This is a genomic window from Haliea sp. E17 (assembly GCF_048323675.1).
Classification (GTDB): domain Bacteria; phylum Pseudomonadota; class Gammaproteobacteria; order Pseudomonadales; family Halieaceae; genus Mangrovimicrobium.
Genome location: NZ_JBLWFK010000002.1, coordinates 112,275 through 169,145 on the forward strand (window position 1 = coordinate 112,275; position 56,871 = coordinate 169,145).

General features: G+C 60.8%; 51 protein-coding genes, 3 tRNA genes and 1 pseudogene (2 of these 55 running past the window's edge). 29 read left to right on the forward strand and 26 right to left on the reverse strand.

The features are described from left to right. Positions 1-520, forward strand: the final stretch of a protein-coding gene (gene hemN, locus ACNKU3_RS03655) for an oxygen-independent coproporphyrinogen III oxidase (RefSeq protein ID WP_418258062.1). It extends 860 nt beyond the left edge of the window; only the last 520 of its 1,380 coding nucleotides appear in the window; its start codon lies off the left edge, out of view; it ends in the stop codon at positions 518-520. A 108-nt stretch (positions 521-628) separates the two neighbouring features. Here hemN and ACNKU3_RS03660 read toward each other — a convergent pair whose 3' ends face one another. After that, positions 629-931 carry a cupin domain-containing protein gene (locus ACNKU3_RS03660; RefSeq protein WP_418258063.1) on the reverse strand — a complete coding sequence of 101 codons (303 nt, stop codon included), beginning with the start codon at positions 929-931 and terminating at the stop codon, positions 629-631. Positions 932-1,541: 610 nt separating this feature from the next. Here ACNKU3_RS03660 and ACNKU3_RS03665 point away from each other — a divergent pair. Continuing rightward, positions 1,542-3,911: a choice-of-anchor U domain-containing protein gene (locus tag ACNKU3_RS03665; protein ID WP_418258064.1), complete on the forward strand. Its 2,370-nt coding sequence runs from the start codon at positions 1,542-1,544 to the stop codon at positions 3,909-3,911. A gap of 247 nt (positions 3,912-4,158) precedes the next feature. Here ACNKU3_RS03665 and ACNKU3_RS03670 read toward each other — a convergent pair whose 3' ends face one another. The 6 genes from ACNKU3_RS03670 to ACNKU3_RS03695 all read right to left on the reverse strand — a co-directional run bounded on the left by ACNKU3_RS03670 (position 4,159) and on the right by ACNKU3_RS03695 (position 9,243). Further along, on the reverse strand, positions 4,159-4,386 hold the full coding sequence (locus tag ACNKU3_RS03670) for a DbpA RNA binding domain-containing protein (RefSeq protein WP_418258065.1): 228 nt from the start codon (positions 4,384-4,386) through the stop codon (positions 4,159-4,161). Positions 4,387-5,469: 1,083 nt separating this feature from the next. Continuing rightward, positions 5,470-5,877 (reverse strand): gamma-glutamylcyclotransferase family protein, encoded by a 408-nt coding sequence (locus ACNKU3_RS03675; protein WP_418258066.1) that lies wholly within the window; start codon positions 5,875-5,877, stop codon positions 5,470-5,472. Positions 5,878-6,139: 262 nt separating this feature from the next. Continuing rightward, positions 6,140-7,516, reverse strand: a complete 1,377-nt coding sequence (gene dbpA, locus ACNKU3_RS03680) for an ATP-dependent RNA helicase DbpA (protein ID WP_418258067.1) — start codon at positions 7,514-7,516, stop codon at positions 6,140-6,142. Positions 7,517-7,785: 269 nt separating this feature from the next. Further along, on the reverse strand, positions 7,786-7,998 hold the full coding sequence (locus ACNKU3_RS03685) for a DUF2892 domain-containing protein (protein WP_418258068.1): 213 nt from the start codon (positions 7,996-7,998) through the stop codon (positions 7,786-7,788). A 23-nt stretch (positions 7,999-8,021) separates the two neighbouring features. Continuing rightward, complete coding sequence (gene folE / locus ACNKU3_RS03690) at positions 8,022-8,702, reverse strand: GTP cyclohydrolase I FolE (RefSeq protein WP_418258069.1); 681 nt, start codon at positions 8,700-8,702, stop codon at positions 8,022-8,024. Between the two features lie 103 nt (positions 8,703-8,805). Then, complete coding sequence (locus ACNKU3_RS03695) at positions 8,806-9,243, reverse strand: LysR substrate-binding domain-containing protein (RefSeq protein WP_418259015.1); 438 nt, start codon at positions 9,241-9,243, stop codon at positions 8,806-8,808. A gap of 21 nt (positions 9,244-9,264) precedes the next feature. Between ACNKU3_RS03695 and ACNKU3_RS03700 the strand changes: the two genes are divergently transcribed. Continuing rightward, positions 9,265-9,573, forward strand: a complete 309-nt coding sequence (locus ACNKU3_RS03700) for a DUF6482 family protein (RefSeq protein ID WP_418258070.1) — start codon at positions 9,265-9,267, stop codon at positions 9,571-9,573. Positions 9,574-9,642: 69 nt separating this feature from the next. On the opposite strand, the pseudogene ACNKU3_RS03705 reads toward ACNKU3_RS03700, so the two are convergent. From ACNKU3_RS03705 to ACNKU3_RS03725, 5 genes and pseudogenes are all read right to left on the reverse strand, one after another. After that, positions 9,643-9,840 (reverse strand): annotated as a pseudogene (locus tag ACNKU3_RS03705) (integrase core domain-containing protein); the annotation flags it as partial. Continuing rightward, positions 9,841-10,662 (reverse strand): SDR family NAD(P)-dependent oxidoreductase, encoded by an 822-nt coding sequence (locus ACNKU3_RS03710; RefSeq protein WP_418258071.1) that lies wholly within the window; start codon positions 10,660-10,662, stop codon positions 9,841-9,843. Continuing rightward, positions 10,655-11,896 carry a cytochrome P450 gene (locus tag ACNKU3_RS03715; RefSeq protein ID WP_418258072.1) on the reverse strand — a complete coding sequence of 414 codons (1,242 nt, stop codon included), beginning with the start codon at positions 11,894-11,896 and terminating at the stop codon, positions 10,655-10,657. The genes ACNKU3_RS03710 and ACNKU3_RS03715 overlap by 8 nt, the downstream gene beginning before the upstream one ends. A 67-nt stretch (positions 11,897-11,963) precedes the next feature. Next, positions 11,964-13,241 (reverse strand): cytochrome P450, encoded by a 1,278-nt coding sequence (locus ACNKU3_RS03720; RefSeq protein WP_418258073.1) that lies wholly within the window; start codon positions 13,239-13,241, stop codon positions 11,964-11,966. Positions 13,242-13,280: 39 nt separating this feature from the next. Next, positions 13,281-13,598, reverse strand: a complete 318-nt coding sequence (locus tag ACNKU3_RS03725; protein ID WP_418258074.1) for a 2Fe-2S iron-sulfur cluster-binding protein — start codon at positions 13,596-13,598, stop codon at positions 13,281-13,283. A gap of 164 nt (positions 13,599-13,762) precedes the next feature. On the opposite strand from ACNKU3_RS03725, the gene ACNKU3_RS03730 reads away from it, so the two are divergent. From ACNKU3_RS03730 to ACNKU3_RS03740, 3 genes are all read left to right on the forward strand, one after another. Continuing rightward, positions 13,763-14,347: a TetR/AcrR family transcriptional regulator gene (locus tag ACNKU3_RS03730; protein WP_418258075.1), complete on the forward strand. Its 585-nt coding sequence runs from the start codon at positions 13,763-13,765 to the stop codon at positions 14,345-14,347. 320 nt (positions 14,348-14,667) lie between these two features. Continuing rightward, positions 14,668-14,994, forward strand: coding sequence for a phage integrase N-terminal domain-containing protein (locus ACNKU3_RS03735; protein WP_418258076.1), 327 nt, complete (start codon positions 14,668-14,670; stop codon positions 14,992-14,994). Positions 14,995-15,024: 30 nt separating this feature from the next. Further along, positions 15,025-15,312: a hypothetical protein gene (locus ACNKU3_RS03740; protein ID WP_418258077.1), complete on the forward strand. Its 288-nt coding sequence runs from the start codon at positions 15,025-15,027 to the stop codon at positions 15,310-15,312. 391 nt (positions 15,313-15,703) lie between these two features. Here ACNKU3_RS03740 and ACNKU3_RS03745 read toward each other — a convergent pair whose 3' ends face one another. From ACNKU3_RS03745 to acnB, 5 genes are all read right to left on the reverse strand, one after another. After that, a complete protein-coding gene (locus ACNKU3_RS03745; protein WP_418258078.1) occupies positions 15,704-16,978 on the reverse strand; it encodes a midcut-by-XrtH protein in 1,275 nt (424 codons plus the stop codon). A gap of 797 nt (positions 16,979-17,775) precedes the next feature. After that, positions 17,776-19,764, reverse strand: coding sequence for a M1 family metallopeptidase (locus ACNKU3_RS03750; protein WP_418258079.1), 1,989 nt, complete (start codon positions 19,762-19,764; stop codon positions 17,776-17,778). Positions 19,765-19,968: 204 nt separating this feature from the next. After that, complete coding sequence (locus tag ACNKU3_RS03755) at positions 19,969-20,346, reverse strand: hypothetical protein (protein WP_418258080.1); 378 nt, start codon at positions 20,344-20,346, stop codon at positions 19,969-19,971. A gap of 647 nt (positions 20,347-20,993) precedes the next feature. Further along, complete coding sequence (locus ACNKU3_RS03760; RefSeq protein ID WP_418258081.1) at positions 20,994-23,186, reverse strand: hypothetical protein; 2,193 nt, start codon at positions 23,184-23,186, stop codon at positions 20,994-20,996. A gap of 290 nt (positions 23,187-23,476) precedes the next feature. Continuing rightward, complete coding sequence (gene acnB, locus ACNKU3_RS03765) at positions 23,477-26,092, reverse strand: bifunctional aconitate hydratase 2/2-methylisocitrate dehydratase (RefSeq protein WP_418258082.1); 2,616 nt, start codon at positions 26,090-26,092, stop codon at positions 23,477-23,479. A gap of 193 nt (positions 26,093-26,285) precedes the next feature. Here acnB and ACNKU3_RS03770 point away from each other — a divergent pair, with 193 nt between their 5' ends. Both ACNKU3_RS03770 and ACNKU3_RS03775 read left to right on the forward strand, forming a co-directional pair. Continuing rightward, positions 26,286-26,753 carry a DUF1289 domain-containing protein gene (locus tag ACNKU3_RS03770; protein ID WP_418258083.1) on the forward strand — a complete coding sequence of 156 codons (468 nt, stop codon included), beginning with the start codon at positions 26,286-26,288 and terminating at the stop codon, positions 26,751-26,753. Beyond that, a complete protein-coding gene (locus ACNKU3_RS03775) occupies positions 26,753-27,373 on the forward strand; it encodes a tRNA-(ms[2]io[6]A)-hydroxylase (protein ID WP_418258084.1) in 621 nt (206 codons plus the stop codon). Before ACNKU3_RS03770 ends, ACNKU3_RS03775 begins: the two co-directional genes overlap by 1 nt. A 54-nt stretch (positions 27,374-27,427) precedes the next feature. On the opposite strand, the gene ACNKU3_RS03780 is transcribed toward ACNKU3_RS03775, so the two are convergent. Beyond that, entirely contained in the window at positions 27,428-28,744 is a 1,317-nt protein-coding gene (locus ACNKU3_RS03780; protein ID WP_418258085.1) for a sigma-54 interaction domain-containing protein, read from the reverse strand. Positions 28,745-28,975: 231 nt separating this feature from the next. Between ACNKU3_RS03780 and ACNKU3_RS03785 the strand changes: the two genes are divergently transcribed. The 8 genes from ACNKU3_RS03785 (at position 28,976) to ACNKU3_RS03820 (ending at position 37,236) form a co-directional block, all read left to right on the forward strand. Next, on the forward strand, positions 28,976-30,328 hold the full coding sequence (locus ACNKU3_RS03785) for a cytochrome ubiquinol oxidase subunit I (RefSeq protein ID WP_418258086.1): 1,353 nt from the start codon (positions 28,976-28,978) through the stop codon (positions 30,326-30,328). A gap of 3 nt (positions 30,329-30,331) precedes the next feature. After that, positions 30,332-31,324 (forward strand): cytochrome d ubiquinol oxidase subunit II, encoded by a 993-nt coding sequence (locus tag ACNKU3_RS03790; RefSeq protein WP_418258087.1) that lies wholly within the window; start codon positions 30,332-30,334, stop codon positions 31,322-31,324. A gap of 260 nt (positions 31,325-31,584) precedes the next feature. Further along, positions 31,585-32,451 (forward strand): MBL fold metallo-hydrolase, encoded by an 867-nt coding sequence (locus ACNKU3_RS03795; protein ID WP_418259016.1) that lies wholly within the window; start codon positions 31,585-31,587, stop codon positions 32,449-32,451. 10 nt (positions 32,452-32,461) lie between these two features. Continuing rightward, positions 32,462-34,126: a TIGR01244 family sulfur transferase gene (locus tag ACNKU3_RS03800; protein WP_418258088.1), complete on the forward strand. Its 1,665-nt coding sequence runs from the start codon at positions 32,462-32,464 to the stop codon at positions 34,124-34,126. A gap of 1 nt (position 34,127) precedes the next feature. After that, positions 34,128-35,885 carry a SulP family inorganic anion transporter gene (locus tag ACNKU3_RS03805; RefSeq protein ID WP_418258089.1) on the forward strand — a complete coding sequence of 586 codons (1,758 nt, stop codon included), beginning with the start codon at positions 34,128-34,130 and terminating at the stop codon, positions 35,883-35,885. 27 nt (positions 35,886-35,912) lie between these two features. Beyond that, positions 35,913-36,347: an OsmC family protein gene (locus ACNKU3_RS03810; RefSeq protein WP_418258090.1), complete on the forward strand. Its 435-nt coding sequence runs from the start codon at positions 35,913-35,915 to the stop codon at positions 36,345-36,347. A 16-nt stretch (positions 36,348-36,363) separates the two neighbouring features. After that, complete coding sequence (locus ACNKU3_RS03815) at positions 36,364-36,801, forward strand: YeeE/YedE family protein (protein WP_418258091.1); 438 nt, start codon at positions 36,364-36,366, stop codon at positions 36,799-36,801. Positions 36,802-36,807: 6 nt separating this feature from the next. Further along, a complete protein-coding gene (locus ACNKU3_RS03820; RefSeq protein WP_418258092.1) occupies positions 36,808-37,236 on the forward strand; it encodes a DUF6691 family protein in 429 nt (142 codons plus the stop codon). Positions 37,237-37,594: 358 nt separating this feature from the next. Here ACNKU3_RS03820 and ACNKU3_RS03825 read toward each other — a convergent pair whose 3' ends face one another. Together ACNKU3_RS03825 and ACNKU3_RS03830 are read right to left on the reverse strand one after the other, a co-directional pair. Beyond that, positions 37,595-38,305 (reverse strand): UDP-2,3-diacylglucosamine diphosphatase, encoded by a 711-nt coding sequence (locus tag ACNKU3_RS03825; RefSeq protein WP_418258093.1) that lies wholly within the window; start codon positions 38,303-38,305, stop codon positions 37,595-37,597. Next, the gene (locus ACNKU3_RS03830) at positions 38,306-38,803 is read right to left on the reverse strand and encodes a peptidylprolyl isomerase (protein ID WP_418258094.1); all 498 of its coding nucleotides are present in this window, start codon (positions 38,801-38,803) and stop codon (positions 38,306-38,308) included. Between the two features lie 177 nt (positions 38,804-38,980). On the opposite strand from ACNKU3_RS03830, the gene ACNKU3_RS03835 reads away from it, so the two are divergent. From ACNKU3_RS03835 to ACNKU3_RS03850, 4 genes are all read left to right on the forward strand, one after another. Continuing rightward, complete coding sequence (locus ACNKU3_RS03835; RefSeq protein WP_418258095.1) at positions 38,981-40,645, forward strand: glutamine--tRNA ligase/YqeY domain fusion protein; 1,665 nt, start codon at positions 38,981-38,983, stop codon at positions 40,643-40,645. Between the two features lie 4 nt (positions 40,646-40,649). Then, the gene (cysS, locus tag ACNKU3_RS03840) at positions 40,650-42,041 is read left to right on the forward strand and encodes a cysteine--tRNA ligase (protein ID WP_418258096.1); all 1,392 of its coding nucleotides are present in this window, start codon (positions 40,650-40,652) and stop codon (positions 42,039-42,041) included. 162 nt (positions 42,042-42,203) lie between these two features. Continuing rightward, complete coding sequence (locus ACNKU3_RS03845) at positions 42,204-43,547, forward strand: choice-of-anchor Q domain-containing protein (RefSeq protein ID WP_418258097.1); 1,344 nt, start codon at positions 42,204-42,206, stop codon at positions 43,545-43,547. Positions 43,548-43,743: 196 nt separating this feature from the next. Then, the gene (locus tag ACNKU3_RS03850; protein ID WP_418258098.1) at positions 43,744-45,522 is read left to right on the forward strand and encodes a Na/Pi cotransporter family protein; all 1,779 of its coding nucleotides are present in this window, start codon (positions 43,744-43,746) and stop codon (positions 45,520-45,522) included. Between the two features lie 22 nt (positions 45,523-45,544). Here the strand turns inward: ACNKU3_RS03850 and ACNKU3_RS03855 are convergent, their stop codons facing one another. Both ACNKU3_RS03855 and folD read right to left on the reverse strand, forming a co-directional pair. Next, positions 45,545-46,909, reverse strand: a complete 1,365-nt coding sequence (locus ACNKU3_RS03855; protein WP_418258099.1) for an MFS transporter — start codon at positions 46,907-46,909, stop codon at positions 45,545-45,547. 18 nt (positions 46,910-46,927) lie between these two features. Further along, complete coding sequence (folD, locus tag ACNKU3_RS03860; RefSeq protein WP_418258100.1) at positions 46,928-47,773, reverse strand: bifunctional methylenetetrahydrofolate dehydrogenase/methenyltetrahydrofolate cyclohydrolase FolD; 846 nt, start codon at positions 47,771-47,773, stop codon at positions 46,928-46,930. A 145-nt stretch (positions 47,774-47,918) separates the two neighbouring features. On the opposite strand from folD, the gene ACNKU3_RS03865 reads away from it, so the two are divergent. The 3 genes from ACNKU3_RS03865 (at position 47,919) to ACNKU3_RS03875 (ending at position 50,183) form a co-directional block, all read left to right on the forward strand. Beyond that, positions 47,919-47,995 (forward strand) — tRNA-Pro (locus ACNKU3_RS03865). A 400-nt stretch (positions 47,996-48,395) separates the two neighbouring features. Continuing rightward, complete coding sequence (locus tag ACNKU3_RS03870; RefSeq protein WP_418258101.1) at positions 48,396-49,961, forward strand: cytochrome P450; 1,566 nt, start codon at positions 48,396-48,398, stop codon at positions 49,959-49,961. 146 nt (positions 49,962-50,107) lie between these two features. Further along, positions 50,108-50,183 (forward strand) — tRNA-His (locus ACNKU3_RS03875). 167 nt (positions 50,184-50,350) lie between these two features. Here the strand turns inward: ACNKU3_RS03875 and ACNKU3_RS03880 are convergent. The 3 genes from ACNKU3_RS03880 to ACNKU3_RS03890 form a co-directional block, all read right to left on the reverse strand. Next, positions 50,351-51,139, reverse strand: a complete 789-nt coding sequence (locus ACNKU3_RS03880; protein WP_418258102.1) for a 2OG-Fe(II) oxygenase — start codon at positions 51,137-51,139, stop codon at positions 50,351-50,353. 213 nt (positions 51,140-51,352) lie between these two features. Further along, entirely contained in the window at positions 51,353-52,003 is a 651-nt protein-coding gene (locus tag ACNKU3_RS03885; RefSeq protein WP_418258103.1) for an SOS response-associated peptidase, read from the reverse strand. 101 nt (positions 52,004-52,104) lie between these two features. Further along, positions 52,105-53,040 (reverse strand): LysR family transcriptional regulator, encoded by a 936-nt coding sequence (locus tag ACNKU3_RS03890; RefSeq protein ID WP_418258104.1) that lies wholly within the window; start codon positions 53,038-53,040, stop codon positions 52,105-52,107. 97 nt (positions 53,041-53,137) lie between these two features. Between ACNKU3_RS03890 and ACNKU3_RS03895 the strand changes: the two genes are divergently transcribed. From ACNKU3_RS03895 to ACNKU3_RS03920, 6 genes are all read left to right on the forward strand, one after another. Next, entirely contained in the window at positions 53,138-53,650 is a 513-nt protein-coding gene (locus ACNKU3_RS03895) for a hypothetical protein (RefSeq protein WP_418258105.1), read from the forward strand. A gap of 144 nt (positions 53,651-53,794) precedes the next feature. Further along, positions 53,795-53,871 (forward strand) — tRNA-Arg (locus tag ACNKU3_RS03900). Between the two features lie 368 nt (positions 53,872-54,239). Then, the gene (locus ACNKU3_RS03905; RefSeq protein WP_418258106.1) at positions 54,240-54,608 is read left to right on the forward strand and encodes a hypothetical protein; all 369 of its coding nucleotides are present in this window, start codon (positions 54,240-54,242) and stop codon (positions 54,606-54,608) included. Between the two features lie 186 nt (positions 54,609-54,794). After that, a complete protein-coding gene (locus tag ACNKU3_RS03910) occupies positions 54,795-55,163 on the forward strand; it encodes a nuclear transport factor 2 family protein (RefSeq protein WP_418258107.1) in 369 nt (122 codons plus the stop codon). A 69-nt stretch (positions 55,164-55,232) separates the two neighbouring features. Continuing rightward, on the forward strand, positions 55,233-55,685 hold the full coding sequence (locus ACNKU3_RS03915) for a hypothetical protein (RefSeq protein ID WP_418258108.1): 453 nt from the start codon (positions 55,233-55,235) through the stop codon (positions 55,683-55,685). Between the two features lie 301 nt (positions 55,686-55,986). Further along, the gene (locus ACNKU3_RS03920) at positions 55,987-56,856 is read left to right on the forward strand and encodes a hypothetical protein (protein WP_418258109.1); all 870 of its coding nucleotides are present in this window, start codon (positions 55,987-55,989) and stop codon (positions 56,854-56,856) included. 2 nt (positions 56,857-56,858) lie between these two features. On the opposite strand, the gene ACNKU3_RS03925 is transcribed toward ACNKU3_RS03920, so the two are convergent. Then, positions 56,859-56,871, reverse strand: the end of a protein-coding gene (locus tag ACNKU3_RS03925; RefSeq protein WP_418258110.1) for a hypothetical protein. The gene runs 164 nt beyond the window's last position; 13 of the gene's 177 nt are visible here — the last part of the coding sequence; the start codon falls outside the window, past its right edge; its stop codon occupies positions 56,859-56,861.

The following is a 56,871-nucleotide window of genomic DNA, read 5'->3' on the forward strand; positions in this document are numbered from 1 at the left end:
CGTGGGCATGGACCATTTCGCCCTGCCGGAGGATGAGTTGGTGGTAGCGATGCAAAATGGCAGCCTGCAGCGTAATTTCCAGGGCTATTCGACGCATGCGGAAACCGACATGATCGCCATGGGCGTGAGTTCGATTGGCAAGGTGGACGATTGCTATAGCCAGAATCAGCGTCACGAAAAGCATTACTTGAGTGATCTCGCGGCCGACCAATTACCGGTCATGCAGGGCTATCGCCTGAGCGAAGACGATAAACTGCGGCGAGAGGTTATCCAGCGCTTGATGTGCCAGGGTGAAGTGGATCTCGCGGAGATCGAAGCGCAGTACTCAGTTCGTTTCGATCGGTATTTCAGCGAAAGTCTGGACGCTCTGGCGCCACTGGCCGAGGACGGACTTGTACAGGTCGATTCCCGTTATATTCGGGTGTTGCCGCTGGGGCGTTTACTGGTGCGCAATATTGCGATGTGCTTTGATGCGTACATCAAGCCGGCGCGTGAGCAGCGGTTCTCGCGCGTGATATAAGTAAATAAGTGGGTAAAAGGGGTCAGAGCCCTTTTTGAATAGATTTGATGTGGGCGGAATGAACGCCTGAAGACTCATCATTTGCGGCCTAAAAGGGCTCTGACCCCTTTAATTGGCCAGTATCCGTTCCGGCTTTCCGGCCACATGGACCCTGAATACCACGGCCCTTGCACCCTCCGGCCCGCCCACCGGCGCGTGCTCTGCCTCGGGTGGGATTACATAGGCGTCACCGGCCCCCAGCCAACGGTCCTCCTTGCCGGCCTCCACGTGGTTGGCGCCGCCCTCGATCACGTAGACAAACTCCTCGCCCGGGTGATGGTGACGTGGCACCTCGGCATTCGGCGGTATGACCACGTCCGAGATAATGACCTCCAATTGCGGCGCCGCGCTAATCGGTGCACGTAACATCATGTTGGAGCCGGGCGGCGGCCTGAATGCCTGCGTCGCGAAACTGACGCCGACCTGAAGGGCGGCCATTGCTGCGGCCCCTACCAGGACTCCTGAAACGAAGCGTCCTGCCATATCCTCACCCGTCCTGTAGATATAAGCGTCGATGACGTGGATTACAGCGCAAGAGGCGAACTTTAGCAATTACCGGTAAAAGGGGTAAAAGGAGTCAGAGCACTTTTCTCTCTTTATCCCTTCAGGCGCCATTCTTCTGCGTATCAAAAATGGCCAATAAGGGCTGACCGCATTACCTCATTCCAGCGGGTAAAAAAATGTGACTCCGATCACAGTTGCGGGCGTCTGAATTCTCTTGAAAGTCTGTAAGATAGCCGCTGCCTTTTCATTTGCGGTCGTCAACGCATAAAGCCTGGACCTGCTCCCTCGAGTGATCACTACAAGGAATTGTCGAGTGCCCAACAGAAATTACGTAACGTCTTCAAAGCCCGGCCAATTCCTGTTTGCACTATGGCTAAGCCTCACTGCGGCTTGCTTCATGACGGGCAGGGCCACTGCAGCCGAGCTGGGCTGTGCTGCCAACGGCCATACCCCGGTTTTCGGGACTAATTACGGCACCTTGCTGGACGCACAGACCTGGGAAATCATCGAGGGCGACCCGCTGATTATCGGTGTCGGCTCTACCGGTGGCGTTGCGCTGTGGGTATGCCACCCGAGCGGCATCAAGTACCAGTACTTCTCCGAGGACTCCTGGCGTTCACTGGTCTGGCTCAATGGCGCCGATACCAGTAACGCCTTTTATACGGGTTACACCGCGCGCGGCACGCGCGCTACAGCAGTGAGCCTGACCCGGCCTGATGCGGAGACCATTGTCGCGACGCTCAACCTCGGGTCAAAGGCACAGTTGAAGATGATTGTGTCCTACGAGGACGGCAGCCTGTCCTACAAGAAACGCTTCGAACTGACCAACACCACCGCGGCCACGTTTACCGACGTGCGCCTCATGCACGGCGGCGACGCCTATTTTGGCGGTGTCGATAGTGCGCGTAGCTGGTGGGATGCCACGTCCGGCAGGCTGAACCTGAGCAACAACGGTTTCAGCAATTCCGGCACCATCAGCTTTTTTGGCGCGGTGGTAACGCCGGCAAACCACTACTTCGGTGGCCTGTTCTCCACGGGCAATATGCAGGCGAATTCCGGTCGGCTGGGGGATGAGGCCAACGCGAGCTACGTGGACGCGGGATACTATCTGGAGTGGGACAAGGCTAGCCTGGCCGCGGGCCAGACCTGGGTCGTCGAGTCCTATGAGCAGGTCACCCACCCGAGTTACCTGCAGGTGTTGCCGGTGCCCGAGCAGTTTGCCGAGCCCGGTGAAGACGTCACCCTGAACTTCCTGGTGCAAAACCTCGACAATACAGCACACACATTTTCCCTGTCCGCTGCCGCCAACCCCGCGTGGACCACGGCCCTGCCCAACGGCAACAGCATCACGCTGGCTTCCCTGGAGCGGGTGATCGTGCCTGTGGTGGTGAGCGTGCCCGGCTCTGCGCCAGAAAGTGCTGCCAGCCAGGTCAGCCTGACGGCCACCGAAAGCGGGGCCGCAGTGAGCTCGACGGGTACCTCGGACGTCACCGTTTATATCGCTGATTACAGCCTGTCCGCGAGTAGCCTCGACTTCGGCACAGTCGTTATTGGCTCCCCCTCGCCGACGCGTACACTCACGTTCAGCAACGCAGGCAGTGCCCTCGAGGTGGGAGCAGTCGGGGTTCCGGATGCCGTTGATGCCCCTTATACCATCACCGCCGATACCTGCTCCGGGAATGTCATCGCCACTAACGGCAGTTGTTCGGTGACGATCCAGTACCAGCCCATGACGCCGGCGGCCCACCCGGACACCTTCAGCTTCCCGCTGCTGTTCCCGGTGGCTGATGCCGAATCCATTGCACTGTCGGGGACGGGTATCCAGAATGCGGTAGACTTGGGTGTCATCTTTGACGCGGACCCGCTGGCGGCGGAAGCCGGCACCAGTATTGCCTACACCGTTACGGCGAGCAACAGCGGTCCCGAATTAGAGTATGCGGCGCAGTTGGTTGCAGGCTTCCCGGCGGGTGTCAGCGCCTGTACCTGGACCAGCGCGGCGAGCGGTGGCGCCAGCGGCAATAGCGCTTCGGGTAGCGGCGACATTAACGAGACACTGGAATTGCCGGCCGGTGCGTCAGTGACCTACAGCACGACCTGTACCGCGAGTACCACCGGCGTGGCGCTGGGCAACGCGACCATAGCCGGCCTTGGCGCAGACAGCCAGGCGAGTAACAACAGCGCGAGCGCCTCGGTAGATATCTTTGAAGACGGCGTGGATGGCGGTGTGGAGGACGGCGCCCCCAACGGTGGTGACGGCAACTACGACGGGATTCCCGACAGCCTGCAGCCGGGCGTGGTGTCCATTCCGCTCGGTGGCCAATACGTCACTATGGAAGTCGGCGGGGCTTGTAGCCAGGCCGAACGTGTCGCTGAAACGGGCGAAGCCGCCCTCGCGCCAGACCCGCTCTGGGACTACCCATACGGGCTGATCAGCTTCGAGTTGCCCTGCAGCAGCGCCACCGTCAAGTTTTTCTACCACGGCATGACCATGTTCGAGCCCGGTATGGCCTATCGCAAGTACGGACCGACACCGCCGGACTTTTCCGCGCCCAGCTGGTACAGCGTGGACGCCACTTTCGTGGAAGAGAGCGTGGGAGCTGGCGCTACCGTCTGGACCGCAAGCCTCAATCTCGTCGATGGCGCCCTCGGTGACAACACTGGCGTGGACGGCCGTATTGTCGATCCGGGCGGGGTGGGGGTGCGGCTTCCTGCCGCGGCGCCCGTACCAGCAGCGGGACAAGCCCAGGTGATTCCCGTGATGGGATTGCCCGCGCTGGGCCTGTTGGCGGGATTGCTGGCGCTGTTGGCAATCAGGGGGGGTAATAAAAGGGGGCAGAGCCCTTTTTGAGCGGAATTGGTGTGAGCCGTAGCAGAGCTGCTAGATGCCTCGTTATGGCCGCCCGCGGGACACCTGTCCTGCGCGGATACGCGGGCAGGCCGGGAATGAACATGCGTGGCTGGCGGGGCATGCCGACACTGGCAGAATGGCGATGTCAGCTATGCTAATGATTCTTTCGAGGATGCGAACAGCAATACCGCCAACATGGTCATCAGATGTGGCCGAAAAGGGCTCTGACCCCTTTATTCCTTTATTCCTAAGCCTTTCTCGCCTGAATTTTCCTTCCTTTAACGCCGCTACGTGCCAGGATCTCCAGCGCTTTTCCAACCTTCTCCCGAGTCATCGCGACGTATGCGACCATATCGAAAATGTCGATCTTGCCGATATGTTCTCGCGTCAGTTCCCCCGTGGCGGTAAGTGCGCCCAGAATATCGCCGGGGCGGAGTTTGGCCTTGCGCCCGGCGTTGAGAGCCAGTGTTTGCATGCTGCCTTTGATCGCCAGTAAATAAGGGGTCAGAGCCCTTTTTGCATAGGTTTGATGTACAGATGCTTCGGGCGCACACGCCCTGTAAGCGAATGCCAGTTATGACCAGGCGTCTATCAGATTCGGTCGAAAAGGGCTCTGACCCCTTTATCCCTTCCTGGACCTTGCTATACCCAGCAGTCCCACCACCACTATGGCCAGGGAAAATGGCACTATGGGCAGGGAGGTAGGCACTGCTGCCGGTGCTTGTGCTTGTGCGGGTGCTGGCGCCGGTGCGGGTGCCGGTGGGGGCTCCGGTTCAGGCGCCTGGGCTACGAAGGTACCACTGAAAATTCGCTCGCCAGGTCCAGAAAGCGTCCCTGTACCATCATTCGTCCAAAACAGGCTGAATGAAGTAGGGCTATTTACCACTATCGAGCCAGTAGCAAAGGACGCCTGCCCATTCGATATAGTGAAAGGGGAGGCAAAGTCGAGGCCATAAACTCTAAATTCGATTTCCTGGCCGGTACACTGCCAGCCACAAACGGTGCTGTCTGATTGCAGGTAAAAGTCGGTATTGCCGGCTCCTTCATTCAGGAAGAGTGAATAGCCGAATATGCTCACATCAGCTCCATCTCCAACCGTGCCGCTAAACTGTATGTTAAGGGTGCCATTAACGTATATATCCACGTTTACACTGTCACCGGGAGGCAGTGACTGTGCGTTAATCGTTCCAGGTAGTCCAATAACGGCGGCGGCGACCAGCCATCTTATAGCGTACATCGAGATCCCCTTTGGCGTATTAATCAGTGTACTGGATTGCTTTCCGGGAGCTTCCCAGGTAACCGTGAAGCCAGACACTTAACTTGTCATATATACAGCCTTATCAATTTATTGGCTCCTTGTTTTCGCACTAACTGCAAACAAAAAGGGTCAGCCGCTAGCGCTATATCGGAAAACGGGTCAGAGTCCTTTTTGCCGAGCCCTTTTTTGTATAGGTTTGATGTACAGATTCTTCGGGCGCACACGCCATGCAAGCGAATGTTGACCTGGCCTCTATCAGATTCGGTCGAAAAGGGCTCTGACCCCTTTATCCCCACGCCATCAGCCCGGACCGAGCAAGCGGGCAAGATACTGGCTCATGTGGCATTCACGAAAGTGATCATTGCACCAGGCCTCGGCGGACAGGAAGTCGTAATACCGGGGCTGGAATACATAGGTCTGGCAGTGCCGCGGAGTACCGCAATCGAGGTAAACAACCACGGACTCCCTCCGGTAGAAACGGCCTTCGTACTCATCCAGTAGCGATATCGCGCACTGGTCCAGCCCGGTGACCAGGGCGCCCTCCACGCTGCTCGTTCCGTCCGGGCGGATCGCGGGAAACATCTGTCCTGATACCGTGACCCGCCTGTAGCCCGCCAAGCGGGCGCCGACCTTTGGCAAGGGCTGGTCCAAAAGAATTCTCAGCACCTCATCGTTCAATAAGGTGCCGTAAACGAAGATATCCTGCATGTGACGTAGCTAACCCGTTACCGCTTCGGTGAATACTGCAAGCGCGGCGTCGCGCTGCGGGTTAATTCTAGACCAAGAGCGGCTTTCGCTGTGCACCAGAAACCCGGCGAAATCAATCTCACCAGCTATACAAGAGGCCAGGGCTCTTTTTGCTCAGGTTTGACGTGCGAACTGATCGGACTGCACAAGCCGTTTAAGCGAATGACAATAGCGTCCGAGCGCCAATCAGATGTGGCCGAAAAGGGCTCTGACCCCTTTATTCCTAAGCCTTTCTCGCCTGAATTTTCCTTCCTTTAACGCCGCTACGTGCCAGGATCTCCAGCGCTTTTCCAACCTTCTCCCGAGTCATCGCGACGTACGCGACCATATCGAAAATGTCGATCTTGCCGATATGATCACGGGTCAACTCCCCCGTGGCGGTAAGTGCGCCCAGAATATCGCCGGGGCGGAGTTTGGCCTTGCGCCCGGCGTTGAGAGCCAGTGTTTGCATGCTGCCTTTGATCGCCAGGGTGGGTTCCGATACTGCGGGCAGATTTTGCAAGCTGGGGGCCCGATCCAGTAATTCCTCGATCACATTGACCCGCGGCACTTCCGCCGGCAGGAACAGGCTCAGGGCCAATCCTTCGTTACCAGCGCGGCCGGTGCGGCCGATGCGGTGGATGTACACTTCGGGGTCGTGGGGTAACTCGTAGTTAATGACGGCAGCCAGTTCCTTGATGTCGAGGCCGCGGGCAGCGACGTCGGTCGCAATCAGTACCGGTATGCTGCCATTGGCAAAGAGCACCAGCACCCGGTCGCGGTCTTTCTGTTCGAGGTCACCGTGCAGGGCGACGGCGCTGATGCCGCGTTGCTTCAGTGCATCGGCCAGATCTTCGCACTGTTGTTTGCGGTTGCAAAAAATGACACTGCTCTCGGGGCGGAAGTGTCGAAGCAAGGTTTCAATGGCGTCCAGCTTGCTACCCGATCCGATTTCGTAGAAAAGCTGTTGGATCACGCTGTCGTCGTGGACGCTCTCCACGGTAATTTCGACGGGATCTTTCTGCACCTGGTTGCTGATGGCGAGAATCTCCTGCGGGTAGGTGGCGGAGTAGAGGAGGGTCTGGCGTTGATCCGGCGTAAAGGCGATCAGGGCGTTGATATCGTCGAGAAAGCCCATATCGAGCATCCGGTCAGCCTCGTCCAGGACCAGAGTCCGCAGCTGGTCCAGTTTTAGCGAGCCTTTCTGGCAGTGTTTGAGCAGCCGACCCGGAGTGCCAACTACCACGTGTGGCGGATGGTCCAGCGACGCCAATTGCGGACCCATGGGCTTTCCGCCGCAGAGCGTGAGAATTTTTACATTGGCGAAGGGCCTGGCAAGCTGGCGCAGCGCCTTGCTCACCTGGTCGGCCAACTCGCGGGTTGGGCAAACGACAAGGCTCTGGGTCTGGTACAGACGAGCGTCCAGGCCTTGCAGCAGGCCAATGCCGAAGGCAGCGGTTTTGCCGCTGCCTGTCTTGGCCTGGGCTTTAACATCCTTGCCTTCCAGCACCGCTGGCAGGCTTCCCGCCTGAATGGGCGTCATGGTCTCATAGCCGAGGGTCTTGAGATTGGCGAGTACTTCGGGCGGTAGCGGCAGGCCGGAAAAGTCGTTGCTGTTCATGGGGTGTTTACTCTGCTGTAGGCCATCAAACACTCCGCGTTGGCGCTGGAGCTACTTTTGCTGGCAGGTAGCACAGTCTACGACGAAAAGGGTAAAAGGGGTCAGAGCCCTTTATACTCAGTTTTGATGCGCGAACTGGTCGGGCGGCATATACCGTTTAAGCGAATGACAATAGTGCCCCAGCGCCAATCAGATGTGGCCGAAAAGGGCTCTGACCCCTTTGTTTGCTTTGTTTGCAGCCATCACTCCCAACGCCTACCAGAATCTCATCAAACCTCGCACTTCGGCCGCGTATCCAGGTCCAACACGTACCACAGGTAGCAGCGCGAAAAAACGCCGTTGAGTATCAGCATCAGGGCAACGAGTCCAACGAACCACTCCGTCACCCGGAGATGGGGTTGTGACAGCGTCCAATACGCGAAAGCTATTCCCAGGAACAGGCGAATAAGGCGTTCAGCGTTGCCAAGGTTGCGTTCTATCATGGACTGACCCTCCACTCGTTTGTCTAGGAAAGGAATTCGGCACGCGTACGTGCATCGGTCTTGAACTGCCCTCCAAGGGCGGTGGTCTGGGTGGTGGAATTGACGTCCTGGACACCCCGCGCCTTGACGCAGTAGTGTGCGGCGTCGATGGTGACGGCGACGTCGTCCGTCTCCAACAGGGTTTGCAGCGCGACCAGCACCTGCCTGGTCAGCCTCTCCTGTACCTGCGGGCGCTGCGCAAAGAAGCGTACGAGGCGGTTGATCTTGGATAGCCCGATGACCTTGCCGGCGGGAATGTAGGCTACCGTGGCCAGGCCGTCGATAGTGACGAAGTGATGTTCACAGGTGCTCACCACCGAGATGCCGCTGACCCGCACCATCTCATCCACTGCCATCTTGTTTTCGATAGCGGTGATCTTGGGGAAGCTCGCGTAATCCAGGCCGGAAAAGATCTCTTCGACGTACATGCGCGCTATTCGCTCGGGCGTTTCGCCAAGACTGTCGTCCGAAAGGTCCAGGCCGAGGGTGAGGACAATATCGGTGAAAGCCTTTGCGATTCGCTGTTGTTTCTGGGTTGCAGTCAGGCCATTGGCGACCAGCGGTGTCTCCAGGCCCTGAGCACGCAAGGCGTCCCGCACCCGGAGGGCATCCTCGGAGATGGCGTTGGTGTGAGGCTTGAGTGAGTCTATTAGCGCGGTAGTCATGGTCGCGTCTCGTTTCGGGCATTAATGCCTATTCTTACGCTAGCCAGGTGCGGACGGATCAGTCATCCCGCAGGCGATTGACCGTGTATCGAAGATCCGGCAGCTACTCCGGAGCGGCCAGGCTGCGCCCCCCGTCGCGCTCGAGGTAGTCGAGGAAGGCGCGGGAGATCAGGGACAGGCGTCGCGAGCGCGGCCGCACCAGGTACCAGGTGGACTCTATTGGCAGGTGCTGCACCTCGACTCTGGCCAGGCCCTCGGCGCCGCCGAAGGTCAGGGTGTGCTCCGAGAGAATCGACACCCCGAGGCCCGACATCACGGCGTGCTTGATAGCCTCGTTGCTCTCGATGGTTCGGCAGGGGGCGCCCGGATGGCTCAGCTGCTGGCGACCTGCGTCCGCCTGAATCCTCTCGTCCCGGGGCGCGGGCAGTCCGCAGCGACAGTTCCGCCGCTGTGCTATTTGCGGCGACCTTGTTTTTCTTGCAACAATGCCTGAAGGCTCATGGTGTAAGGTGCCAGCGGGAATCGTTCCGACAAGTGCGATCGATAGCTACGGGAGGAAAGAATGAAAATTTTCTACAGTGATCTTCCGTCACACCAGGTAGAGAAACTGGTGATACATTCGCTCGAGCAGGCCTTGTATCAGGCGATTGTCGTTATCGATGGTGAAGAGTGGGCGGTATGGGAGGGTGAGCAAAAGACGCTTGTCACTCGCAGCCTGGTACACATGCGGGAACGTTTCGAACACCTTGAGATACCGGCAATCGTCCTGCGCCAGGAAAGCGCCTACGATGAAATGGTTGGCCAGGCCAGGCGGGAGGCGCGCAACAGGATGGAAGTGCCGCTCGGGAGGACTACCTTCCCGGAGGCTTGATTGGCGAGAAACAATACAGAGTGACCTTCTCCCCGGAGGGTTCCCACTTCCTGTGAGAGAATTCCAAGTCTAGGCCGCCTTTTCAAAGCCCGCTGGTGATTGATGATTCAGCGAGCTGTGTGGCCTGATTTCGTTGTAATCCATTCGCCAGGCGTCGATCATTTGCCTTGCGTCCTCGAGGCCCCGAAACAATTGCTGGTTGAGACAGCCGTCGCGAAAGCGACCATTGAATGATTCGACAAAGGCGTTCTGAGTTGGCTTACCCGGCTAGAGCACCTCGCCGGCATCCACCAGCAGCGTGCTGCCAGTCATGAACATCGCCATGTCCGAGGCGCAGAACAGCACCACGCGCGCGACATCGTCCGGCACGCCGACACGGCCCAGCTTGCTCGAGAACATCGCGGTGATCTCCTGCGCCGCATTGAGGTCGCCACCGACCGCCTCCTGCGCCGCGGCGATATTACCCTCCGTGACGCAATAGGTGGGCGCGACGCCCAGCACCCGGATGCGCTCTGGCGCCAGTTCCAGCGCGAGCTGCTTCGTCAGCCCGGTCACCGCATGCTTGGACGCGACATAGGCCGAGAGCCCCGGCGAGACGCCCCGGAAGCCCGCGGTCGACGCGACGTTGACGATCACCCCGCCCTTGCCCGCCGCGACCATGTGCCGCGCCGCCTCCCGCGCGCCGGCGAAACTGCCGCGGCCGTTGACGGCCATCACGTCGTCCCAGACCTCATCCGTCATCTGCGCGAGCGGCACGAACGGGAAGATGCCCGCGTTGTTCACCCAGATGTCCAGCCCGCCGAACCGGTCGACGGCCAGCTGGACCGCCGCCGCGATAGTGGCCGAATCCGTGACGTCCATCTGCGCGGAGGCGACGTCGACGCCGAACCTGCCGGCCAGGTCGGTCGCAGCCGCGCTGGCGAGTTCCCCGTCGCGATCGGCGATCACGACCCTGGCGCCCGCCTCGGCGAGACGCGCCGCGATGGCCTTGCCGAGCCCGCGCGCACCGCCCGTCACGAGTGCGACGCGCCCGGCCAGCGAGACCAGGTCGGCGATAGTGTGTGAAGAAACGTCCGCGATATCAGTCATGTTCCTGTCTACCTGTAGTGTTGAAACGCAAGGGCAGCCCGTGCATGCCCCAGGCGCCGGGGTACGGCCGCCAGCCGAAATCGCCGGCGAGTTGCGGTTCCCGCAGCCGCTGCGCAATCTGGTGAAACGCCTCCTGCATCTGCGCCCTGGCGATGTGCTGGCCGAGGCACATGTGCCGCCCGAGCCCGAACGCCACGTGGCGATTCTCCAGCGCGACCTGCCGGTCCGGGTCGAAGACATCCGCGTCCGCATACGCCGTGGGATCCCTGCCCGCTATGTTCAGCGTGAAGAAAATCATCGAATCCTTCGGCAGCAGCACATCGCGGAACACGATGTCCTCGTTGGTGAAACGACCGACGGAACCCGGGTTAAAATACCGCAGCGCCTCCTCGATCACCTTCCTGCAGTAGTCGATGTCATCCGCGCAGCGCCGGTAGATCTCGGGGTAGTCGAGCAGCGTGTGCATGGTGAACGTCATAACATTTTTCGTCGTGTCGTAGCCGGCGATGAAGAAGAACATGATCACGTCGGCCAGCTCGCGGGCGGTGATCCCGCCCTCGCCACCGGCGTCGATGAGCAGTTCCAGCAGGTCGTCGTGCGTGCCGCGCTCGCCCCGCAGGCGCTCCTCGATCAGGGCATGCACGAGCGCATCGAGCCGCGTGATCGACTTCTGGATTTCCGGCATGCGGGATTTATCGAGGCTCATGGCGAGGCCGAGCGTCTCCAGGTCGGCGCGGATATCCGCCAGCCGCTCCAGCGGAGCTCCCACCAGGCTGAACATCACGGAGATGGGGTAGTGCGAGGCAAACACCTCGAAATCAAACTCCCCGCGGGGCGCCCATTCGTCCAGCAGGCGGATGATCGTGCCGCGCATCACGCCCCGCATGCGGTTGGCAAACGCCGGGGTGAAGCGGGCGGCGAACATGCCGCGCAACAGCCGGTGTTTTTCCTCGGGCAGGGAGATCAGCTGCTGTTCGGTGAACCGCCCCCAGGGCGTGCCGTGGGCGTCCAGCTGGTCGACGATGCCGTCGTACGCCGGGCGGAATTTCTGGTCCTGGATGAACAGCTCGCGGATTGCGGAGAGCTGGTGGACCACCAGACCGAAATTGGAGCGCGCCAGCCAGGGATGCACCTCGCGCGCCACCGCGAAATGCCGGTAGGGGTCGGCCGCGAACGCCGGCGACTCCAGTTCGAGGAACGGCAGTTCAAGTTCTTCCAGTGTCGACACAGTCATGTGCACCTCCTGTTGTTATTCGTCGAAGCCCGGCATTGGAAACGAGCGATAGCGCATCAGCGCTCCCTCAGGCCACGAGTTCGAGGTGGAGGTTCGCCAGCCCGCGAATGATGAACGAGGGCTCGAAATCGTACTGGCGCGCACCGGGCTCGCCGTGGTGCTCACCGGAAATCCTGATCTCGCTGGTCTGGTCGAAAAACTGGTTGAGGATCGCCGACACCTCCGCCCGCGCCAGCGGCGCGCCGGCGCAGGTGTGGGACCCGCGGCCGAACGCAATGTGCTGCTTTATGCCGGGGCGCTTGAGCCTGAATTCGTTGGCGTCCTCGCCCCAGCGGCGGGGATCGCGGTTGGCCGCAGCGAGGGCCACGATCACCTGGGTGCCGGCGGGAATCTCGCGGTCGCCGATCCGCGTGTCACGGCGCGCGACGCGGTGGGTCGCCTTGGACGAACCCTCCAGGCGCAGGACTTCCTCCAGCATCCACGGGATCAGCGTGCGATCCTCGCGCAGCTGCTGCTGCAGCCCGGGGACGTCGACGATGTAGCGCATGGCGTTGCCGAGCAGCTTGGCACTGGTGTCCTGGCCGGCGGCGAACATAAATACCGCGAGGCTGACCAGTTCGATAATGTCGGGCTTCGAGCCGTCCGGGTAAGGCAGCGTCGCCAGCTCGGACAGCAGGTCGGTGCCGGGGTTGGCCATGCGCTCCTGCAGGTACTGGTAGAAGAACACACCCATGAACTCCAGCGCCGAGGTGTCGGTCGGGGCATCCGGGTTCTCGATACTGCCGACAGTCTGTCCCGCAGCGATCTTCTCCTCGAACTTGCTGCGATCCTCCGGGGGCACGCCCAGCAGGTCCGCGATCACCATCGTCACGTACGGAGTTGCAATCTGGCCGACCAGGTCGCAGCTTCCCTCCGCCACCGCCTTGCGTACCAGTTCGCCAGCGTATTCCTGCATGAACGCCTCGTTGGCCTTGAGCCGGGAGGGTGTGAACATGCGGCTCATCAGCGCGCGCACATTGGTGTGGCGCTCGTCGTCGAAGGTGACCACCAGGTCGCCGCCGACGTACTTGTCGCGATGGGTTTCGAGCTGCGCGGAGATGTCGCTTCCCTCGGGGGTGAACGGCAGCGGGAACGCTGAACTGGCAAGCGAGTTCAGCGAGGAGAAATCGATCGGGTTGCGCAGCACGTCCACGCATTCGTCGAAGCCCGTGAGCAACAGGCAGTCGTGGGTTTCGAGCCGGCAGATCGGGCCGCGCGGGCGCATCTCCTCGAAGTAGCCGTAGGGGTCGAGCAGGACAGTGGGGTCGGTGAAGTAGTCGCGTTCTTTCGTGACGGGGGCGGTCATGGCATGGATTCCGTTGTGTTAGTCGGTAATGACGGGCGTTCAGTCTTCGGGCGCGATCGTCGCGCGCAGCCCTTCGAATTCGTTTTTCAGCCGGATCTGGCAGGAGAGGCGGGAGTTGCCCTCGCGGTGTTCCGAGAAGGAGAGCAGGTCGTCCTCGTCCTGTTCCATCGGCGGCAGGGCTGCCAGCATGTCCTCGCCGACATAGACATGGCAGGTAGCGCAGGAACAGACGCCGCCGCAGAGGGCGAGCAGGTCCGCCACACCCGCGTCGGTGATGACCTGCATCAGCGAGGTGCCGGGACGGATGTCGATGGTGTACTCCTCGCCGCTGCGGTCGGTGATGAAAACCTGGGGCATCGGGCTCTCCGTTGTTTTGTTAATGATATACTGTGAATCATATTTGGTAACGAATCGAAACGCAATAGCCGGGTTGCACAATCCGATATTTTTCTATAAATTATTGTTTAATATGGTTTTTTGAAGAAACATCGTTTGCCATCCAGGACTTTTGACGATTCCCTATGGCTCAGACTGCTGACAAGGACGCCGCGCCGGCCCCAGGCGGCGCGAAGCGCAAGACCAGGACGCATGGCGCCCTGCTCGACGCGATGCTCCACCTGCTGGAGGAGAAGGCGTTCGACCAGATCACCATCCGCGAGATCACCGCGCAGGCCGACGTGGGCTACGCCACGTTTTTCCGTCGCTACCCGGACAAGGAAGCGCTGCTGCACGACCTCGCGGCGCAGGAGATCCAGAGCCTGCTGACCATGACGCTTCCGATCTTCTACACGGCGGACTCCGAGGCGTCGACGCAGGCGCTGTGCGCCTATGTCTGGAAGCACAAGAAGCTCTGGCGCGCGCTGCTGACCGGCGGCGCGGCCGCCATGCTGAAGGAGGCGTACCTAGAGCAGGCGCTGGAGGTATCCCGCGAGACCTTCGACCCGGAGGCCTGGTTGCCGGTGGACCTCGCCGTGCGGTTCGCAGTGACCAGCACGCTCGAGGTACTGTCCTGGTGGCTGAAGCACCCGGAGCCGCCTGCGATCAGGGAGATGGCGAGCATCATCAACCGGCTGACTGTGCGGCCGATTTTCGAGAACGGCGAGTAGCGCAGCGAAACGTTTTATCCGCCCCCACTTTTCATGGCTGCCCGAACCGCGCCACCAGCCGCGAGCTGTGGGTGTTCGCCTAAGCATAGAGGAGATTTCCTATGTCAAAGCGAATCCCGGGCCTCTACAAGAGAGGCACCTAGGGCATCTGGCACATCGATAAATGCGTCAGGGGATATGGCCGACTTCACGAGAGCACTGGCACAAGTGAGCTCGAGGAGGCGGAACGGTACCTGATTAGACGATAGGAAGAGCTGCGCAAGGCGACTGTTTATGGCATTCGACCAGAGCGCACTTTTCGGCAGGCGGCCACCAGGTTTTTGCTGGATTACCAGCATAAGCGCAGTATTGGCCGTTACGCACAATCCCTGAAAATTCTGGACCCGCATATAGGTGATCTGCCTTTGCGCCAGGTACATCAGGGTACGCTGGAGTCGTTCATCCAGCATCGTCGTGAGCAAGGTATGCGAGCCAATACCATCAACCGTGATCTGACGGTGGTGCGGCGAATTCTGACTCTGGCCGCCCGATTGTGGCGGGATGAGTCCGGTTTGACTTGGCTCGAGACGGCCCATTTGCTGCAATTACTCGATTGTGACGATGCCCGCAAGCCGTATCCCTTGTCCTGGGACGAGCAGTCGAGGTAGTTTGCGCGCCTGCCGGAACATTTGAGGGAAATGGCGTTGTTCAAGGTCAACACCGGAACGCGGGAGCAGGAAGTGGTTTGCCTGCGATGGAATTGGGAGGTATCGATTCCAGAGCTGAAAACCAGTGTGTTTGTTATCCCGGGTGGCGGTGTCAAGAATGGTGAGGATCGTTTGGTGGTGATGAATGCCGAAGCGCGGGCGGTGATCAACCGGCAGCGCGGCAGTAGCCCGGAGTATGTATTTACCTACTCGAAGGGTCAGCCGGTCGATCGTATCAACACAGGAAAAGGGGTCAGAGCCCTTTATGCTCAGTTTTGATGCGAGAACTGGTCGGGCGGCATATACCGTTTAAGCGAATGACAATAGTGCCCCAGCGCCAATTAGATGTGGCCGAAAAGGGCTCTGACCCCATTAATCTGGGAAGTAATTGAATGAGTGTATAACACAGATTCGACATGGGTTTTCCAGAATGTGGCTGATTGGTGATCTCTGTCCCTGTGTGTCTACTGCGTTGGGCTGAAGGAGCGGTATGGGCGCCCGGGTGGACTGGTCCCCGGAAAAAGGGGGCAGAGCCCTTTTTCATTTTGATATGCGGATTGTCGGGGGGGGGCGAGCCGCGTGAGCGAATGACAATAGAGACCTGGCAACTATCAGATATGGCCGAAAAGGGCTCTGACCCCTTTAATCTTTCTCCTCGGTCTCGAAACCATCATTGTTCGATACAAATGAGGTGCGCAAAGTTAACACAGGGGGGTGAGTCTACTGAAATGAGCGTAGAATCGACTACAGATGTTGAGCCTACCGCCCCGTAGCTTGACGTTGTTGGTGCCCAACCCTGGCAAATGCTAGTGGAGGTGGACCAGGCAGGGGAGAGGCCTGTCCATGCAACTCCACTACCTCCCCAAATGGGGACAGAAAGGGGAAATGCAAAAACGCGGTCCTGGGTGGTGGTGGCAATAAAGGTCTTGTCATCAGCGCGGAAATAATTGGTATCCGCGGTCAATACCCAATCAGCCAGGGGCGAGGCGCTGCGGCCACCACCAGCGATCATCGCTTTATAAGTGCTGCCGTCACTTGGCATACTCCCATCTACATTGCACTTGGCGTCGGCGCCTGCAATGCCTCCCAGATACCCATGATATCGGCTCGCTGTGACGAACAAGCGCTTGTCGCTGGCCGTGATGGCAGCGGTCGCAGTGCCCGGGACACCCACAGTATAGCCCCCGTTAGCAATGGTCAGAACAACCGTCTCGTTGGGGTCAAATACCTCGTCATCCAGTACCGTGAAGTCAACATCCACCGAAGATTGCGTGGCGGGAATCTCAATTTGCGTCTCACTGCTGATGCTGTAGTCGTCCCCTGCGGTGGCGGTCCCGGAGAGGGAATAGTTCACGGTGAGGGCAGTGGTCGTGTCGCCGGTGCGCGTGAGCGTAAAGCCCCCCGGGGTCGGTGTCGCCGATTCCACGCCATCACTTTTCTTGCTGACGGTGACTACCGGCAGGCAATCGTAAACGGTACTGCAGCTTGCGCTATCTTCCAGCACCAGGCCGCTCACGCATTCATCGGCGGGTGCCGTGGTGACACAGGAGGGGGGGGCGACTACCGTGGCTATCTTCAGGGCGACACCAGAGGTGTTGGTATAAATCGCATTTTCGACCGGAATGTCGACAGTACCTCCGCCCGGCTGGTTGAGTTCAATCATCATCGCCGCAATGGCATGCTGGATGTTGAGGCTACTGATGGCGCCCATACCGACACCGCCGGCAAGTAACAGTGCCCCAAGTAACTGGCGGCCGCCCTGCTTGCGCAATGCCCGGAAGCCGAAGAAGGCCAGCGCTATGCCCAGGGGTAACAGGAACAGGGACGGGATGGGTACCGGCGCGGTTGCCGCAGGGCCATAGGTCAGGGAGCCGCCCGACTGGGCAAAGGTAGTACCGCTGGTGGCAAGGGCAGATAGAGCGATAGCGTACTTGGAGTGAGTCAAGCGATACGTCCCTGTATGGTCAATTCCTGATCGAAAACAAGCAATTCGAGTCAGCTAAGCGCAACGTGCAGAATTTGCCCTAACATTGTGAATCTGTCTACAGATTTCATGCAGTAACTGGTGTTTCGGTGACAGGTGTCACCATGCCCGCCCTTACCGGGCTGATCTCGATATAGCGATAACACGCGAGCAGGCCGGGAATGAACATGCGTGGTTTGCGGGGCATGGCGACGCTGGCAGAAAGGCGATGTCAGCTATGCTAATGATTCCTTCGAGAATGCGAACAGCAATACCGCCCACATGATCATCAGATGTGGCCGAAAAGGGCTCTGACCCCTTTATTCCCGGCGCGTGAGCCTGGAAGGCGCGAAACACAGAGCTGTCCGGGACAGCAGGTCAGAGCCCTTTTTGCTTAGGTTTGATGTGTGATCTATACGGGCGCACATGCCATATGAGCGATGAAAATTTGGGCCTGGCATCTATCAGATTCGGTCGAAAAGGGCTCTGACCCCATTATTCGGAAAAGGGCTCTGACCCCTTTAATCGGTATCACTCCCCAAAATCAAATACGCTCGAAAAGGGCTCTGACCCCTTTATTGTTTAATCGCTTATGCGAATGACGATAGTGCTCTGGCGCCAATCAGATGTGGCCAAAAAGGGCTCTGACCCCTTTATCGCATATACCGTTTAAGCGAATGACAATAGTGCCCCAGCGCCAATCAGATGTGGCCGAAAAGGGCTCTGACCCCATTAATCTCTCCCCGGAATTGCCCGACGGGGAGTGATTGCGACAGGTCTCAGTCGCCGTAGATGATCTTGCTGTTCACTTTCACAGTCAGCGGGTGGTAACCCGGCTTGGCTTTCTCGAAGATGCGCTTGGCTTCGTCGGTTTTGCCGTTTTCCATCATATTGCGATACAGCGGACGCAGGAACTTGTTGCGGCCGATGCTCACCAGGAAATCTTCCAGGCGCGCGTTGGCCGGTTCATAGTCTTTCCGCACGGCGATCATCAGCCAGCTGAAGGCGATCTCGTTGCTTTTGGACTGGGTCAGGTCGAATGTCTCGTCCAGTTCCTGCAGCTGGTCTTCGCTGAGTTTCTCCGGTATACCGTCGAGGAAGTACTTCCACTGGTGGAAGGTCCAGTCCTTGGTGTCGATATCGCCCGCCTTGATTTCGCCGTTCAGCCACTGCTCGCGCACCGGATCCAGCTTGGTAAAGGCGTCGGACTGTGGGTGCGGCGCACCTTCCGGGATACCGGGCTCGAAGATCCACTCCTGAATACGCGCGCGGTCCAGCTGATCCGGGTACTGCTTGAGCAGGGTCTCGTCCAGGTACTTCACGAAATCTTCGGTGGTGATGCTCTGGAACGCGAAGTGGTTGAAGTACTCCATCAGGAACTTGTCGAAGTTCTCGCGGCCCACGTTCTGCTCCAGTTCGTACAGGAACAGGGAGCCTTTTTCGTAGGGAATATAGGAGAAGACTTCATCGGGATCGCGGCCGCGCAGGTCGATGGCCATGATCTCGTCCTTGTCTTCGTGGTCGTCCAGGTCGGCCTTCAGGTCGTCGTAGCCCAGGGCCATTTCCATCTGGTAGCGCTTGTCACCGTATACGAACTGCATGATGCGATTGGTGAGGTAGGTGGTGAAACCTTCGTTCAGCCACAGATCGCGCCAGCTGGCATTGGTGATCAGGTTGCCGGACCAGGAGTGGGCCAGTTCGTGGGCAATCAGTGCCACCAGGCTCTTGTCGCCGGCAATCACAGTGGGGGTGATAAAGCTCAGGCGCGGGTTTTCCATGGCGCCGTTGGGGAAACTGGGGGGCAGGATCAGCAGATCGTAGCGGTCCCAGCGGTAGGGGCCGAAGTTCTCCTCGGTGACCTCGAGCATGGACTCGGTGTCTTCGAACTCCTTGGCCGAGGCTTCCAGCAGCTCCGGCTCTGCGTAGACGCCGGTGCGCTCGCCCATCGCTTTGAAGTCCAGGTTACCGATACCGATGGCAATCAGGTAAGACGGAATAGCCTGGGACATTTCAAACTCGAATACGCCGTCCAGTTCCGCTTCCGGGTCGTTGTTGGCGCTCATCACGGCGCGCAGCTCTTGCGGGGTGCGGATGGTGGCCTCGTAGGTCATGCGCACCTGCGGAGAGTCCTGCAGCGGAATGAAGCTGCGCGCGTGGATGGCCTGGGCCTGGGTGAACAGGAACGGGTGCTTCTTGCCTGCAGTCTGCTGCGGCTCCAGCCACTGTACGCCGGAGGCACCGGGGGAGGTCTGGTACTGGATCGCGACGCGGTTGGCACCCTTGGGCAGCTGAATTTTCAGCGGCGTGCCCAGGTGCGGGTCTTTCTTGCCCATGCTGAATTTGACTGGCTGCAGGGAGTCGCCGATACCGGCGCGCACCGCGGTGACATCCAGTTCGCGGGTGTCCAGAATCAGCGGAGGATTCTTGGCGGTCTGGCGCTTGATGTCGAGGATGGCCTCGCCCTTCAGGACCTTATTGTCGAAGTCGGCGGTGAGGTCGAGATCCAGGTGTTTGACACGGTAATCGTTGGTATTGGCGAAGGAGTGGTAGTCGACACCGGACTCCGGCTCGGCGCTATCCGCCAGCGGGGTGTCTTTTTCCAGGTTCTCCGGGGTGTATTCGGTGGCGCTCTGCGGTATGTCTGCAGTGCTTTCACTGTTTGCAGCATCTTCATTCCTGCTACAGGCGCTCAATGTAACGAGGCTGCAGGCGAGCAGTCCGGCGCCGATCAGGCGGCCGAGGTTGGGGGTGAACAATTGGGGCAGCATGGAAGGCTCCGTGATTGTTTTATTTGTGAATCCAGAACGGTAAAAGGGGTCAGAGCCCTTTTTGCTTAGGTTTGATGTACAGGTTCTTCGGTCGCACACGCCATGCAAGCGAATGACAGTTATGACCTGGCATCTATCAGATTCGTCCGAAAAAGCTTTGACCCCTTTGTTTCGCAGATGTGGCCGAAAAGGGATCTGACCCCTTTATTCGTGTTTTTTGTGCCGCACACTCCACATGAAGTAGAGGGAAGCGAGCAGGCCGCCCACCTGCACCAGGACAAAGCCCATTCCCGCACCGGATGCCGCCCGGGTTGAACGGTTGAGTGCATCGGGGTTCAGTCGCACCAATTCCGCATAAATTGTCCTGGACTCCTGGACGTTGTTATACATGCCGTTGATCAATCCGATGACCCAGAGTATGTATAGCGTGCTGATGATCACGAACTGAGCGGTGGAAAGTTTGTCGCCCACAAGGTAACTCACCACCAGGTATGCACTCACCAGCGTGAGATACATGCTGGCGAATTCCGATGAAATTTCCATCCTGTGCAGTAGCAGTTCTGCCAGTTCAAATTCCGTCATTTTTCTCTCCTGGTGCTAACTATCAAGTGTCAGTGAACGAAATGTCCCTTGCTACCACCCAGCAAGCAGATGGCAGGAATTGCCAACGCGAATTCGATAACCACCCCCCAGGAAATAAGGGGTCAGAGCCCTTTTTGCATAGGTTTGATGTACGTATTCTTCGGACGCACACGCTATGTAAGCGAATGACAAGTAGGACCTCGTATCTATCAGATTCAGTCAAAAAGGGCTCTGACCCCTTTCTTCGTTTAAGCGAATGACTATAGTGCCCCAGCGCCAATCAGATGTGGCCGAAAAGGGCTCTGACCCCTTTATTCCAGAATCTTCAGGAAATCAAATGTGGCCGAAAAGGGCTCTGACCCCTTTATCCTTATGCTGTTGCACTTGCAACTAGAATCTAAGCTGACCCCTTTATTCACGCTTTAGACAATAACTCCGATGCTGGGGTTTATAACGACCGCAACAAATTCAATCTGGTGTATCGTGCGATCTGAACGGACTGGTGAATGACTGATGCGGCCCGAATTGAGGCATTCACGATAAGGTAAAAGGGTCCAGGGCCCTTTTATGAATAAATTTGATCTAGTATGAAAGATCGCAAGAACATCCATCATTTGCGGCCAAAAAGGGCTGAACCCTTTATCCGGTCAAACAAGCCCGTCAGCGAGAGTCCTATCGTAGCGTTTATATCGGTCTGTCTTGAGTTTGTCCGACAGTTCGGACATTAGTGCCGTTATTCTTCCTGGCTCATACTCTTTCCATTCTTTAACTGATCTCATGACCTTGTGAAATACGTCGTCCCTTAATCGATGTCCCAGTTGCACCCCAAACACACTTGGGAAAATTCCGTGAAAACTGTTTCTCACGTCATCACACGTTGGAGACAGTGCGAGGAAATTAAGCAAAAACTCAGGCCTCATAATATATTGGGATCTTCGGTCTCTAATGATTTCAGTGGTATGTTTGAGAACTTTTGACTGATTGGTCATCCACCAAGTACGCAAGCCGTACTCAGACGCAGATGCGTGTTCTTTGTTTTTTGATCGCAATCCGTAAATTCCATGAACAAAAAGCGCGGTATTGTATGCAAGTTGTTGATTTTCTTTCGCGTCGGCCTCCAAAAGCTTTTCGGCTAGGCTGTTAACCTTTGTCAGTTCGCATACTTCTTCAAGCTCCGCATTTTCTACAAAAGATAGTCCAAACTCAGATGACAAATAATTTCTTATTTCGTCTCTGCCTTTCTGGCTCTGTATGTTTTCGTATGTTACAAACTGGCCAAGAAAAGATTTCCAGCCACTTATCTTTCCTTCATATTTGGCGTAAAAATACGACCGAATCAAAATTTTATCTGAGTTTCTAGCGATCTCTCTCGTTATGTAGGGTTCCATTTCTGAGAAGTAGTTTATAAACTCAAAGTAAGTTCCCCGGATGTGTGTGTATACCTCATCGAGAACGCATTCCGAAAAAAACAACTTGATACCACAGTCCTTAGCCATTCTTAATAGGTTTCTGGCAGCCTGGTCTTCTTTGTCTAGAAACCTTTCCGATAGGGCCTTTACAAGGATATCTGTACCCACATAAATTCTGAAATTCGCGGTCATCGTACTAAAATATTCCATTATTTTTGGTTCTGCTTGTAGTGTGAATAATAGTACGTAGGTGCGTGATAAGTTCGCGAGGTAATCTCTTTGCTTTGCCGACCCTTGATAGAATACCTTACGAATAACCTCCTCTATAATTTCTCGATATTCCTCTCGATTTCCATTGCCAATATTTGACGTTTCTAGGACGTTGTCGATACAGTCTGAAACTATTGGGGGTGCTTCGATTTCACTATCAGAGCTAAGAAAATGTGAAAATAGTAGGCCTTGCTTTTCAAATATTTTATGGATTACATCGCATGCCAATTCAGCGATTTTTTGATAAGCGCCCTCATCTTCGTCGAACAGGCCTCCCGCAATTAGCTTCAGTTCATCTATGAACTGCGTTCCTAGGTCTTGATCAATGACGTTCTCATCCGCAATAATTTTACGAGTTTCGAACGGCAGACAGTATTTATTGCTTTTTTTGTACCAGCGAATTTCACGACCATCTCCATCTTTATTTCGCAGTGTTTTTATGCGTCCTCTCAGGTGCCCTTTTATAATCCGAGAAGACCACGGGAAAGTGCTAAAAATCTTCTCGGCTATTTCTTCCTCAGTTAAGAAGATGTCGTTGTCAGGGTCGGTTTCAGATAGTGCCCAAAGTATTAGTGTGTCTGTAAGGGAATGAACCAACTTCCTGTCGCCAAGTCGATTCGTGACCTCATGTTGAAGAAAAACGTAAGCGGCGGGGTTCTGGACATGAGGCGAATGCGGATGTCGAACATCAGTGGCGAGATTATTCAGAAACTGCGTATATATGGATAGGTGGTTGTTGAATGCAGCGACAGTCCCATTCGTGTCGTTGGCGTGACTGAGCAAATATTTTCTATCACGTATTTTTACAAATACGCCTAGTTCATCAGTTAACTTGTCTTCGTCTGAGTCGATGTGAGGGATGGTTCTGGATGAGAGGTAATACAAAGTTTTAACATTTCTACCTACTTCTCTTAGTCTATCGACAGTTCGTCTAATTTTTTCTCTGTGATTTTCTTGCCGCGTGAATTGGTAAAAAATTCGGTCATCACCACATTCGAAAATTCCGTCTGCGCCGCCATCGCCTATGCCGCCTACAGGAACAAAATTCTTTCCTTCAAGTACAGATAAAAGATCTTGGCAATATCGTTCAAATACAAACCCATCTACTCGCTCAAGGGCAATCTTCAGTAACTCTGGGTGGATCGAAGATGTCTGGTTCACAAAATATATCCTTGTGTGGATTCCATCAAACTGATTTTGGGGTCGCTATCCATCGCCTGTCGAATAGAGAAAATTTTCACGGCAGCTCAATTTTCGGAGTTTAGCAACTAAGTTTACTTCCTCAATAGCAATTTTTAGTCGGCCACTGCTGGCTTACTTGACCGCCTTAGTAGTTAGCGCAAGTAAACGCCGAGTTTGAGCGATGAATTCACGAAAAATTCGTGCACAAAAAAGCCCCACACCTCGCGGTGCAGGGCTCTTAAAAAAGTCTAGCTGAGGTCAGCTAAGATTCAAGCACTAAGCTCCGTAATCTCCACAGCCGCAATCCGCTTCCCTTCTTCAGCACTCTTCTGGAACTCCACAATCTGGTCAAAGTTCATATAGCGATAAATCTCCGAACTCATCGCATCCAGGTTCTTCGCGTACTCCATGTACTCCGCCGGAGTCGGCAGCTTACCAACAATCGCACCCACCGCAGCCAGCTCGGCTGAAGTCAGGTACACATTGGCGCCGTCGCCCAAACGGTTGGGGAAGTTACGGGTCGAGGTCGAAAGCACAGTGCTGTTCGCCGCCACACGCGCCTGGTTACCCATACACAGTGAGCAACCGGGCATCTCGGTGCGCGCGCCGGCGCGGCCGAAGATGTTGAAGTAGCCTTCTTCCATCAGCAGGTGCTCGTCCATCCGCGTGGGCGGGGAGATCCACATGCGGGTGGTGATGCTGCCCTTGTGCTGGTCCAGCAGTTTGCCGGCGGCGCGGAAGTGGCCGATGTTGGTCATGCAGGAGCCGATGAAGACTTCGTCAACCTTGTCGCCGGCCACTTCGGAGAGCAGCTTGGCGTCGTCCGGGTCGTTGGGGCAGCAGACGATGGGCTCGTTCACTTCCGCCAGGTCGATCTCGATGACGGCGGCGTATTCGGCGTCGGCGTCGGCTTCCATCAGTTCCGGGTTGGCCAGCCACTCTTCCATCTTGCGCGCGCGGCGCTCGAGGGTGCGCGGGTCGCCGTAGCCCTCGGCGATCATGCTGCGCAGCAGCACGATGTTGGAGCGCAGGTACTCGGCGATGGCGGCTTCCGGCAGCTTGATGGTACAGCCGGCGGCGGAGCGCTCGGCGGAGGCGTCGGAAAGTTCGAAGGCCTGCTCGACGGTCAGGTTGTCGAGGCCTTCGATTTCCAGCACACGGCCGGAGAAGATGTTCTTCTTGCCTTTCTTCTCGACGGTCAGCAGGCCCTGCTGGATGGCGTAGTAGGGGATGGCATGCACGAGGTCACGCAGGGTGATGCCCGGCTGCATTTCGCCCTTGAAGCGCACCAGTACGGATTCCGGCATGTCCAGCGGCATCACGCCGGTGGCGGCGGCGAAGGCCACCAGTCCGGAGCCCGCGGGGAAGGAGATGCCCATCGGGAAGCGGGTGTGGGAGTCGCCGCCGGTACCGACTGTGTCGGGCAGCAGCATGCGGTTCAGCCAGCTGTGGATGATGCCGTCGCCCGGGCGCAGGGAAACACCGCCGCGGGTCATGATGAAGTCCGGCAGGGTGTGCTGGGTGTCGATGTCCACGGGCTTGGGGTAGGCCGCGGTGTGGCAGAAGGACTGCATGGTCAGGTCGGCGGAGAAGCCGAGGCAGGCCAAGTCTTTCAGTTCGTCGCGGGTCATCGGGCCGGTGGTGTCCTGGGAGCCGACGGTGGTCATCTTCGGTTCGCAGTAGGTGCCGGGGCGGATGCCCTCGACGCCGCAGGCCTTGCCGACCATCTTCTGCGCCAGGGTGTAGCCCTTGCCGGTGTCGGCGGGCTGTTCCGGGGTGCGGAAGAGGGTGGAGACGGGCAGGCCGAGCGCTTCGCGGGCCTTGGTGGTCAGGCCGCGGCCGATGATCAGGTTGATGCGGCCGCCGGCGCGGACTTCGTCGAGCAGCACATCAGATTTGAGTTCGAATTCGGAGATGGTCTCGCCGGCTTCGTTGAGGATTTTGCCGTCGTAGGGGCGGATCTCGATCACGTCGCCCATATTCAGGTCGTCGACGGGGGCTTCGAAGACCAGCGCGCCGGCGTCTTCCATGGTGTTGTAGAAGATGGGGGCAACCTTGCCGCCGATGCAGATGCCGCCGCCTTTCTTGTTGGGCACGCCGGGCATGTCGTCGCCGAAGAACCACAGCACGGAGTTGGTGGCGGATTTACGCGAGGAGCCGGTGCCGACCACGTCGCCGACGAAGGCTACTGGAAGACCCTTGGCCTGGATCTCGGCGATCTGCTTCATCGGGCCGGTCACGCCGTGCTCTTCCGGGGTGAGGCCGTCGCGGGTCATCTTGTACATGGCCAGGGCGTGCAGGGGGATGTCGGGGCGGCTCCATGCATCGGGAGCGGGGGAGAGGTCGTCGGTGTTAGTTTCACCGGTGACCTTGAATACGGATACCTTGATGGACTCGGGCACGTCGTCGCGCGAGGTGAACCACTCGCCCTCGGCCCAGGATTCCATCACGGCTTTCGCGTTGGCGTTGCCGGCCTTGGCCAGTTCGTCCACATCGTGGAAGGCGTCGAACATCAGCAGGGTGTGCTTGAGCTCTTCGGCAGCCAGGGCGCCGAGGTCGGCGTCTTCCAGCAGGCTGACCAGGGTCTCGATGTTGTAACCGCCGTGCATGTTGCCGAGCAGTTTCACTGCGGCGGGCTTGTCGATCAGCGGGGAAGTGGCTTCGCCCTTGACGATGGCGGAGAGGAAGCCCGCTTTGACGTAGGCGGCTTCGTCCACGCCCGGGGGTACGCGGTCGGTGATCAGTTCCAGCAGGGTGGCTTCTTCACCGGCGGGAGGGTTCTTCAGCAGCTCTACCAGGCCGGCAACCTGCTCCGCGTTCAGCGGCTTCGGGGGGATGTTCTGTGCGGCCCGTTCGGCCACGTGTTCACGATATGCGTCAAGCACAGTTAGAGCTCCTTTGCGTAATCTGGGGCGGCGCAGGCGGGGGAGGGCCGGCGCGGAAAACCAGTAGAAGGTGTAAAACCGGTCAAGGATTATAGCGGATACCGCTTGTCAGATAAATGAACAGAGGGCTTATACCGTGCATTCAACTGGCTGATACCGTACACTGCCGGGCCAGTGATTTTCCCCCTGCCGCATGCTCGACGACCTTGTAAAAACGCCCTGTATCGGTGTCTGTTCCACGGGCATCGGCGATACCGTGTGCCGTGGCTGCAAGCGCTTCCAGCACGAGGTCATCCACTGGAACGGCTACACCCCGGAGCAGAAGCGCATCATCGACGAGCGCCTGGCCGGCTTCCTGTCCCAGTGCGTCAGCAACCGGCTGCGGGTGCTGGACAAGGCCCTGCTGCGCTGGCAGCTGCAGGTGCAGAACGTGCGCTTCACCGCCCGCCACGACGAGTACTGCTGGCTGTTCAGCCTGCTGAAGGCCGGGGCGGGGCAGATCGACCAGCCGCGGGACTTCGGCTTCGAGGTGGATATGGCCTTCCGCGAGGTGCCGCTCACCGAACTGCGCGACCAGATCGACGCCGAGTTCTACACCCTGTCCCAGGCCCACTACGACCGCTACATCGCCATGCCCGACCTGTTTGGAGGCGCCGACTGATGGGAAAACCCGTCGACCTCACCCCGATCCGCGAATTCCTGCCCTGCGCCACACCCCGCGCCTGGGTGGACTGGGCGCTGGAAAACCCCGAGTTGCTGCTGATCGACCACGCCAACTGCGAGAAAAAGGCCGCCTCCACCGCCCTGAACCTGATGTACCGCTACGTGGAGCACCACCAGCTGCTGCACAAGCTCTCCCGCCTGGCGCGGGAGGAGCTGCGCCACTTCGAGCAGGTGATCGCGCTGATGAAAAAGCGCGGCATCGACTACCCGCAGATCAGCGCCGCCCGCTACGCCGGCGGCCTGCGCAAGGCGGCGCGGGACGGCGAGCCGGGGCGGCTGGTGGATACGCTGATCTGCGGGGCAATTATCGAGGCGCGTTCATGTGAGCGGTTTGCTGCGCTGGCGCCGGAGCTGGATGCCGAGCTGCGCGAGTTCTACGAATCCCTGCTGAAATCCGAATCCCGGCACTTCCTCGACTACCTGAAGCTGGCGGAGCAGTTGAGTTCAGCGCAGGAGGTGGCGCAGCGCCTGCCGGTGTTCCTGGCGGTCGAGCAGGAGCTGATCGAATCCCCCGATACCGAGTTCCGCTTCCACTCCGGGGTGCCCGCCGCCGCGTGATACCGGGCGCCTGCGCCGCCGGCCCGGCGTATTGCCGGGCGGGGGCACCCGCGCTTAATCCTGAGTGTCCGCCGAACCTTCCAGCTTGCGATACAGCGAACGCACGCTGATGCCGGCAATCTCCGCCGCTTTTGCCTTGTCGCCGCCGCAGTGGGCCAACAGGCGCTGCAGGTAGTCCCGTTCCTGGGTCGGCAGGTCCACCCAGTTCTCCTCTACTGTGTTCACCGTTGCCTGCCGCTGCGGCTCCAGGCAGTGCTCCAGCACCTGCGCGTCGATGACGTTGGAGCGGGCGAAGATGATCGCCCGCTCCATCACGTTGCGCAGTTCCCGGGAGTTGCCTGGGAAGTGCTCCGCCTGCAGGCGCTTGATGGCCGAGTCGGTCAGGTGGTACTTGCCCTCGGGAGACAGTTTCTGCAGCAGGGAGCGGGCGATCAGGGCGATGTCGTCGGGCCGTTCGCGCAGGGGCGGCAGGGTAATGGGGAAGGTGTTCAGGCGGTAGTAGAGGTCCTCGCGGAACTCGCCGGCGGTGACCATCGCCGGCAGGTCCTTGTGGGTGGCGCAGACCAGGCGGAAATCCGCCCGCTTCAGCTGGGTGCTGCCCACCGCGCGGAAGGACCCGGTCTCCAGCAGGCGCAGCAGTTTCACCTGCATGCCCAGGGGCACATCGCCGATCTCGTCGAGGAACAGGGTGCCGCCGTGGGCGTCCTCCAGCAGGCCGGGCTTGTTGTTGGTCGCCCCGGTGAAGGCGCCTTTCACGTGGCCGAACAGTTCGCTCTCGAACAGGGTTTCGGTCAGCCCGGCGCACTCCACGGTGACGAAGTTGTGGTCGGCCCGGCCGCTGGCCTCGTGGATGGCGTTGGCGGCCAGTTCCTTGCCGCTGCCGGATTCGCCCAGCAGCAGCACCGAGGTGTCGTGGGGCGCCACCAGGTTGATCAGCTCCACCAGCCGGTTGAAGGCGGGGCTGCGGCCGACCATGCGCTCGCGGTGGATCTCCGCGCTGGCGATCTTCACCGGCTTCAGTACCTCGATGAAGTAGAGCAGTTCGCCGCTGGCGTCCTTCAGCGGCAGCATCTCCACGTCGATGTGTTCGCGGCCGCGCGGGGTGTTGTGGATGTGCAGCACCCGCTCCTTGTCCTTCGACTGCTTGCAGGCCGCCAGCGGGCAGCTTTCCCCGGCCTGGTCGCAGGGGCGGTCGTAGCCGTGGGAGACGCGGTAGCAGCGCTCGCCCTCGGCGATCTCGCCGAAGTTCTGCTGGTAGCGGCGGTTGCTGGCCAGCACCTCGTAATCCATCGACAGCAGGATGGCGGGGTGCTCGATGCCGGCGAGGAGGGAGGCGAGGTCGAGTTCGGAGACGGGTTCGTTCAGGGTCATGGTGTTTGCCAGTTGTGGCAGGGCTTGTGTCAATTATGGCGTAAATGTTGGTGGTGTGAATACCCAGCGCGCCATGAGGTGGTTTGTAGAATATTTTAAATATAATTAAAACAAATATATAGGAGTTATACTTAAAGCGAATTAAAGGTGGCACGTCCCTTGCGATAGCTCCCCCGATACCACTGCCACACCGTGTGGGTTTGTCACTGGTTTCACGGTTAAGGAGTGAACATGACCATCGATCCCTTCGTGCTGGCGCGCATCCAGTTCGCCGCCAACATCAGTTTCCACATCCTCTTCCCGGCCATCTCCATCGGCCTGGCCTGGCTGCTGCTCTACTTCCGCTGGCGCTACACCCGCAGCGGCGACAAGGCCTGGGAGTACGCCTATTTCTTCTGGGTGAAGATTTTCGCCCTGACCTTCGCCATGGGCGTGGTCTCGGGCATCACCATGAGCTTCCAGTTCGGCACCAACTGGCCGGGCTTCATGGCCAAAGCCGGTAATGTCGCCGGGCCATTGCTCGGCTACGAGGTGCTCAGCGCCTTTTTCCTCGAGGCCTCCTTCCTCGGCATCATGCTCTTCGGCAAGGACCGGGTGTCCAACCGCATGCACATGACCAGCACCTTCCTGGTCGCCTTCGGCACCACGCTCTCGGCCTTCTGGATCCTCAGCCTGAACTCCTGGATGCAGACCCCCGCGGGCTACCGCATCGAGGACGGCGTGGTGATGGTGAACAGCTGGTGGGAGGTGATCTTCAATCCGTCCTTCCCCTACCGCATGGCGCACATGCTGGCGGCCTCGCTGCTCACCAGCGCCTTCCTGATCGCCGGGGTCAGCGCCTGGCGGGCGCTGAAGAATGTCGACGGTCCCGCCACCTGGAAGGTGATGCGCACCGGCGTCGTGCTGGCGGCGGTGATGGCGCCGCTGCAGATCTTCATCGGCGACCTGCACGGCCTGAACACCCTGGAGCACCAGCCGGCCAAGGTCGCCGCGATGGAAGCGGTGTGGGAGACCGAGCAGGGCGCGCCGTTTACCGCGATAGCCTTTCCCGACGAGGCCACGCGCACTAACCGTTTCGCGGTGGAAATCCCCTACGCCGCCAGCCTCATCCTCACCCACGAGGCGCAAGGCGAGGTGCTGGGCCTGAACGAATTCGAGGGCAAACACCCGCCGGTGGCGGTGGTGTTCTGGTCCTTCCGGGTGATGCTGGCGATGGGCGTGCTGATGCTGCTGGTCGGCTGGTGGGCCGCCTGGGAGATGCGCGGCAAACGCCCGGCGGGGCGGCCGCTGCTGCGGGCGCTGTCCTGGATGACCTTTTCCGGCTGGGTGGCGGTGCTCGCCGGCTGGTATGTCACCGAGATCGGCCGCCAGCCGTGGATTGTCGACGGGGTGCTGACGGTCAGGGACGTGGTGGCCGACCACAGCAGCGCGACCATGGCCGGCACCCTGTTCGGCTACGTGCTGCTCTACCTGTTCCTGCTGGCGTCCTATATCGGCGCGCTGCGCTACCTGTCCACCAAACCGGCGGCGTCGCTGGCCCTCGGGCCGGTGGCATTCGCCACCACCAAGACTGCGGAGGCCTGAGCCATGGACTACTGGTTACCGATTATCTACATGGCGGCCATGGGCCTGGCCCTGCTGATCTACGTCATCCTCGACGGCTACGACCTCGGCGTGGGCATGCTGCTGCCGCTGGCGGAGGAGGACGAGAAGGACGTGATGGTGGCGTCCATCGGCCCCTTCTGGGACGCCAACGAAACCTGGATCGTGCTCGGCGTCGGCATCCTGCTGATCGCCTTCCCGCTGGCCCACGGCATCGTGCTCACCAGCCTCTACCTGCCGGTGACCATCATGCTGATGGGGCTGATCCTGCGCGGGGTGGCCTTCGACCTGCGGGTGAAGGCGGGGGACCACCACCGGGGGCGCTGGAACCGGGCGTTCTTCCTCGGTTCGCTGATTGCCTCGGCGGCCCAGGGCTGGATGCTGGGGGCCTACGTCACCGGCCTGCAGACCACCCCGACCAGCCTGCTGTTCGCGGTGCTGATCGCCCTGACCCTGCCGGCGCTCTACCTGGTACTGGGCTGCGGCTGGCTGGTGATCAAGACCGAGGGCGTGCTGCAGCGCAAGACCCTCGGCTGGGCGCGGGTGGCGGTGTGGCCGATGGGGCTGGGCCTGCTGCTGGTGTCCATCGCCACGCCGCTGGTCAGCGCCAGCATCGCGCAGAAGTGGTTCAGCTGGCCCGGCTTCCTCTACCTGGCGCCGATCCCGCTGGTCTGCGCGCTGGCCTTCGCCGCCATCCTGCTGATGCTGCGGCGCGACGGCTGGGCGGCCGGCAGCCGCAGCTGGTGGCTCTACGGGGCGGTGGTGCTGATCTGCGTGATGGCCAGCATCGGCCTCGGCTACAGCCTGTTCCCCCACGTCATCATCGACCGCATGACCATCTGGGAGGCGGCGGCCGCCACGGATTCGCTGCTGTTCACCCTGTTCGGGGTGGTGCTGACGCTGCCGGTGATTATCGTCTATACCATATTCGTGTACCGGATCTTCCACGGCAAGGCGACGGCCCTGAGCTACGAGTAGCATTGCTCCGCGCCCTGCCAGATTTGGCAATTGATCTGTCAAATCTGGCGGGGCAGGGGCTTCCCGAGAGCATGCTACTTCCTGCGCTCTAGGTAAATATTAATTAAAAACAGTTAGTTACGAAGAAAACCAAAACTGGCACGAAAAACGCAATACAAGCAAGAGAGTCGTAATGCCAACGCTGCCACGCCCGGTGACTGACCGTGCGCCGTCGTTATCAAGAGGAACCAGACATGGCCGACATTCCCTTCGCGGTTGACCTGACCAGCAAGCCGGAAGTGATCCCGTTCTTTGACGAGGACACCAACACCTTTTCCTACGTGGTCCGGGACCCGGCCTCCAGCGCCTGCGCGGTGGTGGATTCGGTGATGGAGATCGACTACGCCGCGGGCCGCCTGAGCCTGGCCGGCGCGGACAAGATCATCGACTACATCCGCCAGCACAAGCTGGAGCTGCAGTGGCACATCGAGACCCACGTCCACGCCGACCACCTGTCCGCCGCGCCCTACATCCAGGAAAAACTCGGCGGCAAAATCGGCATTGGCGAGCACATCGTCACCGTGCAGGAGACCTTCGGCAAGATCTTCAACGCCGGCACGGAATTCGCCCGCGACGGCTCCCAGTTCGACCACCTGTTCACCGACGGCGAGCAGTACATGATCGGCAGCCTGGTCTGCCATGCCCTCTACACCCCGGGGCATACCCCGGCCTGTATGAGCCACGTGATCGGCGATGCCTGTTTTGTCGGCGACACCCTGTTCATGCCCGACGGCGGCACCGCCCGGGCGGACTTCCCCGGCGGCGACGCCGGCGTCCTCTACCAGTCGATCCAGCGGCTGCTTTCCCTGCCGGAAGCCACCCGCCTGTTCATGTGCCACGACTACATGCCCAACGGCCGCGAGGTGGAGTACGAGACGACGGTCGCCGCGGAGAAAGCGACCAACGTGCACGTGCACACCGGGGTCAGCGAGGCGGATTTCGTCGCCATGCGCGAGGCCCGCGACGCCACCCTTGGCATGCCCCGGCTGATCCTGCCCTCGCTGCAGGTGAACATGCGCGCCGGCCACCTGCCGGAGCCGGAAGGCAACGATGTGGTCTACCTGAAACTGCCGATCAACCTGCTGTAAGGAGCGCGCGATGGATATCAAACGACTCGACGAAACCCTGTCCGTCGCCGGCCAGATCAGCCCCGACGATGTCATCGAACTGGCGAAGCAGGGCATCAAAACCCTGATCTGCAACCGGCCCGACGGGGAGGGCGGCGACCAGCCCGGCTTCCAGGAAATCGCCCGCGCCGCGCAGGCGCTGGGTATCACCTGTCACTACCTGCCGGTGGTTTCCGGCAAGGTCCAGGATGCAGAGGCGGAGCAGTTCGGCCAGTTGCTGGAGGCGGCGGAAGGGCAGGTGCTCGCCTACTGCCGCAGCGGCATGCGCTCGACCAGCCTGTGGGCCCTGTATGAAGGCCGCCGCAAGCCGGTGGCGGATATCGCCAGCGCGGCGCGCAGGGCGGGTTACGACATGAGCGGCATCGCGGCGCGGATCAGCGGCCAGGCCGCCGGCAGCGCCGAGCAGCTGGCCAGCTACGACGTGCTGATCGTCGGCGGCGGCGCGGCGGGCATCGCCACCGCGGCGAGCCTGCGCAAGCGCGACGAATACCTGTCCATCGGCATCATCGACCCGGCGGACGTGCACTACTACCAGCCGGGCTGGACGCTGGTCGGCGCCGGGGTGTTCAAGCCCCAGGAAACCGCCCGCACCCTGGCTTCGCTGATTCCCCGCGGGGTGGACTGGATCAAGGCCGCGGTGGCGGCCTTCGACCCGGAACGCAACGTGGTGGTGCTCGAGGGCTGCCGCCTGATCGGCTATCGCCGGCTGGTGGTGGCACCGGGGCTGAAGCTCAACTGGGAGGGCGTCGAGGGGCTGACCGAGACCCTCGGCCAGAACGGCGTGACCTCCAACTACCGCTTCGACCTGGCGCCCTATACCTGGCAGCTGGTGCAGAACCTGCAGAGCGGCCGCGCCCTGTTTACCCAGCCGCCGATGCCGATCAAGTGCGCCGGCGCGCCGCAGAAGGCGATGTACCTCTCCGCGGATTACTGGCTGCGCCAGGGCCGGCTGGCGAATATCGACATCGGCTTCTACAACGCCGGGGCGGTGCTGTTCGGCGTGCCGGACTACGTGCCGGCGCTGATGCAGTACGTGGAAAAATACGACGCCAAGCTCAACTTCAACCACCGCCTGGTGAGAATCGACGGCCCCGGCCGCAAAGCCTGGTTCGAGGCCCCGGCGGGTGAGGGCGAGGTGCAGACCGTGGAGCGCGAGTTCGACATGATCCATGTCGTACCGCCCCAGGTGGCGCCGGACTTCATCCGCGCCAGCACGCTGGCGGATGCCGCCGGCTGGGTGGACGTGGACCAGAACACCCTGCGCCACAAGCAGTTCGACAACATCTGGTCGCTGGGCGACGTGACCAACGCGCCCAACGCCAAGACCGCCGCGGCCGCCCGCAAGCAGGCGCCGGTGGTGGCCAACAACATCATGGCGGACATGGGCCGCGGCGGCGTCGCCCACTACGACGGCTACGGCTCCTGCCCGCTGACGGTGGAGCGCGGCAAGATCGTGCTCGCCGAGTTCGGCTACGGCGGCAAGCTGCTGCCGAGTTTCCCGCGCTGGATTCTCGACGGCACCAGGCCGACCCGTATGGCCTGGCTGATGAAAGAGAAAATCCTGCCGCCGCTGTACTGGCAGGGCATGCTGCGCGGCCGCGAGTGGCTGGCGCAGCCGGTGATCGGGGAAGACTGAATTGGACAAGCTGCAACGCTACCTGCCCATCCTGGCCTGGGGGCGGGAGTACAACCGCACCCTGCTGGCCAGCGACCTGCTGGCGGCGGTGATCGTCACCATCATGCTGATCCCGCAGTCGCTGGCCTATGCCCTGCTGGCGGGCCTGCCCGTGGAGATGGGCCTCTATGCCAGTATCCTGCCGCTGGTCGCCTACGGCATTTTCGGCAGCAGCCGCAGCCTCTCGGTGGGCCCGGTGGCGGTGGTCTCGCTGATGACCGCGACCGCCGCGGGGCAGGTGGCCGAAGCCGGCAGCGTCGGCTACATCGAGGCGGCGTTGCTGATGGCGCTGATGTCCGGCGCCTTCCTGCTGCTGATGGGCGTGTTGCGCATGGGCTTCCTCGCCAACTTCCTGTCGCACCCGGTGATCGCCGGGTTCATCACCGCCTCCGGCCTGATCATCGCGGTCAGCCAGCTGAAGCACCTGTTCGGCGTGCACGCCCACGGCGACAACCTGCTGGAACTGCTGCTCAGCCTCGCCGGGCAGGTGGGCGCGATGAACCCGATCACCTTCGTGCTCGGCGTCACCGTGCTGGTGTTCCTGTTCTGGGTGCGCACTGGCCTGCAGCCCCTGCTGGTGCGCCTCGGCCTGAAGGAATACCCGGCGACACTGCTGGCCAAGACCGGGCCGGTGATCGGGGTGGTGATCACCAGCGTGATCGCCTGGGCCTTCGGCCTGGGCGAGCGCGGCGTGGCGCTGGTCGGCGATGTTCCCAGCGGCCTGCCGGAGCTGGCCCTGCCGGCCCTGTCCCACAGCGACTGGAAGGAGCTGGCGATTTCCGCGGTGTTCATCTCCATCATCGGTTTTGTCGAGTCGGTGTCGGTGGGCCACACGCTGGCTGCCAAGAAACGCCAGAAAATCTCCCCGGACCAGGAGCTGATCGGCCTCGGCGCCGCGAATATCGCCGCCTCGGTCAGCGGCGGCTACCCGGTCACCGGCGGCTTCGCCCGCTCGGTGGTCAATTTTGATGCCGGCGCCGAGACGCCCGCGGCGGGCATGTTCACCGCGGTGGGTATCGCGGTAACCGCGCTGCTGTTCACGCCTTACCTGGCCTTCCTGCCGCAGGCCACGCTGGCCGCCACCATCATCGTGGCGGTGCTCTCGCTGATCGACCTGTCGATCCTCAAGCGCACCTGGCAGTACGGCAAGTCCGAGTTCGTGGCGGTGGCGACCACCATGGTGGCCACGCTCACCCTGGGGGTGGAAACCGGGGTCGCCTGCGGCGTGCTGGCCTCGCTGGCCCTGCACCTGTACAAGACCTCGCGGCCGCACATGGCGGTGGTGGGGGAGGTGCCCGGCACCGAGCACTTCCGCAATATCGACCGCCACCAGGTGCAGACCCACGACACCATCCTCTCCCTGCGGGTGGACGAGAGCCTGTACTTCGCCAACGCCAGCTATATCGAGGACCGCCTCTACGAACTGCTGGCGCAGCGGCCCGCGGTGCGCGACGTGATCCTCATGTGCACCGCGGTGAACGAGATAGACCTCAGCGCGCTGGAGACCCTGGAGTCGATCAACCAGCGGCTGGAGAGCAGCGACATGCGCTTCCACCTCTCCGAGGTGAAGGGGCCGGTGATGGACACCCTGAAGCGCACCCATTTCCTCGACCACCTGAGCGGCGAGGTCTGGCTGACCCAGCACCAGGCGGTGGCATCCATTCTGGGCGCGGGGGAGAATACTCCCGCCGCGGCCGGTAATGGCGCCGCGTCGAACTGACCCCAACCTGAGCAAGGATCGAATCCCATGGAAGAATTGCCCCACACCTACAGCGTCGCGGTCTGCGCGAGCCCCGAAGAACCGGTGTGCGTTACCGCCGAAGATGTGCCGGAACTGGTGGTCGCGCCGCCGAAGCAGTTCGGCGGCAGCGGCGACCAGTGGTCGCCGGAAGAACTGCAGATGAGCGCGCTGGCCAGCTGCTTCGTGATGTCCTTCCGGGCCATTGCCAAGTACAACGAGCTCGACTGGTCGAAGCTGCAGGTCGCCGCGGACGGCCAGCTGGACAAGGTCGAGCGCAAGATGAAGTTCACCGCCATGACCCTCACCGCCCAGCTGACGATCGGCGCGGAGGAAGATGCGGACAAGGCCAGGCGCCTGCTGCAGAAGTCGGAAGAGAGCTGTTTTATTTCCAATTCGCTGAACTGCGAGGTGCACCTCGACAGCGAAGTGATCAGCGGTTGATTGGCGGGAGGCCAGCATGACCATCGTTAACTTCACGCCGGGTGCGGCGCTGCTCGGCGGCGCCCTGATCGGCCTCGCCGCGGCGCTGCTGCTGTGGCTCAACGGCCGCATCGCCGGTATCTCCGGCATCGCCGGCGGCGTCATCTACCCGATAAAAGGGGATCTCGGCTGGCGTGTCCTGTTCGTGCTGGGCCTGGTCCTCGGCGGCTTCCTCTACCAGTGGCTGGGGGCGGGCGCCGGCGTCGCGCATATCGAACCCGTGGTCGGCACGCCCCTGCTGGTCCTCGGCGGCCTGCTGGTGGGTGTCGGCGCCACCGTCGGTTACGGCTGCACCAGCGGCCACGGCATCTGCGGCCTGGCCCGCGGCAGCCAGCGTTCGCTGGTCGCCACGCTGACCTTCATGCTGACGGCGTTTATCACGGTCTTCGTGGTTCGCCACCTGGTGGGGGGCTGATCGACCATGCATCCGCTTCCGCAACTGATTGTCGCCCTGCTGGCCGGTGTCCTGATGGGCCTGGGCCTGTCCGTGGCGCAGATGATCGACCCGGCCAAGGTGGTCAATTTCCTCGATGTCTTCGGCACCTGGGATCCCTCCCTGGCCTTCGTGATGGGCGGTGGCCTGGCGGTCAACGGGCTGGCCACCTGGTTCATCCTGAAGCAGCCCAAGCCGGCCTTCGCGCAGCATTTCCAGTTGCCGCCGTTGACTGCGGTCGATCCCAGGATTGTTCTGGGTGGGGCGGTGTTCGGGATTGGCTGGGGGCTGGCGGGGTATTGTCCGGGGCCGATGATTGTCTCTCTGAGTTTTGCCGACAGTGCCATTGTGACGGTGGTTGGCAGTTACCTGGTGGGGACCTTTGTTACCAGGTGGTGGTTGTCCAAGGCTTCCTAGCTGGAGTTTTGTCCTGATGACGGGGCAGGGAGCGAACTCCTGGGGTTGGCGTTCTTGTGCCGCGCGCGATCCAGCATGTCCCCATGGTATGGCGTTCTTGCGCCGCGCGCGATCCAGCACATCCCCGCCGGGACACGCCAAAAAGCGCACATCCATGTGCAGGCTCGGGTGGCGACGTCCTGTCGCCACACGGTCCCGGCGGGGATGTGCTGGCTCGCACGCTACCCGTGGAGTGAGAGATTCAAACCCGCAGGGCTCCCGCGTCGAGTCAAAACGCCTTCGAGTAAGCGGGAGCCCTGCGGGTTTGAAGCTCGGTGGCAGCGTGCCACAAGTATGAGATAACAGCTATAACCAACTGTTAAATAACAAATTTATGAAGCTTGAAACCACCTGAAGTGATTTCGAGATACCAGCCGTGAGTGTCCCAGTCCCCAAGCACCCAGCGTTCGCCGGAAGTGAGCTGGTGCCACGCCGGCCGGTGTGTGTGACCGTGAATCAGGGTGCTCACACCGTGCTCGAGCATCTCCCGTTCGACCTCCGCAGGGGTGACATCCATGATGTCCTCCGCCTTGTTGGAGTTGGCCTCCTTGCTCATGGCGCGCAACTGGGCGGCCAGGGCGCGGCGTTCGGCCAGCGGGCGGGCGAGGACCTGGGCTTGCCACTGGGGGTCGCGGGCCTGGGTGCGGAAGGCCATGTACTCGGCGTCGCCGGTGCAGAGGCTGTCGCCGTGCATCAGCAGGACGGGGGTGCCGTGGATGTCGACTACCGACGGGTCGGGGAGGAGGGTGCCGGCGGCGCGGGCGCACCAGTCGTCGCCGAGGAGGAAGTCCCGGTTGCCGCGCATGAAGTAGAGGGCGGGGCCGGCTGCGCTGAAGTTGCGGAAGAGGGCGGCGACTTCGGCAGCGAGAGGGGCGTCGTCGTCATCACCGATCCAGGCTTCGAAGAGGTCGCCGAGGACGTAGAGGGTGTCGCAGGTGGTCTGGTTTTGGAGGAAGCCCGCCAGGGCCCGGGTGATGTCGGGTCTGGCGGGGTCCAGGTGCAGGTCGGAGATGAAAAGTGTGCGGGACACTTACTCTTCGTCGACGGTGACCGATTCGATGATGACCGGGTCCGCGGGCACGTCCTGGTGGCCGCCCTTGGAGGTGGTGGGCACAGTGCGGATCTTGTCCAGCACTTCGGAGCCCTCGACGACGCGACCGAATACCGCGTAGCCCCAACCCTGGGCGTTTTTGCCGGTGTGGTTGAGGAAGTCGTTGTCCTTCACGTTGATGAAGAACTGCGCGGTGGCCGAGTGCGGGTCCATGGTGCGGGCCATGGCGATGGTGCCGAAATCGTTCTTCAGGCCGTTGTCCGCTTCGTTCTCGATCGGTGCCTTGGTGCTTTTCTGGCTCATGTCGGTGTCGAAGCCACCGCCCTGGATCATGAAGTTGTTGATGACCCGGTGGAAAATGGTACCGTCGTAAAAGCCGCTGCGCGCGTATTCGAGGAAGTTGGCGACAGTTTTCGGCGCTTTTTCGGCGTCCAGCTCCAATTTGATTTCGCCAAACGTCGTGCGAATGGTGATCATAGATTCATCCCTGTGGGTTAATTCTTGCGGGCCGCACATCATACGGACTTTTGTCCGGCAGGAAAACCGCGGATGCGGCCCGCGGCGGGAAATAAATGGCGGTAGCAATTCGCTTAAAGCGCGGGCGGCAAGGGGCTATAATACGCGCCTTTTTGGGTCCAGGATTTTTCGATTTTCATGCAAGACGCACCGGTCAAGAACTTTCTCCAGGCAATTATCAGCGACGATCTGGCCAGCGGCCGCGTCACCGCGGTCCAGACTCGCTTTCCCCCCGAGCCCAACGGCTACCTGCATATCGGCCACGCCAAGTCCATCAGCGTGAACTTCGGCCTGGCCGAGGCCAACGGCGGCAAGTGCAACCTGCGCTTCGACGACACCAACCCGGAGAAAGAGAGCCAGGAATACATTGAATCCATCCAGGCCGATGTGCGCTGGCTGGGCTACCAGTGGGCCGGCGAGGTCCGCTACGCGTCCTCCTACTTCCAGCAGCTCTACGACTGGGCGGTCTACCTCATCGAGCAGGGCAAGGCCTATGTCTGCGACCTCAATGCCGAGCAGGCCCGGGAATACCGCGGCACCCTGACCGAGGCGGGCCGCAACAGCCCCTTCCGCGAGCGCAGCATCGAGGAAAACCTCGACCTGTTCAGCCGCATGAAGGACGGCGAGTTCGGCGAGGGCGAGAAAGTGCTGCGGGCGAAGATCGACATGGCCTCGCCGAACATGAACATGCGCGACCCGATCCTCTACCGGATCCGCAAGATCGCCCACCACCAGACCGGCACGGACTGGGTGATCTACCCGACCTACGACTACGCCCACGGCCAGGGCGACGCCATCGAGGGGGTGACCCACTCCATCTGTACCCTGGAGTTCGAGGATCACCGCCCGCTCTACGACTGGTTCATCGCCAACCTGCCAGTGCCGGCGCAGCCGCGCCAGTACGAGTTCGGCCGCCTCAACCCCAGCTACACCATCACCAGCAAGCGCAAGCTGAAGCAACTGGTGGACCAGGATTTTGTCAGCGGCTGGGACGACCCGCGCATGCCCACCATCTCCGGCATGCGCCGCCGCGGCTACACCCCGCAGGCCCTGCGCAAGTTCTGCGAGATGATCGGCACCACCCGCTCCGACGGGGTGGTGGATGTGGCGATGCTGGAATTCGCCATCCGCGAGGACCTCAACAACAACGCGCCGCGCGCCATGGCGGTATTGAACCCGCTGAAAGTGGTGCTGACCGACTACCCGGAAGGCCAGGTGGAGACCCTCAGCGCGTCGAACCACCCCAGCCGTGAGGACCTCGGCAGCCGCGAACTGCCCTTTACCCGCGAGCTGTACATCGACGCCGAGGACTTCCGCGAGGAGGCCAACAAGAAGTACAAGCGCCTGGTACTGGGCAAGCGGGTGCGCCTGCGCAATGCCTACGTGATCGAGGCGGACAGCGTGGTCAAGGACGCCGCGGGCAATATCACCGAGATCCACGCCCACACCATCCCCGATACCCTGGGCACCGACCCGGCGGATGGCGTGAAGCCCAAGGGCGTGATCCAGTGGGTCTCCGCCAGCCATGGCGTGCGCGCCGAGGTGCGGGTCTATGACCGCCTGTTCAACCACGAGGCGCCGGACCGCGGCGACGCCGATTTCCTCAGCCACCTGAATCCCGAATCACTCAAGGTGATCGCCGACGCGGTCATCGAACCCTCACTGGCCGCGGCAGCGCCGGAGCAGGGTTTCCAGTTCGAGCGCGAGGGCTACTTCGTGGCGGACCGCTACGACCACAGCGCGCAACAGCCGGTGTTCAACATGACCATCGGCCTGCGCGACACCTGGAACGAAGGGGCCTGACGTCATGGCTAACAGCACCAGCCTGAAGATCTACGACACCATGCGCGGGGAGAAAGTCCCCTTCGAGCCGCTGGTGCCCGGCGAAGTGACCATGTACGTTTGCGGCCCGACGGTCTACAACCTCGCCCACATCGGCAACGCCCGCCCGGTGGTGGTCTTCGATACCCTCTACCGCCTGCTGGAAACCCATTACGACAAGGTGACCTACGCCCGCAATATCACCGACGTGGACGACAAGATCATCGCCGCGGCGCGCGAGGGCAACCGCAGCATCGAATCGGTCACCGACGAGTTCACCGCCAAGTACCGCGAGGACATGGCCGAGCTCAACGCGCTGCCGCCGACGCTGGAACCCCATGCGACGAAAAACATCGATGCGATGATCGAGCTCACCCGCACCCTGGTGGAGAAGGGCCACGCCTACGAATCCCAGGGCCACGTGCTGTTCTCGGTCGAATCGATGGAAGACTACGGCAAGCTGTCCAAGCGCTCGCTGGACGACATGCTGGCCGGCGCGCGGGTGGAAGTGGCCGACTACAAGCGCCACCCCGGCGATTTCGTGCTGTGGAAACCGGCGAAAGAAGGCGAGCCCGGCTGGGACAGCCCCTGGGGCACCGGTCGCCCGGGCTGGCACCTGGAGTGCTCGGCGATGATCCGCGCCCACCTCGGCAAGACCATCGACATCCACGGCGGCGGTCGCGACCTGATCTTCCCCCACCACGAGAACGAGATCGCCCAGAGCCGTTGCGCCCATGGCGAGGACGAGTTCGTGCGCTACTGGATGCACAATGCCTACCTGGACATCGACGGCGAGAAGATGTCCAAGTCCCTCGGCAACTTCCGCACCGTGCGCGAACTGCTCGGCAAGTATCGCGGTGAAGTGCTGCGTTTTGCGCTGCTCTCCGCCCACTACCGCTCGCCGCTGAACTTCTCCGCGGAACTGCTGGAGCAGGCCGAGACCACCCTCAACGGCCTCTACAACACACTGCGGGAAGTGGACGACATCCCCCTGGACGTGGACGTATCGCTGGTGGACGAACCTTTCTACGCCGCGCTCAACGACGACCTCAACACGCCGATTGCCATTGCCGAGATTCACGCCATCGCCCGCGAGTTGAACAAGGCCGACGCGGCAGACAAGCCCCGCCACAAGGCGCGCCTGCTGGCGGCGGGGAGCATGCTGGGCATTCTCGAGCACCACGCGGAAGAGTGGCTGCAGGGCGCCGCTTCAGATGAAGGTATCAGCGCCGAGGAAGTCGAGGCCCTGATCGTCGAGCGCGCCGAGTCCAAGCAGGCGAAGAACTTCGCCCGCGCCGACGAGATTCGCGACGAACTGCTGGCCGCCGGCGTGGTACTGGAGGACTCCCGCGAGGGGACCAAGTGGCGGCGCGCCTGAGGCGCTGATCACCGTCCGCTTTCCGGTGTCTGCGCCGGTACATGACCCGGCGCAGTTTTTAATGATTTCAGCCGTTTTTACCCTTTCCCCGTCGCGAGAACCCGCGTTGAGCTGGTAGTCTTTACAGATACAAAAAGCGGTTTTCTTCCAAGGGGTAATTCAATGCGATCAATCACTCAATGGCGCCTCGCGCTGTTGCCGGCCCTGTTTTTCTGCGGATCGGCGCTGGCGGCCACTTTCACGGTGACCAACACCAATGACTCGGGTGCCGGCTCGCTGCGCCAGGCGTTCCTGGACGCGAGCAACAGCGACGTTATTGATTTTAACGCCGGCTTGAGCGGCTCCGTGATTACGCTCAACAGCGCCATCAGTATCGATAACCTGACCGTGACGATCAACGGCCTCGGCAGGGACAACCTGGCTATCCAAACCAGTGGCGCGTTCCGCCTGTTCGAGATCGACAGCAACGCCGACGTGATCTTCCGCGACATTGCGCTGCAAAACAGCGGCTCGCCGACCCTCGCCGGGGCGGTGATCGTCGAAGGTAACAGTATCCTGGAGCTCCATTCGGTACGTGTGGCCAACAACGTGGGCGAGGGCGGTGGCGCCATTCGCATCGCGGGCGGATCCAACCTGACCGTCATGGATTCCATTTTTGAATCCAACAGCGCCGGCAGCGTCGGCGGTGCGATTGCCGTTGATGGCAACGGGACCGAGGAGCTGAACGTGGTCCGCAGCGAGTTCCGCGGCAACACGGCAACACCGCCGGCCCCGGCGGGACGCGGTGGGGCGATTTCCATTTTCCACGGGACCTACCTGATCTACGACAGCCTGTTCAGCGGCAACGAGGCGACCCGTTCCGGTTCTGCCCTTACCCTCAACACGGCTGCGACGGGGGAGATCTACAACAGCACCTTCGCGGGTAACTTCTCCGGCACCGGCGGCGCGATCAACGTCAACGGCACGCTGACCATGGGCAACACCATCGTCGCGCTGAACGCCGCCAACGACCCCAACCGGGATATCGATATGGGCGGCTCCGGGGTGCTCAACTCAGCGGGTGGCAACCTGGTCGGTGACAATACCGGCGCCGATGCGGTGTTTCCCGCGGGAGAACCCAATGGCAGTGGTGACTTTGCCGGCACCGCCGCCAGTCTGCTCGATCCCCTGTTCGTGAGCGCGGCATCGGCTGCGCTGGGCAGCCCCAGCACCGGCGGTGATTTCCAGCTGACCGCGGCCTCCCCGGCGATCAATGTCGGCCTCAACGCCAACGCGCCAACCGGCACCGACCTGGCGGGCAACGCGCGCATCCAGTTCGGCACTGTGGATATCGGCGCCTATGAATCGCCCTTTGATACCCCGCTGCCGCCTGCGGCGCCCGCGGCGCCGGGCAGTGGCGTTTCCGCCGAGTCCATTCCCACACTGCCGCTGGCGGGGCTGGGACTGCTGGGCGCGGCACTGGCCCTGCTGGCGCGTCGCCGGCTGCGGGCGAACCGCTCCGCCTAGTCTGCTCCCCTGGCGCGGCGGCGGCCGCCTTCGCGCCAGGGCTCTTTTCTCCCCGCCTGCACCAGGCACAAGGCCTGCGCACGGTGCACGCGCAGGGCAATCCTCATTTTGGGCACTGACCCCTCCGGCCGCTGTAGGTTAAGATTCACCGCATTCCGCAAGTGCGGCTGGACGCTATAGGACAGGTATGTGGGCGTTGGTCTCTGAACTGGCAGGTGGTCTCGGCCTGCTGCTGATCGGCATGTCACTGATGACCGATGGCCTGAAACTGGCCGCCGGCTCGGCCCTGCGCGACCTCCTCGCCACCTGGACCAGTAGCCGCCTGCGCGGCCTGGCCGCGGGCTTCCTGATTACCGCCGTGGTGCAGTCCTCCAGTGCGGTGACGGTTGCCACTATCGGCTTCGCCAATGCCGGCATGCTCAGTCTCGAGCGCGCCATCTGGGTCATCTTCGGCAGCAACGTCGGTACTACCATGACCGCGTGGATCGTGGCGGTGGTCGGTTTCAAGCTGGATATACAGGCCTACGCGCTGCCCCTGGTCGGCATCGGCGCGCTGCTGAAACTGACCGGCGCCCGCAGCCGGCGCGGTTCCTACGGCCTGGCGCTGGTGGGTTTCGGCCTGCTGTTCCTCGGTATCGGGGTGCTCAAGGCAGCCTTCGACGGGCTCGGTTCGGATTACAGCCTGCCAAGTTTCGAGCGCCTCAACCTGGTCGCCATCCTCGCCTACGTGGCTATCGGCTTCGTGCTCACGGCGCTGATGCAGTCCTCCAGCGCGGCGATGGTGGTGGCCCTGAGCGCGGCCCAGAGCGGCCTGGTCGAACTGAATGCGGCGGCGGCGGTGGTGATCGGCGCCAACCTCGGCACCACCTCCACCGCGCTGCTGACGATCTTCGGCGCCACGCCCAACGCGCGGCGGGTCGCGGTGGCCCACCTGGCCTTCAACCTGCTGACCGCGCTGGTCGCGATACTGGTGCTGGGGCCGATGCTCTGGCTGGTGGCGTGGATGCAGTCGGTACTGGAGCTCAGCGCGGCGCCGGCGATGACCCTGGCGCTGTTCCATACGGTGTTCAATATCCTCGGTGTGCTGTTGATGTGGCCGCTGTCGGGACGGCTGGTGGCGATCCTGTCGCAGATGTTCCATGTGCCGGAGCGCGAGGCCGCGCGGCCGCAGTACCTCGACCGCGCCTCCCTCAGCGTGCCTTATACCGCGGTGGGCAGTATGACCCTGGAAGTGCAGCGGGTGGCGCAGATGTCGATCGCCACCCTGCAGCAGTCGCTGCAGCCCGGGGAGATCCACCCCTGGCGCGAGGGGCGCGACGATATCCGCGCGCTGGCCGGCGCGGTCACCGAATTTGCCACCAGCCTCAACCGGGAGCCGTTGACACCCTTGCTGGCGGAGTCCGTGACCGGGCTGATGGAATCGCTGCACCAGTACCTGCTGGTGGCCAACCTCAACGAGGAAATCGAGCAACTGGAATCCGAGGGGGAACTGTGGCAGAAGCCCTTTCCCGCGATGGCGGCCTTCCGCGGCGACGTCGAGGAGTTCCTGGCCGGGTGGAGCAAGCGCCTGACGGCCGACGAAGGGGAAAATCCGGCCTATCCGCTTGTGGAGCAGAGTTACCGTACGCTGAAAATGGACCTCCTGCGGCAGGCCGGCACCGGCGCCCTCGACGTGCACGCGCTGGAAATCTACCTGCAGTACATGAACGAGGTGAAACGCGCCTGCCGGCAACTGGGCAAGGCGAATACCCGGCTGCTGGAGATCCGCGCCGCGCTGGCGCAGCCGGCCCAGAGCGCCATCGAGGCGGAAGCTGCCGGGGAGCAGGTCAATGGCGATGAGCCGGCAAGCGGCGAGACTGCGGCTGACGCCGGTGATCCGGTCGATGCCAGCGCCGAGGGTGGTGAGGAAGGTGCGGAAGCCGCACAAGTGGTTGAGGGGATGTCCGGAAACGGCGAGACCCCCAGGCCGCTGTAGCAGGTCGCGGCCGGGGCGACGCCTACGCGGATACTTTCAGCACCTTGCAGATTCCCGCGAAGGCCACCAGCGCCGCCGCCACGAATAGCGGGGTACCCGAATCACCCAATCCCAGCGCCAGCATCCCGGCGGTGAGCGTTGCGCCGAGGGCCTGGCCGAGCATCCGCACCGTGGTGACCATGCTGCCGGTGGAGGCGGCCAGGCGTTTGGGGGCAGCGCCGATAATCAGCCGCGCATTGGGGGAAAAGAACATACCGAAACCCGCCCCGCACAGCCACATGCGCCAGGCGATGTCGCTGCGGCCACTGGTCTCGGGCAGGGTCGCCAGCAGGACCAGGCCGATGGTGCTGACGAGCATGCCGGCGACGCACAGGCGGGTGACGGGGATGTGGTCCGAGAGGTAGCCGGAGACCGGCGCCACCATCACGCTGGCCAGGGCGTAGGAGGCCATCATGCCGCCGACCGAGGCGGGGGAAAAACCGAGGTTCTGCTGCAGCATGAAGGGCACGAACACCAGGATGATCATCGAGCCGATCACCGCGCTGAAGTTGGCCAGCAGCGCCACCGCCAGTTTGGGAATGGCAAGCAGTTCCACCGGCAGGATCGGCCGCTCCACCCGGCGCTCATAACTCACGAAGACCCAGGCCACCAGCCCGCCGAGCAGCAGGGTGGCCGCTGGAATCCACACACCCATCCCGTGGGTGGTCAGCTGCAGGCCGATCACCACCAGGCCGAAAGTGGCGGCGCACAGGGCGGCGCCGCGGCCGTCGAAGGGCTGCGAGTGGGGTTCCGGGTCGGGCAGGGCGCGGCTGAATGCCAGGGACAGGATGGAGAAGGGCACCGCCGCGGCAAACACCCAGTGCCAGCTCAGGGTGGACAGCACCAGGCCGCCGACCACCGGTGCCAGCGCCGTTCCCCCGGCGTTGGCGATGGTATTGATGGCCATGCCCTTGCCGAGGTGTTCCAGCGGGTAGATCGCCCGCAGCAGGCCAAAGGCGACGCTCAGCGACGCCGCGGTGCCCACTGCCTGCAGCGAGCGGGCCAGGAGCAGGCTCTCGAGGCTGTCCGCGTGAAAGCAGAAGAACGCGGCGATACTGTGCAGCACCAGCCCGCCGCTGTAGAGCCGGCGCAGGCCGATGCGCTCGCCGAAGGCGGCCATCGGCATCAGCGCCATGGCGAGGATCAACTGGTAGATGGTGACCACGAGGACCGCGTCCGAACTGTCCACCTGCAGTTCCGCGGAGAGCGAGGGCAGCACGATGTTGGCAATCGACACGTCGATCATCAGCATCATGTTGCCGGTGGAAACGGCGAGTACGGCGAACGCGCGCCGCGGGAAGGGGAGCCCCGGGTGGGACTCCGCTACGACTGGGGCCTGGTTACTCAAACCGCGAGGTTCGCCGGCCTAGCCCAGGCTTTTCTCGCCGGATTCGACGCTCTGCATGATCAGGGTATTGATGGTCATCGGGCCGACGCCGCCGGGTACCGGGGTGTAGGCGGAGGCTTTCTCGGTCAGCGCGGAAAGTTCGATATCGCCCACGCCGCCGGGGTGGTAGCCGGCGTCCACGACCACCGCGCCTTCCTTCACCCAGTCCGCGCGGATGAATTCCGGCTTGCCCACCGCGCCGACCAGGATGTCGGCCTGGGCGACCAGCGCCGGCAGGTCTTTGGTGCGGGAGTGGCAGATGGTAACGGTGGCGTTTTTCTGCAGCAGCATCATCGCCATCGGCTTGCCGAGGATCGGGCTGCGGCCGACGACCACCGCGTGCTTGCCCTCGATCTCGATGCCGTAGTGCTCGAGGATGCGCATGATGCCCTGGGGGGTGGCGCAACCGTAGGCGTCCTCGCCCATGGCCATGCGGCCGAAACCGAGGCAGGTGACGCCGTCCACGTCCTTGCCCAGGGCGATGGCGTCGAAGCAGGCGCGCTCGTCGATCTGCGCGGGTACCGGGTGCTGCAGCAGGATGCCGTGCACGTCCGGGTTGGCGTTGAGTTCCTCAATTTTCGCCAGCAGCTCTTCCGTGGAGGTGGAGGAGGGCATTTCGACGGCGAGGGAATCCATGCCCACGCGGCGGCAGGCGTTGCCCTTCATTTTCACGTAGGTGGCTGAGGCGGGGTCGTCGCCGACCAGGATGGTGGCAAGAATCGGGGTCTTGCCGCCGGATTTTTCCTTCAGCTGCTCCACCCGGGCGAGCAGTTCCGCCTCGGTTTGTGCCGCCAGTGCCTTGCCGTCCAGTACCAGTGCTGTCATCGGGTGGATTCCTCTTGCTTGCCCGCCGTATGAAGGGCGCGTATTGTCCCACGCCAGCGCCGGAAAGTGGAGACTCCGAAGGGGTAGGGTGGTAATAACCACATTGACGCTCGCGGCGTGTGTGCGTATTATTCGCGGCCTTCGTCGGGGTATAGCGCAGTCTGGTAGCGCGCCTGCTTTGGGAGCAGGATGTCGGGAGTTCGAATCTCTCTACCCCGACCACTTTCTCTTTTCCACTTCCTGTTTCAAGACTCCTGGTCCCGGAATCCGATAAGCCGAATCGGGCACACGCCATGCGTGAGCCGGGGATAGTCTTTCCTGCCTGATAAGCGCCGCGCATCCAACGCGCTTGTTACTTCGCGTGGTCTGGTTGCAACGTCAGCTTATTGGCTGGAGTAAACAGCGCTGGAGAGACGTTTTGTTTTCGCCAGTTGGGCAGTGTTCCTGGTGATCTTCCTCAAGCCCGATTCAGGACGGAATATCGTCAGGAAAATTTACAAGTTTCAGCCTTTGGCACTTTAAATTACGGCATTCGTGGTCCAATCACCGTGTGTCGCTTGACAGCGTTTCGAGTTGGTTGCAGCATCGTGACATAAATAATAACCCCAGAGGGATTCAGGTCATGGCAAGTCAACCAGCAGCTGTGAATGGAGGTGTCTACTATGACCCCTACAAGCGCTCCATCGCAGAAAGCCCTTATCCGATCTACAAGCGGATGCGCGAAGAGGCACCGCTGTACTACAACAGCGAATACGATTTTTACGCGCTGACCCGCTACAACGACGTTCGCGCGGCATTTCTCAACCACCAGGCGCTGAGCTCGAAGCACGGCGATATCCTGGAAATGATCCAGCAGAAAATCCAGATTCCGCCGGGGACCTTCATTCACAATGACCCGCCGTCGCACGCGATCCACCGCAACATCGTCGCGCGTATTTTCTCGCCGCGGCGGATGAACGGTCTCGAGGTGGAAGTGCGGGATATCACCCGCGAGTGCCTGGACAAGATCGCGGGCGAGAAGGAATTCGACTTCATCGAGCATATCGGCGGCCAGATTCCCATGCGGGTGATCGGCAAACTGCTCGGTATTCCCGAGCAGGATTTCGAGATGGTGCGCGAAAGTGTCGATTCGCGCCTGCGCACCGAGGGCGAAAACCCCCTCGAGTACGAGAGCGGCTCGCTGCAACTGGACCAGAGCTTTGGCGACTACATCGACTGGCGGATGAAAAACCCGGCCGACGACGTGATCACCGAACTGCTCGGTGTGGAGTTTACCGACGAGACCGGGACCCAGCGCAAGCTGACCCGCGACGAGCTCATCACCTACGTGAACATCCTCGCCGGCGCCGGCAACGAGACCACCAACAAACTGATCGGCTGGGCCGGCAAGACCCTCGCCGAGTTCCCCGACCAGCGCAAACTGCTGGTGGAAAACCGCGAGCTGATTCCCGAGGCGGTGGAAGAACTGCTGCGCTTCGAACCGCCGGGGCCGCACGTTGCGCGCTACGTCACCGAGGACATCGAGTTCCACGGCACTACCGTGCCCGCCGGTAGCGCCCTGTTGATGATCGTCGCTTCCGCCAACCGCGACGAATCCATTTTCCCCAACCCGGACGTGTTCGATATCCGCCGCGACCGGGCGGCCCACGTGACCTTCGGCTACGGCATCCACACCTGTATCGGCAACGTGCTGGCCCGCATGGAAGGTCGCGTGGTGCTGGACGAACTGCTCAACCGCTTCCCGGAATGGGAAGTGGACCTGGAGGAGGGCGAGCTGCTGGCCACCTCCACCGTGCGCGGCTGGGCCACCCTGCCGGCCTGGGTCGGCAAGGAAAAGCCCGCCCGCAAACCCAAGCCTGTCGCCCCCGCCGGCGCGCCGCCACCGGCGTCTATCGAGGGCAGGTGGAACGTCACGATCAAGGGGCCGACGGGGCCCATGCCCAGCGAGCTTTACCTGGCGGCGACCAATGGTGTGCTCGGCGGCGAACAGAGCGGTGACGGCACCACCACCGTCATCGAGGGCATCGACTACGACGCGGCTAGCGGCGCCGTGCGCTGGGTGAACAAGGTGACCAAGCCGATGAAGCTGAAGCTGGAATTTACCGGCCAGGTAGAAGGCAACACCATGACCGGCAAGGTCAAGGCCGGTTTTATGGGTAGTTATCCCTTTACCGGGCAAAAGCTTTAGGCCGAGCCCGCCGCGGCAAGCTTGTGCGGTTCCCCAGCTATTCCCGCTTGACAGCGGGAGGGACCCGCATATAACATGCCGCCCGCATTGAAGCAGGCTCCTGCTACCCGCATTTGGGGGCCGTCACGTTTCAATCTCCTGCAGTGGTGGCCGTAGCTCATCGGGTAGAGCACCGGATTGTGGCTCCGGAGGTGGTGGGTTCGAGACCCATCGGCCACCCCATTTATCTCAGCGCAGTATACCAATCCATTACTGTCTGCCCATTGGTTCAGACACAGCTTGCAAGCTTCTACACCTGGTAAGCTGGCAACCGGGTTTACAACCCTCCCCTGGTTTCGGCGTGTCCTGTTTCCCTGGAAAGTCAGGATGAAAGTACAGTGGCCAGGGGCTTAGCCAGAGACGTCGGAAATGGCCTGTCTCATGAGGCTGGATTTCGCGACAGGTTTGCGATTGGCTTCGATCAGAATGGCATCTGCGGGGGGTGTCAGGTAAATCTTTTTCGACTCTTCGATCGCGCAGAACGAAACCACGGCGTAGCGGTTGCCCGCGGTGACCCGTTCAGCCGTGTGTGCGTAGCGGTTGTCAGAGGGAAATACGACGAGATCGCCTCTTTGGGGTTTGTAGGAGTAACCAAACCTGTTAAAGGTTATGTTGCCCCCTTCAAATTTGTCCGAAAGATAGAGCAGGACACTGTAATCCCGATCCACCAGCTTTTTGAATTCCCTGGTATTCGGGCAGACGTTTCCCGAATCTGTATGTCGCGCATACCAGCCGCCCTTGACGTAAAGAAGAACGGTTGGTGTCTCATACCATAACAGGGTTTTTCCCAGCTGATCCTCGACTACACCTGAAAAGCCTGTCTCTATCAGGTTGTTGATTTTGGTAGTCAGTTTGCCGGGTTTGATCGAGAAGGTGATTCGTGTGGAATCCAGCACGTTTCCCAGTTCCCGGCGCTGGTTTCCAGCTTTTACGATGCCCAGGTCGGTGCGCGGCTGTTTCGCGAGATACCTCACCATTTCGTCGCATTTCTTTTTGGAAATGGCTTCTTTTTGAATAAAGATATCCTTTGGAACCGTATCTGCGGTAATGCCGCAGCAATCACCAAACTTTGCGTCCCTGAGGCAGGGGCAAGGGTCGTCCGAGTGGGGTCTTGGGCTGGGGGCCGCGGGTTCATTCATTTGGCAAAATCCTGATAATTATTTTATGCATTCCTTCGCAACGGCCGGTGGGGTAATCGTTACTTCTGAGAAGGGTATAGACGATGGACATTCGAATCAAGATTACGGCGAACGTCCCAGTATGGGGATTCTCTCGCGGATAACAGCCCGGTGGACCTCTTGTCAGATCTTACTGACACGGTAAGGAAGTGCCGGTTTTTCGCTGTTTGCTCGTTATTCCAGCACGACCACCTCGCCAATCGGCTGCATCAGTTCCGGCGCCTTGTTCCTCGCATTGCCGACGGCCTTGTCGAGCGGCGCCACCAGCCAGGTGTATTTCAGCTCCGGCCGGAAGATCGGGTCATCCGCGGCAAGCGGTGCGCTGTTATCCATCCAGCGCTCGATTTCATTCTCCGCCAGTAACACCGGCATCCGGTTGTGCCAGGGTTGGAAGGCCGCCGGGGCTTCGGTGGTGACGATGGTGCAGGAGAGCAGGGGAGTTTCGCCGCCGTTCCAGACATCCCACAGGGCAGCGGCGTAGAGCGTTCCGGATTCGCAGGCGATGGACCAGGGCTGTTTGCTGTCGCCGGATTTGCGCCACTCGATAAAGCTGCTCATCGGCACGATGCCGCGCTGGTTCTGGAACGGCCCGCGAAAGGCCGGTGACTGGCCGAGTTTTTCTGCGCGCGCGTTGAACATGTTGTACTTGTTGCTGACTTCCTTCGCCCAGCCGGGGGTGAGCCACCAGCGGGCGAGCTCGATCCGCTGCTCGCGCAGCAGGTACAGCTCTTCGGTGGGCGCGACGTTGAAACGGCTCTCGATCCGGATGGTGGCGATGTAGTCCCGCCAGGAGAGGTCGCTGGTCTGGTTGAGGCGTCCGCACATTGGGAAAACAGCCTGTTGTCAGGTCTGGAAACAGGAACATTCTAGTGGTTCTGTTGCAGCGCTGCGACTGGCCCGTGGTGCGAGCCAGGTAAACCGGAGCCTTACCACACGACTTCCTCGGGCGCCTCGCCGGCAAGGGCGGGCGACGAGCGCCGCGCGGATTCAGCGATGTGGTCGGCCACCGCCTTGATCCGGGCGCTGTGGCGCAGGTCCTCGTGGGTGACCAGCCACAGTTCCATGCGCTGCATGGAGAGGTCTGGCAGCACCTGGCGCAGGTCGGGGTAGATCGTGGCCCAGCGATGCGAGAGCAGGCCGAAGCCCATGCCGCGGCGCACCCCCTCGATTTGCGCCGCGGGGCTGTTGGTGGAGAGCCCGATACGGTGGCTGAGCTGGTGACGGCTGAGGAATTCCAGCAGGACATCGTCGACGCGCTCGCTGAAGTGCCCGTGCACCCAGTCGGCGTTGTCGAGGTCGCCGATTCCGTTCACCGCACCGAAGCCCTCCAGGTAGTCGGATGACGCGTACAAACCGAAACCGACGGTCGCCAGCTTGCGCACGATCAGGGCCGGTTGGGTGGGCCGGCCCATGCGCAGGGCGATATCCGCCTCCCGCTGCACGAGATCCACATTGCGCGCCTCGATACGCAGGTCGATAGTGATTTCCGGGTACTTGCGCTTGAACTCGGCCAGCACCGGGACCAGCCACTTGGAACCGGTCCCTTCAGAGGCGGAAATCCGCACGTTGCCGCGCAGGCCGCGGTGCTGGCCGTCGGTGAGCCGCTGGATCGCGTGCATTTCCCGCTGCATCTGCCGCGCGCTTTCCACGATGGAAAGGCCGGCATCCGTGGGCAGCATGCGTCGCCCGGTGCGGACGAACAACGGCAGGCACAGCGCGGCCTCCAGGGCCGCCAGCCGGCGCCCGGCGGTGGGTTGGGAGATCCCCAGTTGCTCTGCTGCCGCTACCAGGTTGCCGTGCTCCAGGACCGCGAGGAACACCCGGATGTCGTCCCAGTCCGTGTCCACCTTATTCGTATTCATTTATGTATACATATTCGTCATTTGGCTTATTGCACTATCACTCCTGTAATTCTAGTCTGGAATCTCCGAGAGCATGCAGAAAACAGGAGGTGCTGACATGCTGACATTACGAACGTGGCCGGTCCTTTGGGTAACGGCCGTCTTGGCGGTGGGCTTCCACGCCCCCCGAGTGGTCGCGGCCGAGGATGGCAGCGGCGACATCGTCTACCTCAACTCCGCCACCCGGGCGTTGCGCGGCGGCGACGCCAGGGAGGCCCTGGATATCCTCGAACACACTACCGCCGCCCCCGAAGCGGGTGAATCGATGGCCCGGCACCACGGCATCGCCTGCCGCGCCTGGCTCGAGGAGGACAGGCCGGAGAAAGCCCGCCCCCACTGTGAACAGGCCATTGCCAATGCCTCGGCACGCTCGCGCTGGCGCTATTTCAATAACCTCGGGGTTGCCGCATTTCGCCTCGGCGACGATGCCGCGGCCCGCGAGGCCTTCAACAATGCGGCGATCCTGGCCGGGGTGGTGGTGACGCCGCGCAAAAATCTCGAACTGCTCGGCCAGGGTGAAGTCGCGGCGGAAAACCGTGAAGCGGTGGGCGCATCGCTGGTGATTCGCTAGCGGCTGCTCTTCCGGGAAACTACCATCGGGGTGTTGGGCTCCCGCGGGGGCACTTTTCTGGCACCCGCACCGGCCAATGGATATAATGCCCCCCGCCGGGCGACAGGCCCGGCACCTGTACCGCGTGCGGTACGATCCTCCCGCGGGGGTATAGCTCAGTTGGATAGAGCAACGGCCTTCTAAGCCGTGGGTCGAGGGTTCGAATCCTTCTACCCCCGCCATAATCCATTGATTTGACTCAGTTGAGCGAATCGGTGCGCGCCAGGCAACAGCGCAATCAACCCCTGAGCGCAAGGCAAGTACCCGGGGATCTTGCTGGTTCATTTTCGCCCGATTTCCGCCATTGGCGCATGCCCAAAAGCAGGCGCAACTACTTAAATGCAAGGCAATCTGCCTGACCGTCCGTATCCCGGCGGGCCTAATTCCGCGTGGCTGTTTCAGCTTTACGAGTTAGCCCAAACGAGTCTAAAAATACCCCGCTCGCGCTCAAGCGTTGCGTCTAGAATTCGCCTGAGGACGAAGGGTTTGGGTGTGCACAAATCCGCGTCTTGCAACTACGCAATAGAGCGTTTTTGTCGGGAGGTGGGTCATGGAACCTGGAAAAGCAATTGGTGAATTTACACTGAATATCACGAGTACAACGTTTTCCGATTCCTTGCAGGAGGGAACCAGAATCAACCTCGACGGTACAATGAGTAACGGTGGTAATGTGATTGGCACACTTACTTTCCGCAACGATGGACCGCCGACGTACGAAACCGGAAAGGCCGATTGGCTGGGTGCTACAACAGCCAAGGATGGCGACGTCGTTCCAAACTCTGGCAGAGGTTATTACCTCAAGACTGGGCCGGGACAATACCGACTGCGCCTGCTCACTCAGGAAACGAACGGTAACTGTGCCCTGGTGGAAGGTCAGTTGACCGCGGGACACTACAGTGGGGTGGTTTACGCCTGGTAGCGACGCGCAACTTCAGCGTTAAAATTCACTGGCTCAGGGAGGAGCCCGCGCGGTTCAGAATCGGGCCGATTGTTGGCGCGCGGTGGCTGAATCGCGCTTTTACAGCCCTGTTGTACCTGGACGTTGGGCTCCGTGGTTGCAGAACCCCTGGGCCAAAAGGCCGGACTTTTTTGTGAGAGCGACGAGATGCAACACCAGGACGCCATCGTAAGGTCAATCGAAACCCATTGCCATGCCCTGAGCAATAACGATAAGTGCGCCTGGCTTGAAATCTGGGCTGAAGACGCAGTTATAGAAGATCCCGTCGGGGTATCTACCTACAGGGGCGTGGCGGAGATAGGCACGGCTTTGTGGTCGGAAATCGAGGCTATCTCCCCGATGAAATTGTGGCTGATGGAAGCGGTAATCGTGTGTGGCAATGAGGCGATTGCGATACTGGCGGCCGACGTCAAATCAGGTTCCGGACGGCGCAGGGTCGGCCCGATAGTCGACCATTTCATTTTTGACAACGCAGCAAAAATTTCTCAAATGCGCGCGTTCTGGAAGGTCGCATAGCCGGCGCGGCAGACTCCAGGTAACTTGCAGTACATCTTCTCAAGCAGGGCAACTGCGGGAGGACGCAAATTGAATTGGGAAGCGATTGGTGCGGTAGCGGAAATTCTCGGCGCACTTGGCGTTATTGTCACGGTCGCCTACCTGGCAATGCAGATTCGCCAGAACAGCCAACTCGTGGCTTCCTCCCTGGCGGATTCGATCCGCAACGGACTCAACGAGGCGACGCGAATCATCGCGAGTGATCGTGAAGTTGCCCGCATTTTCCGCACCGGCGTTCACGACCGCGCGTCGCTGAGTGAAATCGATGGATTCCAGTTTGACGCGCTATTAACCCTGACTTTCTATGGCCAGCAGCAGGCCTTCGTAAACAATCAGATCGATGAATCGGCGGCGCTCGAATGGCTGCTCACGCTACCAGGGCCAAGGATGTGGTGGGCGGATTATTCGTATTTGTTATCGAGCGACTTCCGCGACTATGTAAACCGCTTGCTCGAAAACCCGGTGCCCGGCGACCAGCGATAACAATCCGTGGTTCGGAAAAGTCGAGCGCACCATGAATCTGGCGCCTGGCAACTGGCCTGTTCATTACTGGTACCAGTAATCGTTACCGATCCAGGCCTTCAGGTGGAAGTGGCTGCGTACGCCTGCAAGTGGATACCTATCGGTCCTTGACGGATTTATATCATCTACTAGCTTTTTAGCATTGATCGGACAATGGAGTCCTGTTGGGGTCAGGTTGAGGTCCGATGCATCAAGAGATGGAGCTTTTCGCAAACAAGGTGACTTGTCTATTCGACCAACCTGAAACAGCGAGGTACTCCGTATGAATCGCGTAACGAAGTTCTTTCAAACTCCACTGGTTTCGGCAATCGCTGCTTTAACGCTAGGGGCAGGTGGTTTGCCTGTTCGGGCTACCGAGCCTTGTGGGGATTTTGGCAAGTGCAAAGTCCTGGTCGAGATCAACTCTTCCGACGGCGATATTGGATTCCACTTCCTCGGTGATGCGGACGATTTGCGCTCCATGCGTATAACCGGTCCGAGTGGAGAAAAACTCTATGAAAATCGAGTTTTTGGTGCGTTCAGAAATCAAAAAATTACCGAGAATTTTGGCGAGAGCGCAGAGCCGTTGTGTTGGTTCGACCCAGAGGAAGACGAACTGGACGACGTGGTTACACTTCGGGAATTCGTTGATCGCTGGGCAGCCGGGACTTATATCTTTTCAGCAAAGGGTGAGAACGGTGAGAAGCTAACCGGCGAGACCGAGCTCACGTTTAATTTTCCAGCCGCCCCGAAAGACGTCGAATTCGATGGTAGTACCATCACCTGGACTGGGGGAGATGACCTTGGCAATTGCGCACCGATAGATGCAGAAGATGCAGAGGAAAATGGTGTCGAGCCGATCTCGGAAGTTACCGACATTATTCCCGACCCCTCTGGAGTGCCGGTTGCGGCGTTTGAGGTCGTCCTGGCTCCCGACGTGGAAGACGGCGTCCCTATCGGTGATGAGATTTTCAGCGTTCGTGTATCGGGAGCAACATTCGCGGTCGATGTGCCAGCTCTATATCTGCTGTCCTTGCCTGCGGATACCCCCGTCAAGATAGAGGTCGGCGCTATCGGCCTTGACGACAACGCGACATTCACGGAAGCAGATGGTTTTTGTATCAATGAGGATGAAGGCTGCGAGGAAGACTGAAATCACGCAGGGTCT

Bases quoted from the DNA above. Each gene is read 5' to 3' on its own strand.
- ACNKU3_RS03890 (WP_418258104.1), bottom strand. From the start codon at position 53,040: ATGAATACGAATAAGGTGGACACGGACTGGGACGACATCCGGGTGTTC.
- ACNKU3_RS03800 (WP_418258088.1), top strand. From the start codon at position 32,462: ATGGATATCAAACGACTCGACGAAACCCTGTCCGTCGCCGGCCAGATC.
- ACNKU3_RS03685 (WP_418258068.1), bottom strand. From the start codon at position 7,998: ATGATAGAACGCAACCTTGGCAACGCTGAACGCCTTATTCGCCTGTTC.
- ACNKU3_RS03870 (WP_418258101.1), top strand. From the start codon at position 48,396: ATGGCAAGTCAACCAGCAGCTGTGAATGGAGGTGTCTACTATGACCCC.
- ACNKU3_RS03845 (WP_418258097.1), top strand. From the start codon at position 42,204: ATGCGATCAATCACTCAATGGCGCCTCGCGCTGTTGCCGGCCCTGTTT.
- cysS (WP_418258096.1), top strand. From the start codon at position 40,650: ATGGCTAACAGCACCAGCCTGAAGATCTACGACACCATGCGCGGGGAG.
- ACNKU3_RS03700 (WP_418258070.1), top strand. From the start codon at position 9,265: ATGAAAATTTTCTACAGTGATCTTCCGTCACACCAGGTAGAGAAACTG.
- ACNKU3_RS03885 (WP_418258103.1), bottom strand. From the start codon at position 52,003: ATGTGCGGACGCCTCAACCAGACCAGCGACCTCTCCTGGCGGGACTAC.
- ACNKU3_RS03910 (WP_418258107.1), top strand. From the start codon at position 54,795: ATGCAACACCAGGACGCCATCGTAAGGTCAATCGAAACCCATTGCCAT.
- ACNKU3_RS03725 (WP_418258074.1), bottom strand. From the start codon at position 13,598: ATGCCCCAGGTTTTCATCACCGACCGCAGCGGCGAGGAGTACACCATC.
- ACNKU3_RS03815 (WP_418258091.1), top strand. From the start codon at position 36,364: ATGACCATCGTTAACTTCACGCCGGGTGCGGCGCTGCTCGGCGGCGCC.
- ACNKU3_RS03775 (WP_418258084.1), top strand. From the start codon at position 26,753: ATGGGAAAACCCGTCGACCTCACCCCGATCCGCGAATTCCTGCCCTGC.
- ACNKU3_RS03740 (WP_418258077.1), top strand. From the start codon at position 15,025: ATGGCGTTGTTCAAGGTCAACACCGGAACGCGGGAGCAGGAAGTGGTT.
- ACNKU3_RS03780 (WP_418258085.1), bottom strand. From the start codon at position 28,744: ATGACCCTGAACGAACCCGTCTCCGAACTCGACCTCGCCTCCCTCCTC.
- ACNKU3_RS03750 (WP_418258079.1), bottom strand. From the start codon at position 19,764: ATGCTGCCCCAATTGTTCACCCCCAACCTCGGCCGCCTGATCGGCGCC.
- ACNKU3_RS03785 (WP_418258086.1), top strand. From the start codon at position 28,976: ATGACCATCGATCCCTTCGTGCTGGCGCGCATCCAGTTCGCCGCCAAC.
- ACNKU3_RS03770 (WP_418258083.1), top strand. From the start codon at position 26,286: ATGCTCGACGACCTTGTAAAAACGCCCTGTATCGGTGTCTGTTCCACG.
- folE (WP_418258069.1), bottom strand. From the start codon at position 8,702: ATGACTACCGCGCTAATAGACTCACTCAAGCCTCACACCAACGCCATC.
- ACNKU3_RS03730 (WP_418258075.1), top strand. From the start codon at position 13,763: ATGGCTCAGACTGCTGACAAGGACGCCGCGCCGGCCCCAGGCGGCGCG.
- dbpA (WP_418258067.1), bottom strand. From the start codon at position 7,516: ATGAACAGCAACGACTTTTCCGGCCTGCCGCTACCGCCCGAAGTACTC.
- ACNKU3_RS03755 (WP_418258080.1), bottom strand. From the start codon at position 20,346: ATGACGGAATTTGAACTGGCAGAACTGCTACTGCACAGGATGGAAATT.
- ACNKU3_RS03810 (WP_418258090.1), top strand. From the start codon at position 35,913: ATGGAAGAATTGCCCCACACCTACAGCGTCGCGGTCTGCGCGAGCCCC.
- ACNKU3_RS03715 (WP_418258072.1), bottom strand. From the start codon at position 11,896: ATGACTGTGTCGACACTGGAAGAACTTGAACTGCCGTTCCTCGAACTG.
- ACNKU3_RS03670 (WP_418258065.1), bottom strand. From the start codon at position 4,386: ATGCAAACACTGGCTCTCAACGCCGGGCGCAAGGCCAAACTCCGCCCC.
- ACNKU3_RS03920 (WP_418258109.1), top strand. From the start codon at position 55,987: ATGAATCGCGTAACGAAGTTCTTTCAAACTCCACTGGTTTCGGCAATC.
- ACNKU3_RS03835 (WP_418258095.1), top strand. From the start codon at position 38,981: ATGCAAGACGCACCGGTCAAGAACTTTCTCCAGGCAATTATCAGCGAC.
- ACNKU3_RS03880 (WP_418258102.1), bottom strand. From the start codon at position 51,139: ATGAATGAACCCGCGGCCCCCAGCCCAAGACCCCACTCGGACGACCCT.
- ACNKU3_RS03675 (WP_418258066.1), bottom strand. From the start codon at position 5,877: ATGCAGGATATCTTCGTTTACGGCACCTTATTGAACGATGAGGTGCTG.
- ACNKU3_RS03820 (WP_418258092.1), top strand. From the start codon at position 36,808: ATGCATCCGCTTCCGCAACTGATTGTCGCCCTGCTGGCCGGTGTCCTG.
- ACNKU3_RS03790 (WP_418258087.1), top strand. From the start codon at position 30,332: ATGGACTACTGGTTACCGATTATCTACATGGCGGCCATGGGCCTGGCC.
- ACNKU3_RS03720 (WP_418258073.1), bottom strand. From the start codon at position 13,241: ATGACCGCCCCCGTCACGAAAGAACGCGACTACTTCACCGACCCCACT.
- ACNKU3_RS03895 (WP_418258105.1), top strand. From the start codon at position 53,138: ATGCTGACATTACGAACGTGGCCGGTCCTTTGGGTAACGGCCGTCTTG.
- ACNKU3_RS03830 (WP_418258094.1), bottom strand. From the start codon at position 38,803: ATGATCACCATTCGCACGACGTTTGGCGAAATCAAATTGGAGCTGGAC.
- ACNKU3_RS03905 (WP_418258106.1), top strand. From the start codon at position 54,240: ATGGAACCTGGAAAAGCAATTGGTGAATTTACACTGAATATCACGAGT.
- ACNKU3_RS03710 (WP_418258071.1), bottom strand. From the start codon at position 10,662: ATGACTGATATCGCGGACGTTTCTTCACACACTATCGCCGACCTGGTC.
- ACNKU3_RS03660 (WP_418258063.1), bottom strand. From the start codon at position 931: ATGATGTTACGTGCACCGATTAGCGCGGCGCCGCAATTGGAGGTCATT.
- folD (WP_418258100.1), bottom strand. From the start codon at position 47,773: ATGACAGCACTGGTACTGGACGGCAAGGCACTGGCGGCACAAACCGAG.